The sequence below is a fragment of the Serratia sp. SSNIH1 genome, assembly GCF_002935055.1.
GTDB classification, from domain to species: Bacteria; Pseudomonadota; Gammaproteobacteria; order Enterobacterales; family Enterobacteriaceae; genus Serratia; species Serratia nevei.
Map to the genome: position 1 here is coordinate 2,040,964 of NZ_CP026383.1, position 56,420 is coordinate 2,097,383.

Genomic DNA, 56,420 nt, shown 5'->3' on the forward strand with positions numbered 1-56,420 from the left:
AGTACTACAAGTTTTTCTACCGCGGGCCGCAGGATAATCGCGAGCGTTATTACCGGGTGTCATTTCGCGAAGTGCCGACCCGATTGTTCGAGCCGGGGCCGCGTCGGGGCGCCGGCGTCAACCTGGAGCCGATCGTGGTGATGGACACCATTCTGGTGGTGCGCCCGCGTCAGGTAAACTTTGCCTATCGGCTCGATACCCAGCGCGGTACGCTCACCAACACCGGCAACACCTACTTCAAGTTCCTGCTCAAGCCGGGCTGTAACAGCACCGATGAAGAGGGCGTCACCGAATACCTGCGCCCCGGCGATACGCTGACCCATGCCGGTATTCGGCTGAAGGGGCAGAAATTCATTATCTATAACGACAAATTTATCAGCGTCGATCGCAGCTGCCTCGATTAACGCGGCGGAATGGCAAAGCGGAAGCAGGCGCCGCTTTGCGCTTGTTCGATCAGCTGAATATCGCTGTCGTGCAGCTGCAGAATGCGTCGCACGATCATCAGGCCCAGTCCGCCGGAAGGGCGCCGGGCGCCGCTCAGGACAGACGGGCGCACGAACAGATCGGCGCGCAGCGTCTGCGGAATGCCGGGGCCGCTGTCGCTGACCTGCACCATCACCCGATCGTCCTGCCGCCACAGCCGCACGCCGATGTCGCCGCCGGGCGGCGTATGGCGAATGGCGTTGTCCAACAGGTTGGTCAGCACCCGCTCAATCATGCTGAGATCGGCGAACACCGGCGGAATGCCGGGGGGAATGTCGGCATGCAGCCGCTGGTTGCGCGCCTCCGCCGCCAGCTCGAACTTTTGGAACACGTCCTGCAACAGCTCGCTGAGGGAAAAAGGCTCTTTCTGCGGTTTCACCACGCCGTACTCCAGCCGCGCCAGCTCGAACAGCTCCTGCGCCAGCTTGCCCACCTTGCGGCTCTGAGCCAGCGCGATCTCCAGATAGCGCCGCCGATCGGCTTCGCTCAGGGTGGCGGCCTTGACCGACAGCGTTTCCAGATAGCCGTGCAGCGAGGTGAGCGGGGTGCGCAGATCGTGCGAGACGTTGGCGATGAACTCACGCCGCAGCCGATCCTGCTGCGCCAGCGTTTGCCACTGTTCGGCAAGGCGCTGCGCCATGCGGTGGAAAGCCTGCTGCAGCTGGCTGACTTCGTCGCGCCCGGCCCGTACCGCCGGCAGCGCCGCGTAGGCCTGCACCGCCTCGATGCCGCCGCTGTCCAGTGCGCTGACCTGCCGGGTCAGGCGACGGATAGGGCGCGTCACCCAATAAAACGCGAAACCGCCGGCCAGCAGACTGAACAGCACCATCAGCCCGGAGGTCCACAGCGCCATCCTGACCGCCGAGTTGAACTGGGCGTTGCTGGCCAGCGCCGTGTACTCTTCGCCGAGCAGCACCACGTACAGATAGCCTTCGATCCGGCCATCGACCTTAAGCGGCGCGACGCTGAACACCTTGCGCTCGTCCGCGCTGCGCGGATCGTCGCCATACACTGGCATCGGCGCGCCACCGAGCAGCGCCTGCAGCGGCGGCAACGCGACCCGCTGCCGCTTCAGATGCCCGGCCGGCGCGGCGTTGCCGATAATCGCGCCCTGTTTGTCGAGCAGGTAAACCTCAACGCTGGGATTCACCGCCATCAGCTGATCGAACAGGGTATGCACCGCCTGCGGATCCGGCCCGTTCACCCCCAGCAGCGGGTTGCTGTCGGCAATATGCTGCGCCAGGTTGCCGGACAGGCGCTGGATCACCGCCTGGCTGTACTGGGTGCTGCTGCGCACCTGCATCCAGCCGGAAAAGGCGCAGCCGATGACGATCAGCAGCGCGAAGATCAGCGTGAGGCGTTGCGCTAACGTAAGGTTTTTCATGGCTCACTCTTGCGGCGCGGCCGCGAATTTATAGCCCATGCCCCACACCGTGAGGATGCGCTCGGGTTCCGCCGGGTTGCGCTCGATCTTGATGCGCAGCCGGTTGATATGGGTGTTGACGGTGTGCTCATACCCTTCGTGCTGATAGCCCCAGACCTGATTCAACAGGCTCAGGCGTGAGAACACCTGGCCCGGGTGGCGGGCGAAAAAGTACAGCAGGTCGAATTCGCGCGGCGTCAGCTCGACCGGCTGCTGATGCAGGTGCACTTCGCGGGCAATGGGGTCGATGGTCAGATCGTTGAAGCTGAGCACGCCGGCGTCCATGCGCAGGTTGCGGCTCATCGCTTCCTGGCGGCGAAACAGCGCTTTGACCCGCGCCACCAGCTCCAGCATGGAGAAGGGCTTGGCCAGATAGTCGTCGGCGCCCAGCTCCAGCCCCAGCACGCGGTGCACCTCGCTGGAGCGCGCGCTGGTGATGATGATCGGCGTGTAACGCGTCATGGTGCGCGCCCGGCGGCAAATCTCCAATCCGTCCACGCCCGGCAGCATCAGATCGAGGATGAGGGCGTCCCAGCCGCCCTGTTCCAGCATCGCCATGCCCCGGTTGCCGTCGGCGGCGTGGCTGATGGCGTAACCTTCGTCGCGCAGATGCAGCTGCAGCAGTTCGGCGATGTCGCCGTCGTCCTCGACGATCAAAATTCGTTTTGGCTTGTCCATTCTCATTACCGCTGATTGCCCGTTTCTCTCTGAAGTCTACACAACCCCCACCGGCGGAGTTATCACATTTTATTTAACTTTGCGTGAGGTCTTGGGGAACAAATCCGGGGAATACTCGGCTCATCGCCTCATTGGTCGCCAGGAGTTCGCATGAGCCTCACTCTCACCCCGGAACAACGACAGACGGTGCATCCGCTGTGGCTGCGGTTGACGCACTGGCTGAATGCGCTGGCGATGCTGATCATGGTGACCAGCGGCTGGCGCATCTACAACGCCTCGCCGCTGTTCAACTTCAGCTTTCTCAATGAGCTGACGCTCGGCGGCTGGCTGGGTGGCGCGCTGCAGTGGCACTTCGCCGGCATGTGGCTGTTCGGCGTCAACGGGCTGTGCTACCTGCTGATCAACCTGGCCAGCGGGCGTTTCAAACGCAAGTATTGGCCGCTCAGCCCACGGCAGTTTCTCGCCGATGCAGGCGCCGCGCTGCGCGGCAGGCTGCAACACGCCGACCTGCGCCACTACAACATGGTGCAACGCGTGGCCTATCTGTCGGTGATGATCCTCGGCGTGATGAGCGCGCTGTCCGGGCTGGTGCTGTGGAAATCGGTGCAGTTTCCGCTGCTGCGCACGCTGCTCGGCGGTTATGAGGCGGCGCGCTATATCCACTTTTTTGCCATGTCGGCGCTGGTGGCCTTCGTCGCGATTCACCTGGTGATGGTGGCGCTGGTGCCGCGGACGCTGCTGGCCATGCTGCGCGGACGCTAAGGAGTGAATGATGGAAAAGGATAAACAGATCATGACGATCATTGAAGGGCAGGCGATCGTCAAAGAAGCGCAGCGGCTGTTGAGTGCGCCTTCGCGCCGCCGCTTTTTGCGCAACGGCCTGACGCTGGGCGGCATCGCCATGCTCACCGGCTGCGATCTCAGCGATAACGCCAACGTCGAACAGGCGCTGAGCCGCATCTCGCGCTTCAACGATCGGGTACAGGGCTGGCTGTTCAATGGCGATCGCCTGGCGCCGGTCTACCCGGAATCGATGATCACCCGGCCGTTCCCGTTCAACGCTTTCTACGCCGAGGAGGACGCGCCGGACATCAACGGCGACGACTACCGGCTGGAGGTGGCCGGACGGGTGCAGGACAAACGCGCCTGGAGCCTGCCGCAGCTGCACCGGATGGCGCAGGTCAGCCAGGTGACGCGCCATATTTGCGTCGAGGGCTGGAGCGCCATCGGCAAGTGGGGCGGCGTGCCGTTCGCGACCTTTCTCAAGGCGATCGGCGCGGATCTGAGCGCCCGCTACGTCAGCTTCAAATGCGCCGACGATTACTACACCAGCATCGACATGGCCACCGCGCTGCACCCGCAGACGATTATTGCGCTGACCTATGACGGCCAGATCTTGCCGCGCAAGTACGGCTACCCGATGAAGCTGCGCATGCCGACCAAGCTGGGCTACAAGAACCCGAAACACATTCAGGTGATCGAGGTCACCAACCGCTTCCCGGGCGGTTACTGGGAAGACCAGGGTTACAACTGGTTTGGCGGCAGCTGAGGCGGCCGCCGGCCATTCTCCGGCACCCCGGTGCCTTTGACATGACGAAAGGAAATACCATGAAAAAGTTATTCGCAATGATGATGTGCAGCGCGCTGATGCTGGGCGTGGCCGGCGCCAACGCCGCCGATGGCATGAGTAAAGACGCGATGAAAAAGGACGGCATGAGCCAGATGTCGCACGACGGCATGGCCAAAGACGGCATGAAGAAAGAGTGCATGGGCAAGGACTGCATGAAGAAAGACAAGATGGGCAAAGACGCCATGAAAAAGGATGGCATGGCGAAAGACGGTATGGCCAAAGACGGCATGAAGAAAGACGAAATGAAGAAGGACGCGATGGGGCACTAAGCCGCCGCACCCCGCGGCCGCAAGCGGGCGATCCGCGGCGGCCGTGGGCAACATAAGGAGAGAGGATGATGCTGGCGACATGGCTGCGGCGCTTTCAGCGCTCGAACGGGGACGTTATCTTTATGCGCGCGGCGCTGGTGGTGATCTTCGCCGCCTTCGGTTACGCCAAGTGGTTTGATTACGAGGCGCAGGGGCTGGTACCGCTGATCGGCAACAGCCCGCTGCTGAGCTGGATGCATCAAGCGTTCGGCATCCGCGGCGCCAGTTATGCGCTGGGCGTCGCCGAGTGGAGCTTCGGCTTGCTGCTGCTGGCGGGATTCTGGTCGCGGCGGCTGGGGTTGCTGGGGGCGATCGGTTCGACGGTGACCTACCTGACTACGCTGACGCTGATCTTTTCCACGCCGGGGGCCTGGGAGCCTTCCGCCGGCGGTTTTCCGGCCATGGCCGGCGCCACCAGCTTTTTAATCAAGGATCTGGTGTTGCTGGCCGGTTCCCTGGTGCTGCTGAAAGCCGACTTGCCGGCCGAGCAGGCATAAAAAAGGGCGTAGCCTGGCTACGCCCTTTCGTTATTTATCGACCGTCACATATCCGGGAAGGTCAGGGTGCCCCCCGGCGCTTCGCGATGAATGTGCAGGAAGTTCAGGTGCTTCTCGTACTGGTCGAGGATATCGCCAATCACCTGTTCCTTGCTGTAGTCCATCAGGTCGTTGCCCTGGGTGCCTTCCATCAGGAAGGTTTCCAGCCGGTAGTAGTGCGACTTGCCGGAGCGGGCGCGGTAGGTGAAGCCCGGCACCGAGTAGCGCATCGGCCAGATCTGATAGATAAAGTTCTGTTCCTCGCCCAGGCGCACCAGCAGCTCCAGGTGGTTCAGACGCTCGTCTTCGGTCGGCGGCACTTCGCTGAACTCCACTTTCGCGCCGCGCAGCTCCAGCTCGCGCGCCACGTCCTGCATCGCCGGACGGCAAACCTTATCCAACATTTTCTGCGTGTACTGGGTGCCCGGGTAGTTCATCACCCGCGACAGACGCTGTTTCCAGTTGAGCACGTCGTGGCTGGAGACCGGCACCGGCGCCAGGGTGCTGAGCGCACTGGCCTTACGGTAGTCTTCCACCCGCAGCGATTTATACAGCCCGGCCATCACGAAGAAGATCACGAAGCTGAACGGCAGGCCCATGATCACCGTGGTTTTCTGCAACGCCGGCACGCCGTCGGTCATCAGCATGCCGATGGTCAGCAGGCCGATGGCCACCGACCAGAAAATCCGCAGCCAGTTCGGCGCATCATTATTGATGTCGGCCAGGCGCGAGGTGAAGTTGCCCAGCACCAGCGAGCCGGAGTCCGCCGAGGTGACGTAGAACAGCAGGCCGGTGATGGTGGCCACCGAGGCGCTGAAGGTGAAGCCGGGGTATTGCGCCAGCAGGCTGTAGAAGCCGCGCTCCGGGAACTGCATCACTTCCTGCGCAAACTCGGCGTTACCGTGAATGATCTGGTACAGCGCGCTGTTGCCGAAGATAGACAGCCACAGCAGGGTGAACACGAATGGTATGATCAGCGTGCCGACCACGAACTGGCGAATGGTGCGCCCGCGCGAGATGCGCGCCAGGAACAGGCCGACGAACGGCGACCACGCCACCCACCAGGCCCAGAAGAACAGCGTCCAGTTGTTCATCCACTCCACCGGCCGATCGAAGGCGAAGCTGTTGAGCGTCATGCCCATAAAGCGATTGACGTAATCGCCGACGTTGAGCACCAGCGCGTTGAGCAGGAACTCGGTGTCGCCGAAGAACAGCACAAACAGGATCAGGCCCAGCGCCAGCAGCACGTTCAGCTCGGACAGGATGCGGATGCCCTTGTTGACGCCCGAGGTGACCGAGATGGTGGCCATGATCACCGACAGCAGGATCAGCGAGCCCTGCACCGTCAGGTTTTCCGGGATCTCGAACAGCACCTTGAGGCCGTAGTTGAGCTGCACCACGCCGATGCCCAGCGTGGTGGCGATGCCGAAGATGGTGCCGAGCACCGCGGCGATGTCCACGCTGTGGCCGATCGGGCCGTTGATGCGCTTACCGAAGATCGGGTACAGCGCCGAGCGGATGGTCAACGGCAGATTGTAGCGATAGCTGAAGTAGCCGAGGGCGATGCCCATCAGCGCATACATCGACCAGCCGGTCAGGCCGTAGTGGAAGAGCGTCCAGACCATCGCCTGGCGCGCGGCTTCCAGCGTTTGCGCGTCACCTTCCGGCGGCATCATGTACTGGGTCACCGGCTCGGCGACCGAGAAGAACATCAGGTCGATGCCGATGCCGGCGGCGAACAGCATCGCCGCCCAGCTCATCAGGCTGAATTCCGGCTTGGACTGCTCCGGCCCGAGCTTGATCGAACCGAAGCGCGAAGCGGCGATAAACACCACGAACACGATGTACAGCGTCGCCGCCAGCAGGTAGTACCAACCGAAGGTGGCCGACACCCAATTCAGCGTGCGGGTGATCCACTGCCCGGAGAAGTCGGTGAAAAAGATGGTCATCAGCGAGAAGGCCAGGATCAGCCCCGCCGAGGTGAAGAAAACCACAGGGTTGAGGCGGTCCTGCTGCGATTTGGAGGAGGTTTCGTGGGTTGTCATCGTCATCCTCTGAACTGAGAAAATCGTGCCGCTCCGTATTCCGGGGCGCGTTGGCCTCTGAAAAACGGGCGAATGAAGGCGGCGGCCGTCTCCGTAGAGGAGGGCCTGAATGATGCCGCTTTCGCCTGTGAATGAAGCGCCGGCGCGCTTCGCGGCGGGAACCGCTTACAGCCACTGATTTTGGTCAGATTCGTTAATTACCTCACAAAAATCAGCCAGTTCCACAACCAGATAGTACAAATTTTTAACCAGGCGGCAATAAAATATATGCAATTTTTATTGAACGTTCAATCAAAAAAAAGTTTAATAGTCCTCATGATGACCTGAATCACGGGCGAAACGGCAGTGAAATTTGCCCGCTGAGATAAGGCCGAAGTCGGTTTTGTGAGAGTCGAAATATGCCAAAGGTAGGAATGCAGCCAATCAGAAGGCAGCAGTTGATTGATGCCACGCTCGCCGCGGTAAACGAAGTGGGAATGCATGACGCCACCATCGCGCAGATCGCGCGGCGGGCCGGCGTTTCCAACGGCATCATCAGCCATTATTTCAAGGACAAGAACGGCCTGCTGGAAGCCACGATGCGCTATCTGATCAGCCATCTGGGCGAGGCGGTGAAGCTGCGCTTGCAGGCGCTGACCGATAACAGCCCGGCGGCGCGGCTGCAGGCGATCGTCGCCGGCAACTTCGACGACAGCCAGATTAACAGCGCGGCGATGAAGACCTGGCTGGCCTTTTGGGCCAGCAGTCTGCACCAACCGCAGCTCAACCGGCTGCAGCAGGTGAACGGCCGCCGGCTCTATTCCAACCTGTGCGCCGAGTTTCGCCGCGTCATGCCGCAGCCGCAGGCGCGGTTGGCGGCCAAGGGGCTGGCGGCGCTGATCGACGGACTGTGGTTGCGCAGCGCGCTGCGCGGCTCGGCGTTCAATCAGTCGCAGGCGCTGGCGCTCACGACCGAATACATCACGTTCCAACTCCGGGGGCAGACGCCGCCCGGAGGATAACCCAAGGAGATCCTATGTCCCGTTTTGGCTTGCAGAAGCTCTATATTCATGGCGCCTATGTAGACAGCACCGCTGGAAAAACCTTCAACGCCATTAACCCGGCGAACGGCGAAGTTCTGGCTGAAGTCCAGTCCGCCGGCGCTGAAGACGTCGATCGTGCGGTGGCCAGCGCGGCCAGCGGGCAGAAGGTGTGGGCGGCGATGACGGCGATGGCGCGTTCACGCATCCTGCGTCGCGCGGTGGATATTCTGCGCGAGCGCAACGATGAGCTGGCGGCGCTGGAAACGCTGGATACCGGCAAAGCGATGTCGGAAACCACCGCGGTGGACATCGTCACCGGCGCCGACGTGCTGGAGTATTACGCCGGCCTGATCCCGGCCATTGAAGGCGAACAGATCCCGCTGCGCGAAACCTCCTTCGTCTACACCCGCCGCGAACCGCTGGGCGTGGTGGCCGGCATCGGCGCCTGGAACTACCCGATTCAAATCGCGCTGTGGAAGTCCGCGCCGGCGCTGGCGGCGGGTAACGCGATGATCTTCAAACCGAGCGAAGTCACGTCGCTGACGGCGCTGAAGCTGGCGGAAATTTACACCGAAGCCGGCCTGCCGGACGGCGTATTCAACGTGGTGACCGGCAGCGGCGCGGAAGTGGGGCAGTACCTGACCGACCATCCGGGCATCGCCAAAGTCTCTTTCACCGGCGGGGTGAAAACCGGCAAGAAGGTGATGGCCAACGCGTCGGGGTCGACGCTGAAGGACGTCACCATGGAACTGGGCGGCAAGTCTCCGCTGATTATTTTCGACGACGCCGATCTGGATCGCGCCGCCGATATCGCCATGATGGCCAACTTCTACAGCTCCGGCCAGGTATGCACCAACGGCACCCGCGTCTTCGTGCCGGCGGCGCTGCAGGCGCAGTTTGAGGCGAAAATCCTCGAGCGCGTGAAGCGCATTCGCCTCGGCGATCCGACCGATCCGCAGACCAACTTCGGGCCGCTGGTCAGCTTCGCGCACATGGAGTCGGTGCTGCGCTTTATCGAGAGCGGCAAGAACAGCGGCGCGCGCCTGCTGTGCGGCGGCGAACGCGTTACCCACGGCGAATTCGGCAAGGGCGCTTATGTGGCGCCGACGGTATTCAGCGACTGCCGCGACGACATGGAAATCGTGCGCGAGGAGATCTTCGGGCCGGTGATGAGCATTCTCAGCTATCAGAGCGAAGAGGAAGTGGTGCGCCGCGCCAATGACACCACCTTCGGTCTGGCTGCGGGCGTGGTGACCAACGATCTGGCTCGCGCGCACCGCGTGATCCACCAGCTGGAAGCCGGCATTTGCTGGATCAACACCTGGGGCGAGTCGGCGGCGGAAATGCCGGTCGGCGGCTACAAGCAGTCCGGCGTTGGCCGCGAGAACGGCCTGACGACGCTGGAACACTACACCCAGATCAAATCGGTGCAGGTTGAGCTGGGCGAATACGCCTCGGTATTCTGATCTTCCCGCCGTCTTTCGAGCCGCAGCCGCGTTGGCTGCGGCCGACAATCTCTAGAGAGCCAAAATACACAGCCTGTTGCCGAGCCGCGCTTCGCGTCTTTGCCTGACCAGGCCTCTATAAAGTAAGGAGATAATGAATGGAATTTGACTACATCATTATCGGTGCCGGTTCCGCCGGCAACGTGTTAGCCACCCGATTGACCGAGGACGCCGATGTCAGCGTCCTGCTGCTGGAAGCCGGCGGCCCGGATTACCGGATGGATTTCCGTACCCAGATGCCGGCCGCGCTGGCGTTTCCGCTGCAGGGCCGCCGCTATAACTGGGCGTATGAGACCGATCCTGAGCCGCACATGAACAATCGCCGGATGGAATGCGGCCGCGGCAAAGGGCTGGGCGGTTCGTCCCTGATCAACGGTATGTGTTACATTCGCGGCAACGCGATGGACTTCGATAACTGGGCCAAGGCGCCGGGTCTGGAAGACTGGACCTACCTGGACTGCCTGCCGTATTTCCGCAAGGCGGAAACGCGCGATATCGGCCCGAACGATTACCACGGCGGCGAGGGCCCGGTGAGCGTCACCACGCCGAAAGCCGGCAACAACGAACTGTTCCACGCCATGGTGGAAGCCGGCGTGCAGGCGGGTTACCCGCGCACCGACGATCTGAACGGCTACCAGCAAGAAGGCTTCGGCCCGATGGATCGCACCGTGACGCCGAAAGGGCGCCGCGCCAGCACCGCCCGCGGTTATCTGGATCAGGCACGTTCGCGGCCGAACCTGAAAATCGTCACCCATGCGCTGACCGACCATATCGTGTTCGACGGCAAGCGTGCGGTGGGCGTCAACTATTTGCAGGGCGACAGCAATCAGCTGACCCACGCCAAAGCGCGGCGCGAAGTGTTGCTGTGCGCCGGTGCCATCGCCTCGCCACAGATCCTGCAGCGTTCGGGCGTCGGCCCGGCGGCGCTGCTGAAAAGTCTGGATATCAACGTGGTGCACGATCTGCCGGGCGTCGGGGAAAACCTGCAGGATCACCTGGAGATGTACCTGCAGTATGCCTGTAAGAAACCGGTGTCGCTGTACCCGGCGCTGCAATGGTTCAACCAGCCGAAGATCGGCGCGGAATGGCTGTTCAACGGCACCGGCATCGGCGCCAGCAACCAGTTCGAGGCCGGCGGTTTCATCCGCAGCCGCGCAGAGTTCGCCTGGCCGAATATTCAGTATCACTTCCTGCCGGTGGCGATTAACTACAACGGCAGCAACGCGGTGAAGGAGCACGGCTTCCAGGCGCACGTCGGCTCGATGCGTTCGCCGAGCCGCGGCCGGGTACAGGTGAAATCGAAAGATCCGCGCCAGCACCCGAGCATTCTGTTCAACTACATGGCGACCGAGCAGGACTGGCAGGAATTCCGCGATGCTATTCGCATCACGCGCGAGATCATGGCGCAGCCGGCGCTGGACGAGTACCGCGGCCGCGAGATAAGCCCGGGGCCGGAGGTGCAGACGGACGAGCAGCTGGACGCTTTCGTGCGCGAGCACGCCGAAACCGCCTTCCACCCGTCCTGCTCGTGCAAGATGGGCGAGGATGAGATGGCGGTGGTCGATGGTCAGGGCCGGGTGCACGGCATGGAAGGATTGCGGGTGGTGGATGCGTCGATCATGCCGCTGATCATCACCGGCAACCTGAACGCCACGACCATCATGATCGCCGAGAAGTTAGCCGATCGCATTCGCCAGCGCGCGCCGCTGCCGCGCAGCACCGCCGACTATTACGTCGCCGGCGATGCGCCGGTGCGCAAGCTGTAACCGATACGCCCTCTCGCCGTTGAGGGGGAGGGCCGCCGTAGCAAGCAACCCCTCTCCATATGCTCTTCCCCAAGGCGAGGGGGCAACTCCCTTTTATTCCTTATCCCATCATGCCGCCGGCAGCGAGATCGCCTGATCGAAACTGGTGGGCGTCGCCATACGCCACATGCGGGCATAGAACTCGCTTTTGATCTCCGGCTGCAGCAGCGCGCCCGGCTCCAGGTAGTAATAGATATCGGCGTACACCTTGATCTCGGTCGGCGTGATGCGGCGCAGCATATGGTGCGAGGTCAGCTGCTCCGGGCGGCTGACGCCGGCCGCCGCCAGCATGTCCGCCAGCGCTTTCACCGTATTTTGGTGGAAGTGGTAGACGCGTTCCGCCTTGTTCGGCACCACCAGCGCCTTTTGCCGCAGCGGATCTTGCGTCGCCACGCCGGTCGGGCAGTGGTTGGTATGGCAGCTTTGCGACTGGATGCAGCCGACGGCGAACATAAAGCCGCGCGCCGAGTTCACCCAGTCGGCGCCGAGCACCAGCACGCTGGCGATGTCGAAGGCGCTGATGATCTTGCCGCTGGCGCCTATCTTGATCTGGTCGCGCAGGCCGCAGCCTACCAGCGTGTTATGCACGAACAGCAGCCCTTCGCGCAGCGGCATGCCCATGTAGTTGGAGAGTTCGAGCGGCGCGGCGCCGGTGCCGCCTTCCTTGCCGTCCACCACGATGAAATCCGGCAGGATGCGGGTGTGCAGCATCGCCTTGACGATGGCGACGAACTCCCACGGGTGGCCGATGCACAGCTTGAAACCGACCGGCTTGCCGCCTGACAGCTCGCGCAGCTGCTGGATGAAATGCATCATTTCCAGCGGAGTGGTGAAGGCGCTGTGCGAGGCCGGCGAGATGCAATCGACCCCTTCCGGCACGCCGCGGGTGGCGGCGATTTCCGCATCCACCTTCTTCGCCGGCAGAATGCCGCCGTGGCCGGGTTTGGCGCCCTGGCTGAGCTTGATTTCAATCATTTTCACCTGCGGGCTTTGCGCCTGTTCGGCAAAGCGCCGCGGGTCGAAATGGCCGTCGGCGGAGCGGCAGCCGAAATAGCCGCTGCCCAGCTCCCACACCAGATCGCCGTTGTTTTCCCGGTGATAGCGGCTGATGCTGCCCTCACCGGTGTCGTGGTAGAAATTGCCCTTGGCCGCACCGAGGTTGAGCGCGCGGATGGCATTGGCGGAGAGCGCGCCGAAGCTCATAGCCGAAATGTTAAAGATCGACGCGGAGTAGGGCTGGCGGCAGTCGGCGCCGCCGATGGTGATGCGGAAACTGGTCGGGTCGGCGGCTTCCACCGGCCGCATGGAGTGGCCGATGCACTCATAGCCGGTTTGGTAGACATCCAGCAGGGTGCCGAACGGCTTGTCGCCCATCTCGTTTTTCGCCCGGCGATACACCAGCGTGCGCTGGGTACGCGAAAACGGGATCTCTTCATTATCCTGCTCGAGGAAATACTGGCGCAGTTCCGGACGGATGAATTCGAAGAAGAAGCGCAGGCGGCCGATGATCGGGTAGTTGCGGCAGATGGCGTGGCGCTGTTGCGTGAGATCGTAGATACCCAGCACCATCAAGCCACCGCAGGCCAGGGCCGGCAGCCAGAACCACGGATGGTTGCGCATCATGATTAAGAAAACCAGGGTAAGCAAGATGCTCAGCACAAAGCAGGTGTAGCGGCTGAATAAGGACGACTTCATAACATCTCCTGATGTTTATTTTAATCTACACGACATGACTCACGGATAATCCGTGTGCAAATCGTAGCCAACAGGAGAGGATGTTGTGTGTCTGTTGCTGCTTTGTCGCCGGTTGTTACATTAATTTAACTGGGCGGGGGAGGGCCGGTTGCCGCGCGGCGTACCGCGCAACAAGCCAGGGCAGGTTATTTGCCGGCGACGAAGATGGTGCTCATGCTGCGCAGCCGCAGCTTTTTCATCGCGCTGTATTTCTGCGAGAAGATGGTTTTTGGGTGCGTACCGCGCTTTTCCGCAATGTGCAGCAGGCTGTCGCCGCGCAGCAGATTGAAGATCACGTCACTTTCCGCCGGGCTGAGCTCGCGGGTTTTCTGCACTCTGATGCCGCCCGGTTCTTTGCTTTCCAGCAGCCGCTGGATTTTTTCCTGCAGCGAATAAAGCGGAATACGGGTGGAGACCAACTCGACGGAAATCCCCAGGATCGACAGCAGTTTCACCACGCGCTCGTCGTCATAGAACACCAAAAGGCGCGTTTTGCTGTTGTACTGCTGGTGCAGGGACACCAGGCTTTCGATCACGTTGACGCTCTGTTCGAGGTTTTGCGAGGTGAAAATCAGCGCGATATCGTGCTTGGTGATCTTCTCTGCTTTGGCGCCGCCGTGCATGAAATCGGAAAACAGGCGGATATCGTACGCGCCGTAGTGTTTCTTCAGCAGCACCGACAGGCCAACATAGCTGTACTTACACTCACTAATCACAAGAACGTTGTTTTTAGACATAGGGCAAACACCAATACCGAGTTAAAAGTATTCAGCTGTAAGAAGCGAGTTCAAATCCTTGATGCTGGATTCCTTCCACAGCTTTCCCTGCAGTGCGTAATATGGCATTTCGTCCAGCCATTTCTTGTGTTCGGGAGTTTCAACTCCTTCGATAATTACCTTGTAATGATTAAGGTAAAAGAAGCGCAGTAACGCGCGCATCAAGCCCTCACCGCCGGACTTTTTCATGAAGTCCCAAAGCAGAAAACGGTCGAGCTTAACGAAGCGGAACTGGCTGTTGTACAACGCGGAAAAACCCGCATAGCCAGAACCAAAATCATCGAGCCAAAATGAATAACTATTCAATGACGGATCGCCGTGCACGCGATCTTTCACCAGCCGGGTTGAATTCTCGCTGATCTCGAAATGAATACAGCGCATAGCGTTAATTCTTTCGGCAAAGTGAGTATTCGCCAGCGATTGCAGGGAATAATCGTCAACATTCAAAGTGGCTATCACTTGGTTTTCATGAAACCAGTGTTTGTATTTATCGATCAGATTGATCTGATCCATCAAAATCTCAATCCGAGTGGCACTGTCGGCGTGGCGAAAGAACTGTTCAGGAGAAAAATGGGCATATTCGCTATTAAACGTAAAGCGAGACAGACATTCAACGGCCAGCAATTGTCCCGATTTCGCGAACATTGGCTGAAAAACATAATTAATGCCGTTATTTTTCTCTCTGAAAGAACCGCTCATTTCCCAATCCTTGGATTGATATTTAACTTGTTGATTTTAAATGATTAAAAAGAAAGTTACTCCGGGTTTATTGGTAAATTTCTTATTTAAAACGTCAGGATGGCCGAAGCGTATCGGCAGACCATTTAACGCGTAATTCGTGCCAAAGTCCAAACGTCGCAATCTGTTACTAAATGTAAATATTCGGGATAATATTCTGATTTTCAGGCCTTAATGCAAAATCTTGAACTCTGCAGCTTTCCCAAACACAGATTATTCCTATTCATATGAATCGTCAACATCGATCGATAGGTATCCGCCGATAGTTTATTCCTATCAAGAGGGGCCTTATGAATGTTTTAAACGATTTAACATTAAGAATATGCTTAGTCTATATTTCGTCCGGCAATGAGTTCATCGAGGCAACGCTCCTTTTCAGCAAGGGAGTGCTATCGCTGAGTGTATGCTCAGTGGCGGCAATATATATATAAGCCCGCCACTGAATCGATTATTTTATTGTTCTATGGAGCTGGAAATGAAAAAAGTATTATTGCCTTTGGCTGCCCTGGTATTGTCTGCAACTGCTTCCAACGCAATGGCAGCAAGCGGCACTGTTAAATTCACCGGTGAAATCAAACAGTCTACCTGCCAGGTAACTAGCGATACTCAGAATAAAGAAGTTTACCTGGGTACTTACCCAACTTCTGCTTTCCAAAACGTGGGTGACAAATCTGCATCTAAAGCTTTCCAGATCTCTCTGGAAAAATGTGATGCCGGCAATTACAGCCTGCGCTTCGACGGTAACACCGTTGCCGGCAACCCAGACCTGCTGTCCGTAAGCAACGTGGGTGGCACCGGCACTGCAGCTACCGGCGTGGGTATCGAAATCACTGACAACAACGGCAAGCCATTCGCTATCGGCGACGGTTCCAACATCAAAGACGACGTAGCGAAAGTCACCATCGCTGCTGACGGTAAAGCGACCTTCAACCTGCAGGCTCGTTACCGTTCATTCGCTGCAGTGACCGCGGGTCTGGCTAACGCCACCAGCCCGTTCACCATCGAATACAAATAATCGTCTTTCAGGACACACACGGCCAAGGATGGCCCGTAGAGGAAACCGATGAAAAAGTTCTTTGCTGCTCTGCTGATGCTGGGCGCCTTTAACAGCTACGCCGGTATCCAGGTAGATGCCACTCGCGTGATTTATAAAGGCGATGACAAATCCGCCTCGCTGCCAATCCATAACGATGCTTCAGAAGCTTATATGGTGCAGACCTGGCTGGACACCGGTGACAGAAATCAAGTGCCGAAAAATCTGCCTGTCGTTGTCGTTCCACCGATTCTGAAATTGGACGCCGCTAAAACTGCAGTTCTGCGCTTTATCTATTCCGGTACGGGTTTACCTCAGGATAAAGAAACTCTGCTGTGGATTAACGTGCAGGAAATTCCACCGGCACCGAAGCAGGAAAACGTGCTTCAGGTTGCGGTGCGTACCCGAATCAAACTTTTTTACCGGCCGGTGGCGTTGAAAACGACGCTGGACGAGCAAGTACAAAACTTGCGTTGGCAGCGTGAAGGTTCACGTCTGCAAGTGATTAACGATGGTCCGCTGCATATCACCTTTGGGGCGCTGCATTTGAAAAACAGCGCGGGTAAGACCGTGGATGTGGACGCCAATATGGTGAACCCGAAAGATCGCTTATCGATCAACATCCCGGCGGGCGTCAGCGTCGGCAACAAGATTGCTTTCAGTTATATCAACGATTTTGGCGGTAGAACGGAAGTCAAGGACGTTCCAGTACAATAAGAGAGACAGGGAATGGCAAATCAACGAAAAGTAGCAGGCGGAACGACGCGGCTGACACAGCTGATCCGAATTGCAATCATTGCCGCCAGTGCGCCGATGTTATGGAGTGAAGCGGCGCTGGCAGAGTTTAACATGTCGTTTATTCACGGCGATGAAAACCTGAGCAACGCGGAAGCGGTCGCCCAGGGCGATGCTTTGCAACCGGGCGTTTACCCATTCGACATCTACGTCAACCTGACTCAGGTCGATCATAAGGATGTTACTTTTCGTCAGGCTAAAGGCCAGGCCGCGTCTCAACCCTGCCTGAAAGTTGAAGACCTGCGCAACTACGGCATCAAACTGCCGGAAACGCTGCAGGCCGGCAGCTGCGTTGATCTGCCTGCGTTGATTAAAGACGCCACCGTCAGCTATGACGCGGCGGTGCAGCAGATCAACATTTCCGTGCCTCAGACCATGATGGATCTGAGCGCTATCGGCGCGATCCCGCCAAGCATGTACGATGAAGGCATCAACGCGCTGTTCGCCAACTATAACTTCAACTACAACAAGAACAGCTATCGCCGAGATGATGCCGACGACAGCGAGTACATGTTCCTCGCGTTGAACAGCGGCCTCAACCTGGGCAGATGGCGCCTGCGCAACAACTCCACCTGGGACAAACAGAGCGGCAGCAGCAGCAGCTGGACTAACGTCTCTTCCTGGGCCGAGACCGACATCGTGCCATGGCGCAGCCGTTTGGTGATGGGGCAGGCGAGCACCAACAACAGCGTGTTCAACAGCTTCCAGTTCCGCGGGGTGCAACTCTCCAGCGTTGACGACATGCTGCCGGACAGCCTGCGCGGTTATGCGCCGGTGGTGCGCGGCGTGGCGGCAACCAACGCCCGCGTCGAAATTCGCCAGAACGGTTACGTCATCTACAGCACCAACGTCGCGCCGGGTCCTTTCGAGATCCACGACGTCTATCCGCATACCAACAACGGTGACCTGCAGGTCACCGTGAACGAGGCCGACGGTTCGCATAAAACGTTCAGCGTCGCCTACTCTTCCGTGGCCAACATGCTGCGAGAAGGCATTTGGAACTTCCAGCTGACCGCCGGTAAATACCACACCGGCGGCGACGGCTATCAGCCGAAGCTGATCCAGGGCACCGCGGCATACGGCATGAACTATGGCCTGACGCCGTTCGGCGGTGCCATCATCGCCGAACACTACCGTTCCGCCGCCGTGGGTATCGGTAAGAGCCTGGGATCGTGGGGGGCCATCTCCGTGGACGGTTCGATCTCCGATACCGAGCTGGCGAACGGCGATCGCAAACAGGGGCAGAGCTTCCGTTTCCTGTACTCCAAGTCGCTCAACCAGATGGGCACCAACTTCCAGTTGGCGGGCTATCGCTATGCGACTTCCGGTTATTATGATCTCAGCGATGCGGTCCAGGAGCGCAACCGCTGGCGCAACGGCTTTTATGCCAACGATTACTGGGATCCGAACGATCTGCAGCCGGGCCAGCCTTCCTGGAGCAACAACCAGAAACGTACCCGATACACTGCGCGCTACGGCAACAAACGCGAACGCGTCGAGCTGTCGCTCAGCCAGCAGCTGTGGGCGGGCGCCAGCCTGTACGCCAACGTGAGCCACCAGAACTACTGGGGCGTGTCCGGCAACGATCGCACGATTCAGCTGGGCTACAACGATGGCTTCAAGCGCATTTCCTACGGCGTTTATCTGCAGGATACGCGCGGCCAGTACGGTTATTCCGATCGCAGCGTGAACTTCACGATGTCGATCCCGCTGGATTGGGGACAGAACAACAACTCGACCACAGCCAACTTCAGCGCGGCGCACAGCAAGCAGAGCGGCGACAGCTACTCGACCGGTATCAGCGGCACCATGCTGGACGACCGTCGCATGAACTACTCGGTCTCCACCGGGCATACGCAGTCCTCCGGTCAGAGCAGCAACCTGAACCTGGGCTACAGCAGCAGCATCGGTAACATCGACGGTAGTTATGCCTATAGCTCGAAATACCGACAGCAAGGGCTGGGCCTCTCCGGTGGCCTGCTGGTGCACTCCGGCGGCGCGACCCTGACGCAGCCGTTGCAGAACACCATCTTGCTGGTGGAAGCGAAAGATGCCAAAGGCGTGCGTCTGGAAAACCAGCCGGGCGTGACCATCGACCGCTTCGGTTATGCAGTGGTGCCGTCGGCTACCGCTTACCGCTACAACTATGTCGCGCTGCGTACCGAAGACTTCGGCCCGGGCCTGGATGTGCCGGTGGCCAGTAAACAAGTGGTACCGACCGAGAAATCGGTGGTGAAGGTGAGCTTCGATACCTTCAAGGGCGTCAGCCTGCTGATTCACGCTCGTCTGGGTGATAACGGTTATCCGGCCATCGGTGCCGGCGTGTTCAACGAGTCCGGCCGCAACAGCGGCACCGTGGGCCTGAACGGCGCGACCTATGTTTCCGGCGTGCAAGCGGGTGAGAAACTGACGATCAAATGGGGCCCGAAAGCCGATCAGCAATGTGTACTGCCGATCCCGGCGAACGTGGGCGACAAACAAGTGGCCATGGGATATCAGGAACTGACCCTGCAATGCCAAAAACTGTAAGGTATACCATGAACTTGAGCAAATTAGCACGTAACACACTTCTGTCGGTGGTGGGGCTGGCGGGGTTGGCGATGGCGCAACAGGCGTCGGCGATGCAGTGCCGCTTCGGCAACTCGACGGGTTCAAAAGAGCCGGTTGGCAGCGTGACGCAGGATATCGACGTCGGCCGCCCGATCGTGCTGGCCGTCAGCGACTTTGTGGCGGGCAACCTGATTTGGCGTTCGCAGAACTTTACCTCCACCTTTACCTGCTGGGATACCGATAAATACCCGCAGGGGGAAAACGCCTACATTTACTGGAACCCGCAAAACTCGTTCGGGGCGCTGGATAAGTCGTTGTCTATTGGGGTGTCTATTAATGGCATCGACTATGATTCGGTCAACCTGCTGCAAAGCGGCAAAACACCGACCGGTCCAAATTTGGGGCCGGGTACCAAACCGGGCCGTAACAGTAGGAAAGCCGATCCTCAGGCGGTGACCGCCACCTATTCTGTGTATATCAAGGCTACCGGGGTGAAGCCGCCGGCGGGTAATTTCCCGCCGCTGGCGCGCGCGTCGCTGTTCCAGATTGACGGCGTGGGTGGCCTGAACGCCACCAAAGACAGCAACTTTAACGCCTATATCAAGGGGCTGGACAAGATCCGCGTGATCCAGTGCAACCCGCAGATCACCGTGTTGGCCAACAACGGCGCCAGCGTTGATTTCGGCGTGCTGACGACTTCCAGCGCCAAAACCGGCACTATCGCCAAGCAGGTGCCGTTTGATATCAAGGCCAGCCTGAGCGGCGGCGAATGTGCCGGCCAGTCTTTGCAGGCCAGTTTCAGCAGCACCAACGCCGATCCGTCAGACAACACGCAGATCCTGCCGACCACCAAGCCGGGCGTAGCGATCTTCCTGACTCAGCAGCGTGATACCAATAAAAAACCGATCCCACTGCAAACCAACGTGGATTTCGGCGGCGTGCTGCAGGATAAGCAGAACGAGGTGAAAGAGACCTTTATCGCGAACCTGAAGTGGTTGACCAATACGCCGAAGACCGGGGTGTTCAACGCCACCGCCAACGTCGACGTCACCTTCAAATAATCCGGTGTCGCTTCAATAAAAAAAGGGTCAGTTCTCGCGAACTGACCCTTTTTTGTGCCTGATGCCGTGCTGATTAACGCAGCCCCATCCAGCTGGTGCAGACGCCTTCCGGCGGCTTGCCCGCATACCAACGAGGCAGCGTAGGGCCATCGTGGCGCGGTTCGGCCTCCGCCTTTACCGGCTGCGCCGGCCATTCCGAGACGTCCCAGCGGGTGGTGCGGCGATAGACCGCCGGGGTTTTGCCAAACTGTTTCTTGAAGGCGCGTGAGAACGAAGGCTGAGAGTCGAAATGGTATTGCAGGGCGATATCCAGGATCGGGCGTGGGCTGGAACGCAGCGCCTGCGCCGCCTGCGAAAGACGCCTCTCGCGGATATAGCTGCCGAGCGCGTGGCCGGTGGTGCTGCGGAACATGCGCTGCAGGTGCCATTTGGAGTAGCCCGACTTGGCGGCGACGTTATCCAGCAGCAGCGGCTGGTCCAGATGAGTTTCAATCCAGTCTAGTAAATCGTGAATGATATTGACGCGATCCATGGTTTTAGTTCTCCCGCAAAAACGACATTCAGGTCACAGTGACTTAGCTTAATTATCCAAGAATATGCTTTGATAATAGGCGTGAGTACGCCGTTACGCAAGGGTAAACCGGGGGTAAAAAGGTGGCCAAAAATGCTCTTTGAACGGCAGGGGGATAAAAGAAAGGCCGCATAAAGCGGCCTTTTCAGCAGGAAATGAGTGGAAAATCAGTTAGTTTCCGGCTTCACTTCAATGTAGTTCAGACCCAGTACGCTGCTGGTGTAGCTGCGGATCTTGTTGGTCATCTCGATATCGCCGTTCAGCTTGTGGCCGTAGGACGGGATGATCTCTTTCAGCTTGCTCTGCCATTCCGGCGTCGCCACTTTGTCTTTGAACACGGTTTCCATCAGGTGCAGCATGATTGGCGCAGCGGTGGAAGCGCCCGGTGAAGCGCCCAGCAGAGCGGCGATGCTGCCGTCTTCAGAGCTGACGACTTCGGTGCCGAACTGCAGCACGCCGCCTTTATCTGCGTCTTTCTTGATGATCTGTACGCGCTGGCCTGCGGTCCACAGTTTCCAGTCTTCCTGCTTGGCGTCCGGGAAGTACTCTTTCAGCGCGGCGAAGCGATCGTCGTCGTTCATCATCAGTTGGCCGACCAGGTATTTCACCAGATCGAAGTTATCCAGACCAACGTGAGTCATCGGCATCAGGTTCGAGGTGCTCAGCGAGTGCATCAGATCGAACAGCGAACCGTTCTTCAGGAACTTACTGGAGAAGGTGGCGAACGGCCCGAACAGCAGCACGCGCTTGCCGTCCAGCATGCGGGTATCCAGGTGCGGCACGGACATCGGCGGCGAACCTACGCTGGCCAGGCCATACACTTTGGCCAGGTGCTGGTTGGCGATCGCCGGGTTGGTGGTGACCAGGAACTGGCCGCCGACCGGGAAGCCGCCGTAGCCGTCGGCTTCTGGGATGCCGGATTTTTGCAGCAGGGTCAGGGACGCGCCGCCGGCGCCGATGAACACGAACTTGGCGTTAACGGTGGTTTCTTTACCGTCGCGGTTCAGATCGGCAACGGTCACGCTCCAGGTCTGGTCGGCGTTGCGCTTGATGTCGCGCACTTCGTGGCTCAGGTTCAGCTTGAACTTGTCGCTGGTGCTCAGTGCGTCAACCAGCTGGTGGGTGATCACGCCGAAGTTAACGTCGGTACCCAGCGGCATGCGGGTCGCGGCGATTTTCTGTGCCGGATCGCGGCCGTTCATCACCAGCGGCGCCCACTGTTTGATTTGCGCAGGATCTTCGGAGTATTCCATGCCGCGGAACAGGGTGCTGTGCTGCAGCGCCGCGTAGCGTTTACGCAGGAAGTTGACGTTGTCGTCACCCCACACGAAGCTCATGTGTGGCACGCTGTTAATGAAGGATTTCGGATCTTTCAGGACAGCGTTCTTCACCTGATAAGACCAGAACTGGCGGGAGATTTCGAAAGACTCGTTGACCTTCACCGCCTTGCTGATGTCGATGGTGCCATCGGCTTTTTCCGGCGTGTAGTTCATTTCGCTGAAGGCGGAGTGGCCGGTACCGGCGTTGTTCCAGCCGTTGGAGCTTTCTTCCGCCACGCCGTTCATGCGCTCGTACATGTCGATGGTCCAGGTCGGCTCCAGCTCATGCAGATAGGTACCCAAGGTCGCGCTCATGATGCCACCGCCGATCAACACCACGTCGACGGTTTTATTCTTCTCTTCAGCCGCTGCCTGCTGCGTAACGCTAAACAGGCTGAGACTGAAAATCAGGACGAGTAATTTTCTCATTGAATTAAATCTCTTGTGTGTAAATTCTACTCATTGCAGGTGAAAGAATTTAGCGGGAGTTACCCTGGAAAATAATGAAGCCGATCGCCCGGCGTGAGCCGATAGGCAGCGATAATGCCTTTTTGTTAATAGGGTTTTTAACGAAAAGTGAACTATTGCAGGCCGTCCGGATGCAAATTGATCGGTTCACGTTACTGGTGGGGTATTATTGTTTGCGAGAATGTTAAAAACTACTTTTGTAACTAAAAAAAATGAATATAAGCAAAAAACGGCCGGTTGCTGTCGCAGGAATAAACAGAGAGGGGAGAAAGGCCGTATAACCATGTTATTTACAGGGTTTAATTGTCGCGCAATTAAACGTTATTTCGTTATCACACAATAATTGCGGTTAAATTGCAAATACGCATCGGTAACCAATAATAAATGGCCGCCGTTGCGGGCGGCCAGGATTCACAAGGCGGTTACTTGATGCCCATCGCATCGCGCATGGTGAAGAACAGATCGGTCTGATCGGTCAACCCCACCACGTTGGCGGCGTGCGGGCCATAGGCCGCGACGCGCAGCTGGGTGCCGGTGTGCCCCTGCGATTCCTCTTCCGAGTTGCCGTAGCTGAGGGTCATCGGCGCGCCGTCTTTGGTGGTCAGTGTCTGGGTCAGGCCCGGCGCTTTGGCGTCGGCGGCGACGATCTGGCTGGAGTGCGCGTGGTCGGCGGTGACGATCACCAGCGTGTTGCCGTCGGCGCGGGCGAAGGCCAGCGCTTTTTGTACCGCTTCGTCCAGATCGACGGTTTCACCAATCTGCCCGCACGGGTTGGCGGCGTGATCCTGCTTATCGATCGACGCGCCCTCTACCTGCAGGAAGAAACCGTTCGGGTTGTCTTTCAGCAGCGAGATCGCTTTTTCGGTCATCGCCGCCAGCGTTGGCGTGGCCGCGGTGCGCGCCGGGTTGTTTTCGCAGGTTACCGCCGGCTTGTCGAGGTTGCCGTGATAGCTGGCTTTCGGCCCCAGCCAGCGCACCGGCATGTTACCGTCGGCGAACAGGCCCAGCAGCGGTTTTTGCTGATTGACCAAGGTAACGGCCTGCAGTTCATCCGCATTGCTCACCCACTGGTAACCCTGGGCTGCCGCCTGGTCCTTCAGCGATTTTCCTTGCCATTCGCCGCTTTTCGCCAGTTGGTTGAAGGACTTCGCGCCGCCGCCCAGCGTGACGTCGGCGCGGGTTTTCAGCAGCTGCTCGGTGATGGAGCCGCGGCCGCCGTTTTCCAGCGCGTTAGCAGCGCATTTCTCGCTGGTTTCCTCCGGGCCGTAGCATTTGCGCGAGGTGACGTGCGACACCAGCGCCGCCGGCGTGGCGTCTTGCAGTTCGGCGGTGGAGACGTTGCCGGTGGCCTTGCCGGCCGCTTTGGCGATCTCCAGCAGCGTTGGCTGGTCTTTGCCGTTCACGTCCACGCCGAGCGCGCCGTTATAGGTTTTCACCCCGGTGGCCCAGGCGGTGGCGGAGGCGGCGGAGTCGGTTACGTAATCCGGTTTGTGGGTTTTCTTATCCAGCGAGTAGTGGGTGTATTGCCCGGTCAGCGGCAGAGCGTCGATGCCCTTGAAGTAACCGCCTGCGCCTTCGGCGTAGTTACGCGCGGCGGTGATCTCGGAATCCCCCATGCCGTCGCCGATCAGCAGGATCACGTTTTTCACCGTTTTGTCCGACAGCGACGCCTTCAGCGCGGCGGTCTGATCGCCGGCCAGACGACGGGCGCCGCCCGGCTCGGTGAGGGTGCCGCGCGCGGCGCGCTCGGTCAGGCTATCGGCATTGGCCGAGGTTTCCGCCGCGATGGCGGAGGAGCAGAGCAGGGCGGACAGCACGGCGCCGGCGATCAGGGATACAGCAGGTTGCATGGGGTAAGCTCCTTGTCGTAATACAACAATGTAAATAACATCAAATTGTTACGTAAGGAGAGTAGAGCAGAGGGATGACAATTTTATGACAGAGAAAGACGGGATGGCCCGGCGGCCACCCCGTTTGGCGTCAGGCCGCGCGCGCCGGAATAGCCAGCCCACGCTGCACCGCCGGCCGCGCCAGACCGCGCTCCAGCCACTGCGCGACGCGCGGGAAACTGTCGAACGCCACCAGCTCGCGCGCCTCATAAAAGCCGATCAGGTTACGCACCCAGCCCAGCAGTGAGATATCGGCGATGGTGTAGTCCGCGCCCATGATCCAGTCGCGGCCTTCAAGGCGCGTTTCCAATACGCCGAGCAGGCGTTTCGATTCGTTCTTGTAGCGCTCCAGCGGCCGTTTGTCTTCATACTCGCGCCCGGCGAATTTGTGGAAGAAACCGAGCTGGCCGAACATCGGGCCGACGGCGGCCATCTGGAAGAACACCCACTGAATGGTTTCATAACGCTGCGCCGGATCTTGCGGCAGGAAACGGCCGCTCTTTTCCGCCAGGTAGAGCAGAATGGCGCCGGATTCGAACAGCGGCAGCGGTCGGCCGCCGGGGCCATCGGGATCGATGATCGCCGGGATCTTGCCGTTCGGGTTCAGCGCCAGAAATTCCGGCGTCCAGGTTTCGTTGTTGCCGATGTCGATCAGGTGCGCTTCATAAGGCAGGCCGATCTCTTCCAGCATGATGGACACTTTGACGCCGTTCGGCGTCGGCAGAGAATAGAGCTGCAACCGTTCCGGGTGCTGAGCCGGCCAGCGTTTGACGATCGGGAATTGGGTGGAATCGAGCATGGAAACTCCTCGGGTTGGCGGGGTCACTTAAGCGTACCCCTTGAGTATTGCAGTAAAACTACCCCGCCGCCGGGTTACACCGTGAGCTCAAAATGTGCGGCCAGCGCTTTTTTACCGGCGGGGGTCAGCTGCAGCTCGCGGCTGTCGAGCCGGCGGACGATCCAGCCGCGTTGAATAAAGGCGGCCAACAGCGCGGCGCCCAGTGCGCCACCGAGGTGAGAGCGGCGTTCGCTCCAGTCCAGGCAGCCGCAGGCGAAGCGGCGGCGGGTGGGGGCGGGGGAGCAATCGACGCCCAGCCGCGCCAGCGAGGCCTGACCGACGTCGCTTAACCGGTAGTCTTCCACACCGCTCAGCCAGTTCAGCGCATGCAGCCGATCGTGCAGCTTCACCGCCACCTCGCCCGCCATGTGGTCGTAGCAGGTGCGGGCATATTGCAGCGTGGTGGGCGTGCTGCTTTTCGCCGACGGGCGTGGTACGCCCGCCAGCGCCATCAGGCCTTCCAGCGCTTCGGCCACCGGCTGACCGGCCAGCCGAAAATAGCGGTAGCGCCCCTGTTTGACGCAGGCGATCAGCCGCTGCTCCAGCAGTTTCGCCAGATGTGCGCTGGCGGTGGACGGGGCGACCTCGACCGCCGCGCTGAGCTCGGTAGCGGTGTAGGCGCGCCCATCCATCAACAGGCACAGCATGCGTGCCCGGGTGCGGTCGGCGATGGCGGCGCTCAGCGCCGCTAAACGATCTTCTATGTCGATGTTATGCATACTTCGAGGTTAGGCGAAGTATGACTGCGCGTCCAGCGCTAGCCTGTGGTTATCGCCATCTGGTACCGAGGGAGAAAACCATGTCCGAATGTCCTTATGCCGCCGCGCTCGCCGCCGAGCCGCAGATGCACTATCGCACCTTGCCGCCCTTGAGCTGGGATAGCGCATGGCAATGTTGGGTGGCCGCTACGCCGCAGTGGGTGAGGGAAGCGCTGCTCAATGCCGATCTCGGCGTGCGGCCGGCCGATGAGCCGGTGCCGACGGCCTTGCTGGAGACGCCGATGGCGCCGCTGTTCGCCGGGCTGGCGCGGATGCGCGACGGCGAGGAGCATCGCACGCTTAAGGCGGCGCTGCAGCGGGCGTTAGCTTCCTGCGACGATACTCTGATTCAGCAAACCGCGGCGCAGTGCGCGGCGCGGTTAGCGCCAAAGGCCGCCGAGGCGGCGGCGATCACCCGCTTTAACTACGGGTTGCCGGTCTGCACCCTCGGCGCATTGTTGGGCGTACCCGAAGCGCAGTGGCAACATCTTATTGACGACAGCCTGGACTTTGTCCGCTGTATCGCCCCCGGCGGCACGCCGCAGCAGCTGGCACGCGGCATTGCGGCGGCACAGCGGCTCTGTGCCCGGCTGGCGACGGGGAATGGCGTGCTGCGCCAGGCCCTGGTGCGGGAGATCGGCGACGCCCGGCTTGTGTCGGCCAATGCGCTCGGCCTGCTGTTTCAGGCCTGTGAGGCGACGGCGGGCTGGATCGGACTGGCGTATTTGCTGGCACGGCAGAACGGTGAAGTGGACACCGCGCTGGATCGTGTGCGGGCGCTGACGCCACCTATCCAAAACACGCGCCGTTTCGTCTTACGCGAAACGCAGCTTGCCGGTTGTACGCTGCGCGTGGGGCAGACCGTCTTGCTGTTGCTCGGCGCCGACGGTGAACTGGCCTTCGGCGCAGGGGCACACCGCTGCCCGGGCGAACGCTGGGCGAGAATTATCGCGCGCTGCGGCGTGGCGCATCTGTGTTCGCTGGATATTGATGAGCGGGCGTTGGAATCGGTGCGGTGGCGCCATTCCTACAATGCGCGCGTACCTGAATTTTACCGTTGAGAGGAAACGATAATGATCGCCGTGATTTTTGAACTGCAGGCCGCTGACGGGCAGCGTGATACCTATCTGGCGCTGGCGGCTGAGCTGAAGCCGCTGCTGGCGCAGATCGACGGATTCATTTCCATCGAGCGCTTTCAAAGCCTGGCCGATCCTGCGCGCCTGCTGTCGCTCTCCTTCTGGCGCGACGAGGCGGCGGTGCAGCAGTGGCGCAATCTCGAGCAGCACCGGGCGGCGCAGGCGCGCGGCCGTGGCGAGGTGCTGGCGCAGTATCGGCTGCGGGTGGCGGAAGTGGTGCGGGACTACGGGCTGGAGAGACGCGAACAGGCGCCGCAGGATAGCCGTTGTTATCACCGCACTTGAAGAAAGCCCGCCGGCGGCGGGCTTTCTTCGCCCGTTATTTCGCTTCGCTGCCCACCTTCATCGCCCCGGCGTAGCTGGCGCCCATCCCCCAGGCGGCGCCGTGGTCGCGGGCGATCTGCAATACGCTTCCCGCCGTGGCTTTGCGGCTCCAGTCCTGCTGCCATTCCAGCATCAACGCCACCCAGTTGATGGGCGTGGCGCCCGCCTGTATCAGGCGCTGCATGGCGTTGTTTTGGCTGTCTGGCGTAATGTCGCCGGTGACGTCCGACAGAATATAAACCTCATATCCCTCGCCCAGGGCGGACAGCGCCGGCAGCATCACGCAGCTGGCGGTCCACAGCCCGCCGATGATGATTTTCTTGCGGCCGGATTGTTTGATCAGGTCCACCACGCGCCGATCCTGCCAGACGTTGATGGCGGTGCGATCGTACACCTGCAGGTCCGAGCGTGCCTGCGTCACCTGCTGGAATACCGGCCCGGCGAAGCTTTTGGCGTTGGCCGAGGCCAGAATGGTCGGCACGTTGAACACCTTGGCGGCCTTGGCGATGCCGGCGGCGTTATTCACCAGATTGGTTTGGTCGATAGAGGAAATGGTCATGCCGAACATGTCCTGCAGATCGACCAGCAGCAGCAGACTGTTCTCGGCGGTCAGCGGCTGCACATAACCCGTCTGGCGGCTGTCGGCGGCGGGGGATTGCGCCAGCGCGGCGACGGGGGCGGCGGCGGCGCTCAGGCCGAGCATCAGGGCAAACAGGGTCTTTTTCATTATTAACTCCATGATTATCAGTAGATTAAATTCACTTCCCATTCAGGGAAGCGGTTGAATAAAGTCTACTGAGGTTGTTGAGGTTAATAATCTGTGTTTTATTGAATTTATAATTAACCAATAGGACATAATGTGGACGTGCTACTGACGATGCGCGCCTTTCGCCGCGTGGTTGAGCGCAACAGTTTTTATAAGGCGGCGGAGGATCTGGCGATCACGCCGGCGGCGTTGAGCAAGCAGATTAAGCAGTTGGAGAACCGGTTGGGTACATTGTTGCTGGTGCGTACCACCCGCAGCATGAGCCTGACCGAAGCCGGGCTGCTCTATTACCAGGAAGCCTGTCGTCTGCTCGGCGAGTTCGACGCGCTGGAGCAGACGGTTGCCGCCAGCGCGCAGCAGGTCTCCGGCACGCTGCGGGTCAATGCGCCGCTCTCGTTCGGCCTCACGGTGCTGTCGCCGCTGCTGCCGCCGTTTATGCAACGCTACCCGCAGCTGCAGGTGGAACTGACGCTGGACGACAGGGTATTGGACGTGGTGGCGGCCGGTTTCGATATTTCCTTGCGCATTCGCCGACGGCTGCCGGATTCTTCCCTCAGCGCCCGGGCACTGGGTGAAGTGCACCAGCGAATTTGCGCCGCGCCCGACTATTTGGCACAGCACGGCGTGCCGCAAACGCCGAATGACTTGCCGCGGCACAGCTGTCTGGCCTATTCCCTGGCGGAAAGGCCGGGGCAGTGGCAGTTCACCGCCGGCGAGGAGAGCCTGAGCGTGACGTTCGCTCCCCGGTTGATCGCCAACAACAGCCTGATGCTGCGGGACATGCTGGTGGCGGGACTGGGCATCGGTTCGCTGCCGTCGTTCGTGGCGGATCCCGAAATCGCCGCCGGCAGACTGGTGCGGCTGTTCCCTGAACAGATTGCCGAAGCGCATCAGGTCTTCGCGGTTTACCCGACGCGCCGGCATGTGCAGCAGAAAGTGAGTTTATTCACCGAGTTTGTGCGAGAACAGGGATTGATGACGGCGAATTGACAACGGCGCACGGTTGTCATATTCCTTAGTTATGAAAAGATCCTATCGCCCATTCGCGCAAATTATTATCACCATGCTTCGTGTGGTGGGATAGCGCGTGTGTCGCCAATAAAAAACCCGCCGGCAAGGCGGGTTTTTTTATCCCCTTCCGGCAACGACCGGAGAACGGCATGAAAACCTACCCTGCAGTTTTACACCTGATGTGCGGCAAGGCCGGCGCAGGCAAATCGACGCTGGCGCAGCGTTTGGCGCAGCAACCGCAAACGCTGTTGCTGGTCGAAGATGCGTTGCTGGCGACGCTGTATGAACAGGAGATGGCCAGCCTGCAAGACTATGCGCGCTGTTCCGAACGGTTACGGCGGGCGCTGGGCGGGCACCTCGTTCAGCTGCTGCGCGGCGGCTGGTCCGTGGCGCTCGATTTCCCGATGAATACGCCGGACAGGCGGCGTTGGGCCAAAGCATTGGCGGAGGAGGCCGGCGTCGCGCACTGCCTGCATTTTCTCGACGTCAGCCATGCGCAGTGCCTGAGCCGGATAACGCTGAGAAACGCGCGCGGCGAGCACCCGTTTACACTGAGCGAAGCGGAGTTTGAGCACCTGGCGCAGTACTTTGTTCCCCCGGCGGAAGAGGAAGGGATGACCGTCTTGCATTATAGCGAACAGGACTGAAAACCGGCGCCATGACGGCGCCGGCAACAGGGTTAGGCTTCGGCGTTAAACGCGTTGTGGAAGGCGACTTCCGCACACGGCAGCGCGCCCTGGAAGGCGATGGCGCGGAAGTAGTCTTGCGGCACGCCCGGCAGGGTCAGCGCGGTCTGCGCCTGGAAGCCGAAACGGCCGTAATAGTTCGGATCGCCCAGCACCACGCAGCCTGCGGCGTGCCGTTCCTGCAGTTCGGCCAATAGCTGGCGGATCAGCCGGCTGCCGATCCCCCGGTTCTGACTGGCCGGCAGCACCGACACCGGTGCCAGCCCGTACCAACCGGCGGCGCCGTTGCTGAGTATGACCGGCGAGACGGACGCGTGCCCGATCGGTGTGCCATTGTGCTCCGCGACCAGCGACAGGGTGAGGGCGCCTGCCGCGCGCAGCGCGTTGACGATAAACTGCTCGGTGTGGCTGCTGTGTTCGGCATGCAGGAACGCGGCGGCGGTCAGGGTGGCGATGGCGCCGACGTCGGCCGGCGTTTCGTGGCGTAAAGTGATGTCCATGGTTGTATCCTGATTAAATAAGGCTGAGCCGACCGGGCTGCCTGCCCGGCCGATATCGATGATTAACGGTTATCCAGCTGCGCCCGCACGGCCTTGAGCCCGGCGAAGGTGACGCGATAAGGGCGCCCCTGGCGAGAGAGGATCAGGCGTTTGGTTTTGAGTTTGGTGAAGACGGCCAGCGAGCAGTCGGCCAGGCCGAGCCCTTCGCGGGTGTAGCATTCGACGTGGGTGACGCGACCGGCGTCGTTGCGGGTGAAGGCGATATAGCCGCCTTTGGCCAACACGTGCAGCACGCGTTGTTCCGCTTTGGAAATGTTCATGTTGGGAGATCCTGTAATAACCCCAGATACGCGCATCCCCGCGCAAACGCGCGTCGGATACGTCAGAGTCCCTCGCCATACGGCAAGGAAGCGACTATCGGGTGGTTACAATCTCCAACATACAGGCCTCGGGCAGTGAAAAACGCCAGGGCGGCGTTTCAGCGCAGTTAATGTAGCCAATGGCCGGTTGGCTGTCAATTTGCCGGCGGCGCGGGCCGCCGGCGCAAGGCCAATCAGAAAGGCTTGGTCGGCAGGTACTTGCCGTCCAGGGTGATCACTGCGCGTTCGCCGCCGTCCGGATCGGCGACCTTTTTGATATCCAGCTTGAAGTTGATGGCGCTGATGATGCCGTCGCCGAACTGCTCGTGCACCAGCGCTTTCAGCGTGGAGCCGTAAACCTGCAGCATTTCATAGAAGCGATAAATGGTCGGATCGGTCGGCACGCCGCCGGGAATGCTGCCGCGCAGCGGGATGGTTTGCAGCAGCAGCACCGCCTCTTCGTCCAGCCCCAGCTTGGCCGCTACCGTGCGCGCCGCCGGTTCCGGCAGCGCATGCTGCCCCAGCAGCGCGGCGGTGACGAACGCCAGGCTGAGACCGGTGCCCTCGGCCAGCGCGTCGAAAGTCAGGTTATGGCGGATCTTGGCGGCCATGATGGTGTCGGTGAGCGCTTCGCGCGGGGCGGCGTTGTGCAGAGAGTGTGTCATGTTAGCTCCTTTTGTTGGCTTAAAAACGGGCGATCGCCGGGGTGGCGGTCACCTCGGGATGGGTGGCGAGCGGCACGAAGCGGCGGGTTTCGCCGTCCAGCGCCTCGATAGCGCCGCTGGCGATGTCATAGACCCAGCCGTGCAGCGTCAGGCGGCCCTGATCCAGCGCCAGGGCGACGGAAGGGTGCGTTTTGATGTTGTTGAGCTGGGCGATGACGTTTTCGCGCACCATCGACGCGACCCGGGCCTCGTCGGAGGCGTGCGGATAAGCCTGATTGACCGCCTTGGCGGAATCGGCGTAACGCAGCCAGCCGGCGACCGTCGGCAGGTGTTCCAGACACTGGCAGGTGGCGATGGCGGTCATCGCGCCGCAGTCGGAATGGCCGCAGATCACGATATCCTCCACGCCCAGCACGGCGACGGCGTACTCGACCGAGGCGGTAACCCCGCCGGGTTCGGGGCCGAAAGAAGGCACGATGTTACCGGCGTTGCGGATCACGAACAGATCCCCCGGCTCGCGCTGGGTGACCAGCTCCGGCACCAGGCGGCTGTCGGAACATGAGATAAACAGGGTGCGCGGGTTTTGGCGGGTCGCCAACTGCTGAAACAGCGCCGTGCGTTCAACAAAGGCTTCGCGCTGGAACTTCAGGAAGCCTTCAATCACCTCTTTCATCCGTTTCTCCATTGGGTGTCGTTATGCGATGGCGGCATGATGAACGCTTCTGGCTATAGGGTCTAAGACCCATTTATAATGCTGGCTATAGGTTTTACTAATAGCTGGGGCGCTATGCTGCTGCGACACATCCGTTATTTTCTGGCCGTTGCCGAACAGGGTAACTTCACCCGCGCCGCCGAAGCGCTGCACGTCTCGCAACCGACGCTGTCTCAACAGATCAAGCAGTTGGAAGACACACTGGGGGCGCCGCTGTTCGATCGCAGCGGCAGAGCCGTGCGCCTGACCGACGCCGGTGAGGCATGGATGCGCTATGCGCGCTTGGCGCTGCAGGATCTGGACGCCGGCGCGCGGGCGATCCATGACGTGGCGACGCTCGAGCGCGGCCATTTGCGGCTGGCGATGACGCCGACCTTCACCGCCTATCTGGTGGGGCCGACGATCGATGCGTTCTACCGCCGCTACCCGGGGATTACCCTGAGTATTGAGGAGATGGCGCAAGAGCGAATTGAGACGCTGCTGGCGCAGGATCGGCTGGATCTGGGGATCGCCTTCGAGATGGCGCAGTCGGCGGAGGTGGAAGCGGCGGCGTTGTTCAGCGAGACGCTGGAGCTGATGGTCGGTGCCGGGCATCCCCTGGCGGCGCGGCATCGGCCGCTGACGCTGGCGGAGTGGCAACATCTGCCGCTGGCTTTGCTGAGCGGCGACTTCGCCACGCGCCAGTTTATCGATCGCTACTGCACGCAGCTGGGATTTCGGCCGCAGGTGGCGGTGGAGGCCAACGCGCTGGGCGCCATCGTCGAGATCGTGCGGCGCGGGCAGCTCGCCACGCTGCTGCCGGCCGCCATTGCGCGTGAGAATCGGCAGTTGAAAAAAGTGGCATTGGCCAACGCCATGCCGGTGCGGCAGGCGGTGTGGCTGCAGCGCAAAGGCGCTTACCGCAGCGCCGCCGCGCAGGCGTTTATTGCCGTCTTGCAGGAACAGGGCGTTACGCCAACGCCCCCCAGCGCTGCGTCATCCCCAGCAGATGCACCAGCCCGAAGCCGAGGCAAATCAGCGAGCTGACGACGATAAAGCGCTGGCTGCGGCCGGTATCGCGCAGGGCGAAGGGGCCGGCGACGCCGCGCAGCAGGTAGATGAAGGTAATGATAAACAGCGCGGGCCGCAGCAGCGGCAGCGGCGCGATCAGGCCCGCGCCGGAAAGCGCATACAGCGACCAAATAAACAGCACCAGCGCGATACCGGCGGTGACAACGGCCGGGAACTTTTTACCCGCTTCCGCCGCCTTAATGAAGCGATCGCCGGCGCCGCATAGCCGGTAGCCGCGCGGCCCGGCGGCGATCACCCAGATATGCAGCAGCGCGGCGATGGCGCTCAGCGCGGCACCGATCAGCAGCGCGGTGTTATAGAGGTGCGGCATGGTTCAGCATCCTTGTCCTAAATCAGTCTGGTATCAAGCGTAGACCAGAATGGGTAAGTCAGGCTGGGGGGAGCTCAACGGCCGACATTTGCAACGCGTCTTCAGGCACCACGCGGCCCTGCGCATCGAGCAATGCCAGCTCTACCGGCAGCCCGCTGCGTTTATCCACCAGTTGAACGTGGGGGTTGTCATGCAGAATATGCCGGTGACCCCACGCCATCAGAGCAACCAGAATGGGCCCCAGGCTGCGCCCCTTGTCCGTCAAGACATATTCATGTCGCTCGCGCTCGCCCGGTTCCCGGTAAGCGCGTTTGGCCAACAGCTCCTGTTCTACCATGGCGTTCAGACGGTTGCTCAACGCCTGACGCGACGCGCCGATATTTTCACGCAGTTCTTCAAAACGGCGGCCGCCGTAGAATGCCTCGCGCAGGATCAGCAACGTCCAACGATCGCCAAGCAGATCAGCCGCCTGCGCCAGCCCGCACAGGGCAAGTGAAACGGTGGGGAGATCGGGAGATTTTGACATGGGCATTTTCCTTCGCTAACCTAAGTCTTGTTTTTAGACTTATCTATGTTCAAGGAGATTATAATGCCATTTGTTAATGTGCAAACCGTAAAAGGCATGCTGGATGACGGACAAAAACGTGAATTGCTGGCGCGTATTACCGATTTGCTGGTGGAGATAGAAGGGCGCGGCGATCCGGCGTTCAGGCCGTCGGTTTGGGTCAGAATCGATGAACATGCGCCAGAACAATGGAGCCTCGGCGGTTTGCAGCCCACGGCGGCGATGATTGCCGCTAAATTTCCGCCGCGCGAGTGCGCGAAATGACGCCAGTCTGAGCGCGTGTCCGCAGGCGGGAATGTCTTCTCGCTCCAGAGGCGTTTACCGCCTGCGGCAGAATCGGTATTGACGGCACTTTATTCGGTGTGACGCTCCCGGAACAGCAAAGTGGCAATCAGACTGACGGTCAGCATGCCGGTCACGTACCACGCCGGCGCCAGCGGGTTGCCGCTGGTCTCCAGCAGCCAGGTGACGATCAGCTGCGCCGAGCCGCCAAACAGCGTCACGCCGAAGGCGTAAATCATCGAGGTGCCGGTGGCGCGCACGTGGCGCGGCAGTGCCGAGACGATCAGCATGGTGCTGGCCAGCATGTTGATGCCCAGCGCGCCGATCAGCAGGATGCGGAAAACGATCGCCAGCCACAGGGTTTGCGTGGCGCTGAGGAACCAGAAGGTTGGGTAAATCAGGATCAGCGCCGCAAAGATGGAGAACAGCAGCGGCCTTTTGTAATTCTGTATCCGATCGACATAGCGCCCGGCGTAATAGACCGCCACGATCTGCACCACGGAGGCGATACAGCTGAACAGGTAGGCGGTCGGACCGGCGATGCGGTAGGTCTGCATCATGTAGGTCGGCATGTACAGCAAGACTACGTAAACCATCACGGTGCCGGACATGATGACCAACACCCCCAGCAACAGATCCTTGGCGTGGTTGCTCACCAGATCCCATACCGGATTCAACGGTGCTCGCGCGCGATCCGGCTGTTCGCCGCTGTAGGTCTCTTCAAGGTGCTTACGGATATAGACGCCGACGGGAATGATCAGCAGGCCGATGATGAACGGCACGCGCCAGCCCCAGGCATACAGCGCCTCTTCCGGCAGAAAATAGGTGAGTGCCAACCCGCAAGAGGCGCCGAGCAGGGCGCTGACGCCCTGGCTGATGGCCTGCCAGCTGACGAAAAAGCCGCGCTGATTGGCCCCGGCGGACTCCAGCAGCAGCGTGGTGGCAGAGCCGACTTCACCGCCGGCGGCGAAGCCCTGAATCAAACGGCCGACCACGATCAGCACCGGCGCCAGAACGCCGATTTGCGCATAGGTCGGTGCGAAGGCGATCAGGGCGGTGCCGATGCCCATCAAGACGATAGTCATCAGCATGGCGGCCTTGCGGCCGACCCGGTCGGCATAGGCGCCCAGCACCATGCTGCCCAGCGGGCGCATGATAAAGCCGACGCCGAACACCGCCACCGACATCAACAAAGAGCCGTAGGCGCTGTCGCTGGGAAAATAGAGTTTGCCGATGATGGCGGCAAAGAAGCTGTATACGGTGAAGTCGAAAATCTCCAGGCCGTTGCCCAGGCTGGCGCCGACAATGACTTTGTAATTTACCGCGCCTTTCTCTGCCGTTTGGCTTTTGGGCAAGGTTTTTTCAGCAGTGTTCATCGTTATCTCTCGCGATAGGTGGACGGTGTGTTGTTATTATGTTCTGGCCGTGATGGCATTATCCGGGACGGCGATAACCGCCACACGAAGCGGCAACAGAATGGCAACGTCTCCTTTACATATACTTGTATGTACAATTCTATGCAACATGAGGGTGGTTAACGGGATAACGCTGGTTTGATTTTTCTTAAGATTTTGTATTTATATGTTTTTTTTGGATTTATGACGTGTAGCAGTGAGGTGGTTTAGTGCCGATTTAGTGAGCTGGAGCGCATTAATCATCGAAAAAATCCTGGCATTTAAGAGGAGGGTCACAAAATGTCGCGTATAGCAGAATATGCGGCGATAGTCGGCAAGAAATAGAATTAAATAGAGGCGTATTGACTGTATCAATGATTCCCAAGAGGTATTCAAGTGCGATTTATTCGTACCTGGTGCGGTATCTGGAGAGAATAAATGTAATTTTTTATTTTAATTAATGCCGCTAATTAATATGTTTGGTGAATTTGTTTCAGCTATTGTACAGCTTGCTGTGCGAAGCCTCCCCGTGATTTTCATCGGCATTATTAAATGCAGGTATGACTCATCCGTCGGTAACGCTCAAAATGTCACCAAAACTTCCCGCGATCTCTGAACCCCGTTGTGGCATAATGCGCGCCAAATCACATTCCCTATGTATAAAGAGCGAGCGCTGTGTTAAGCACCAACAACATCACAGTGTTGTTTCATATGTAAAATTTTTATATGTATAAAATATCTGCTAAGTATCAGTCTTAGAGAATTACCTTTATAAATTTCATATACGCGAGAATACGACATGAATTGGTAATATATACCCAAAATAATTCCAGTTGCTTGGAGGCTGCAACGCAGTGAGTCCCCGGGAGCTTACACCAGTAAGTGACTGGGGTGAACGAGGAGAGCCAACACTCAAGCAGCTTGAAGTATGACGGGTATATTAATCTTATTGTATGTTGGTGCATTAATATCAAGCCATAGATAAGCGAATGATGCTGTTAATACTGACGCCAGATATGGTTGTAGGTTAAGAATATAGTCGCAAGTGTACCTCTTAATTTTGTTTATCTTGCTTATGGACATATCCATACGGGAAAAGTATACAAAAAAACAGATACCATAAAATAGATAATTAGGCAACCAAGTGTAAATTAAAATTCACCGGATTGCCTGTTGTTTTACAAAAAACCAATTAAATTAAACAATCAACTCAATGTACTTGAGAGCTATTTAAATTAATTTCTCGCCGTTCTCTCTCCAGCGTTTTCTAACTATACTTTCGAAATCAATGTCTTTTAATTGCAGCTTGTCAGCATGCTCAAGAATTATAACTTGTGGCATGAAATTAGATTTGTTTTTTATGTGCTCTAAAACGGAGTTTATAGTATTGAATATATTTTCTACTTGTTTGATGTCCGAGTCTTTTGCTGATTTTCGATCCGCATCAGAAGGGAAATAAACTTGGCTTGGCTGATCTAAAAACAAAAAAGCAGGGATGCAAGATTTTTCCTCTATTGTTAGTAAGAATAATATCCCTAAGAATAGAGATAAATGGCAAGCCAACCAGTTAGCACCACTTCCCATTTCATGTAAACTTATTTTTTCTCCTGCATGAGCATGATAAAAATTAAAATCTCTCAACGAAAAATGTAACTCTGCTGGTTTTAATTCTTCTTCAAAATCTAATTCGTTACAAATTTGAGTCATTATTTTAGAAATACGAGCTTCACTAGATGAGTATTTTTTATCCAAATTATATTGTGATAACTCAAGTTCTATTTTTTTCAACTTATCTCTTAAGTCTTTTAAGCTGTCACTTGAATTAATAATATCATTGTTTTTGAAAAAAGAGGAGATCAGCGAGGACACCTTTCCTCTCATGAAACTAGCTTTTTCTCTAAAATTATTAAGCTTGCTTAGTTCGATCTTGTTTTTTTCATAATTTTTTATTTTTGCATTAGATACTCTGATGTCCTTTTTTATACTATCTTTTTGCTTGATTAATCTCTCCAGTTCCTGAGATGTATCCTCTTGGAAATATTGCAACTTATTCAAGTCGGTAATTAGCTGTTCCTGATGGGTCACTAATTCCTTTAATTCATGGGTGATCTGAGGTTGTTCACTAGCGCAAAGTGGGCAAGTAATTATTTCACCTGGTTCAAAAATATCGAATGTGCTCTTTATTTTTTTTAAATCGATTGCATGATGAATAGATATATCGGAGCAATTCTCTAGTATGGCAATTTTCCTATTTATTTCAATAAGTTTTGAACTTAACTCCGAAAGTAAATTATTCTCATATTGATAGTTTTTTTCCGTTTGAGGAGAGCCATGTGGAATGTCAGGTACTGGAGGAAGGTTTTTAGCCAATGTTAACAGTTTAGAGTAACTGATGTTATCATCTATTTTATAATCAATAGCAGAAAGATACTCCTCAACAAGATTTTTTATTATTTTGTTATTTTCTTCTTGAGAGTTTTTCGCGTGCATCTCAATTTTTTCTTGGGTGCGTACTTTTTTCAATATATCTTCGCGTTCTCTTATTAACCTATAGTAGTTCCCCTCCACCCAGCCTAGAAAAATAGGTAGTTCTTTTATTGTTCTATCTCTTTTTACAAAATCATGGAATCTATAGAATAATGCGTGCTTATTTGCTATTAGATTTTGGTGTTGAAATAACAGTGAAACGGCATTTCTAATTGAAGCCTTACCATGGTGAAAACTATTTACTTCATCTTTCATATCTAAAACTGAGAGGCCTAAATATGTCTCAAATTTAGATTGAGCTGCTTTTAGCGTGGTAGGAGATTGATCTTCGAAATAGCTAAGACTTAAAGGTGATATATTTTCTTTATTAGTTTCTAATTTAATGAATGCTTTTGATCCTAGATTAGTTTTAGGAGCATGCCTGCCAACTATTATATAACTATCTCTAAGCTTGAAAACGACAGCATAAAAATATGAGAATGTAGTAATAACACCTTTTGGAATACTTGATGTTTTTGAAAATAAACAATAGTCGACTATTTCTAATAGAGCGCTCTTTCCTGTTTTAGAGTCACCTGTAATAACATTAAGACCATTTGTTAACTCAATGAATCGATGCTCTCCTGCCTCATTAAAGATGTTTATTGACTCTATGATGGCTTTCATTATTTTGCTCCAAACCTAATAAGTAACTCCACAGATTCTTCTTTAGCTAAAATTGCACCTAAATTGTATGCCGCTTTACAGTGCTTTTTTACATGTGAATCTGTTAGTGAATTAAAGTTTATAGTCACTGACCTGCTCCCCGTTGATTAGTACACCCCGATGTTAGTAATGTCTTCATAAGCCACATGAGGACATCCCCATGAAGAAGCGTTTTTCCGACGAACAGATCATCAGTATTCTCCGCGAAGCCGAAGCTGGGGTACCCGCCCGTGAACTCTGCCGCAAGCATGCCATTTCCGATGCCACGTTTTACACCTGGCGTAAGAAGTATGGCGGTATGGAGGTGCCTGAAGTTAAGCGCCTGAAGTCGCTTGAGGAAGAGAACACCAGACTCAAGAAGCTGCTTGCCGAAGCCATGCTGGATAAAGAGGCGCTTCAGGTGGCTCTTGGGCGAAAGTACTGACGACAGACCAGAAGCGGGAAGCCGTGATGTTGATGTGTGATGCGACCGGTCTGTCGCAACGTCGTGCCTGCAGGCTTACAGGTTTATCCCTGTCGACCTGCCGCTATGAGGCTCACCGTCCGGCTGCTGATGCGCATTTATCAGGGCGCATCACTGAGCTGGCACTGGAGCGCAGGCGTTTTGGCTACCGTCGTATTTGGCAGTTGCTGCGCCGTGAAGGGCTTCATGTTAATCATAAGCGCGTGTACCGGCTTTATCACCTCAGTGGCCTGGGCGTAAAACGCAGAAGACGTCGTAAAGGGCTGGCAACAGAACGTCTGCCGCTGCTCCGTCCGGCGGCGCCCAATCTGACCTGGTCGATGGATTTCGTCATGGACGCACTTTCCACCGGTCGCAGGATCAAGTGTCTTACCTGCGTCGATGATTTCACAAAGGAATGCCTGACGGTCACTGTTGCCTTTGGGATTTCAGGCGTTCAGGTCACGCGTATTCTGGACAGCATTGCACTGTTTCGAGGCTATCCGGCGACGATAAGAACTGACCAGGGGCCGGAGTTCACTTGCCGTGCACTGGATCAATGGGCCTTTGAGCATGGTGTTGAGTTGCGCTTAATCCAGCCGGGCAAGCCAACGCAGAACGGATTTATTGAGAGCTTTAACGGACGATTTCGCGATGAATGTTTGAATGAGCACTGGTTCAGCGATATCGTTCATGCCAGGAAAATTATTAATGACTGGCGGCAGGATTATAACGAATGCCGCCCGCACTCCACGCTGAATTATCAGACACCGTCTGAATTTGCAGCGGGCTGGAGAAAGGGTCATTCTGAGAATGAAGATTCCGACGTTACTAACTGAGTGTTGTATCTAATCGTGGGGGCAGGTCATCACATTTTCTAAATATATTTTATTGCCTATTTTCAAATTGCAAGATGAGGCTAGTGTTATCAATCCGGTTTTTACTATAGATTTATAAAATGTTATTAAATCACGTGATGCAATAAATTCTCCCCGCAGCATAGGATTTGTAGTTATTTTGCTCAGGTTAGAACTTTTATTGCCATGTGATAGCTCATCTACAACTGACTCATTTAATATAAATGGAATGGAAAGATATATTACCTCCAAGTCTATTCCATTCTTTTTTATCTTTTGTGCTCCTGATAAAAAGTATTTTAATAATAAAGCAATCCATAACGGAGAGTTTAATAATGAAGAAATTTCTTTTGGTCTCATTTTTTATTCTCCGAAAATAACCAAGAAAACTCCTTTCTATCGACAATTGAGTGTATCCTACCTTTTTGGTAATACCCTGCTATTTCCTGTATTCCTAGGATTTTTTTATTATTTAACAGCAAGCATTCCGAGTATAGTTTCTTTGATGTCGATATTATCTCTAATTCTTTCTGTTTTTCGCGAGAGATTATTGTGGAGTGCTTCAGTTTGACTAAAGAAAGATCTTCACTAAGAGTATCATCAAAGTCTTCAAGATTGTCAGCCATAGACGTATGAAGTTTTAATATTTTTAGCGTGCTCCTTTCTGCACGAAGAAAGTCTACTATGGCATTGTTTACTATAGTGTCATCAAGATCAATTTTTTTTAGTTCATCAATAAAATGAAAGCTAGATACATTGCTTCTATTTACATCCCTTTTAGCGACTAACGGAAATGGATAATCTTTATCTATGAAAACCTTTGCAAAGCCTTCCATCTCTCTTTTAAAATCATTTCTTTCTATGTGCCATCGGTCCATATTATCAATAGCCTTCATTGAAATATAACCTAGCATTTTATGCATAAAGCTATCTACATGCAGGTCTGGTATTGTAAGAAAAGACGCATGTGATTTTAACTCTTCATATTTCTCATCTATCGATGGCTGAGAACCGGTGATAGTAAATTTCTCTAATATACTGAGTAATTCTGAATGATCATAATTTAAAACGAAATCATAATATTTTGATATGGTTTTATTGGATTTAACTGCTATTATTTTTTCGAGTTTGCTTTCTTTTGAAATGTTATTCCAATTGAAAAATATAGAAGATGAGTCTATTTCCGACGTGGTTAATAACTCAAATCTATTAAAGTTGTATAGTATTTTACATTCACTTACTAAATTATATAATGTTTTCCAAAAGTCAATGTGAGCATCATTTAAATAACCACGAGTTAAATGATGTTTCACCTCTGTACTTTTATCTGCATGAGCGATATCCCCATAGCATTCAATCCAGATTGTTTCATTTTCTTTAGCATTTAAACAGGACTCTAATGCTAGAAGCTTCTGATAATCAAAGCCAAGTAGCTTCTTCGTTGCATTATTGGATACTCCATCCATACATTGAGTCCTTGTTTTGGTTGATTTTAAAGGCTTACAACATAAGTACAACGTAATAGATGATAACTAAATGTAAGCACTTTTTGTACTGTGTTTATATCCATGAGTTAATTGGCAACTAGTCGTTATTATTGTAAGTGGAAAATAAATTAAAAATTTACACTTGTAAACCTAAAGCTAGCATGCTAATCACTTCTAATGTAGGATTCCTCACCCCACGTTCAATCCCTCTCACATAGTTACGGTATAACCCGCATCTATCAGCGAACTCTTCCTGTGACCAGCCACGCTCTTTACGTAACTCTCGAGCACGTTGGTCAAATTTGATCTGAAGTTCATTTTTCATCTAACAAGCATCATGTTTTGTTGCTTATCAGACCGTGGATTATGCTATTAGTCACAAGTATTTATTATTGACAGTTTTATTAATTTGTTTGGTTAGTTTTTTCGGGATGGACTTTGCCATTTAACTGGTATTCCCTGCATAAGTTTTGGCATGCTCTTCACAAGTCCCCTGGCGAGTATTACAACCAAAGTGAGTGGGGCCAGAAGCAACCCATTCGAACTATCTTCTTTCTATAACAATGGGATAGATAGATTTTAATGGATTTCCGCCACTTTCGTAGCTTTGGCTCATCTAATTATCTGGGGTAGATACGTCGCAAAGATAGTAGTCTGCGTGCAGAATGTAGCTGAGTTAATTACAGCTCATCGGCTAGAGAGTCAGTAATTAGCATTGAAAGCAATATGATAACTGTCTTTATTTAATTTAAATTACACCGTTCACTCAGGACTTTCATCGTACACTTTTTTAACCGCAAACCTGAAAATGACATATCCTAAGAAAACTCCCGCTATTGATATCGCAACCCACAGATACTTCAAATGGTCGTCGGAGTAAAATACGAACCAGGCAATGGCCAATAGCGAGAGGGCTATCACTCCACACCCTATGCCCTGAATAATTCTGGATAAAGCCACCAGCATAAAGTTCTTCATACGTTAACCTTTGCAAAAAAGTACTGACAAATTTGGTTGAATTTCTTTCGATCTCTTTCCCAAACCGAGACGGCATCCTCGAATGGTCGGACTTTGTTTTCTAACAGAAAGTACAGCAGATCGAGGTTTCCCAGGCGTCTGAGTTGATCATACATCCGCGAGTTTCTTGCCCTCAAGTCGCGTGATGTATAGACAGAGCGCGATATGCTTGCCCCAGCGGTGAGAATTGAGCCAACGGCAACACCCGAGACAAGTCGTGGAATGATTTGTTTAGAGAATATATATCCCATGTTTGCGGTGGCTAACTGATTAAATGCGAATTTGCCGATGAGTTTGCCTGATGTTCTTATGGTCATGTCCTTAACATCTTCAAATTTGACTTTGCTGGCGAAGTTTTCGATGAAGATATGAGCCACTTTCTCGATGCTCGCTTTATTGGCCAGGCCTGACTTGATGAGTCTGATAAATCGCTCTTTATCTTGCGAGTTTAACCATCTGTTTTCAGTATCAATATAGTCGTAGCCCAGGTAGTAGAAATCGACCGGTACACTGATAAAACCTTGTGCAAACCCGCGTACTAAATTGCTGTCAATGTTTACGGCATCCGCCATGTCGTTGGCTATCTGCTTTGCGCTTTTCATAGAAATCCTTTTCAATATGAATCGCCGAATCTAGCAGACTTTTTGTACGCAAGCCAATGCCCACCGGCAAACGGTGTGAACCCACCGCTCAAAATGTCACCAAAACTTCCCGCGATCTCTGAACCCCGTTGTGGCATAATGCGCGCCAAATCACATTCCCTATGTATAAAGAGCGAGCGCTGTGTTAAGCACCAACAACATCACCATGCAGTTCGGCAGCAAGCCGTTGTTTGAAAACATCTCTGTCAAATTCGGCGGCGGCAACCGTTACGGCCTGATCGGCGCCAACGGCTGCGGCAAGTCCACCTTTATGAAAATCCTCGGCGGCGATTTGGCGCCGACCGGCGGCAACGTGTTCCTCGATCCGAATGAGCGCCTGGGTAAACTGCGCCAGGATCAGTTCGCCTTCGAACAATACAGCGTGCTGGACACCGTGATCATGGGCCACACCGAGCTGTGGGCGGTGAAGGAAGAGCGCGACCGCATCTACGCCATGGCGGAGATGAGCGAAGAAGACGGCTATAAAGTGGCCGATCTGGAAGTCGCCTACGGCGAGATGGACGGTTACACCGCCGAAGCGCGCGCCGGCGAACTGCTGCTTGGCGTCGGCATTCCGGTGGAACAGCACTACGGCCCGATGAGCGAAATCGCGCCGGGCTGGAAGCTGCGCGTATTGCTGGCGCAGGCGCTGTTCTCCGATCCGGAAATTCTGCTGCTCGACGAACCGACGAACAACCTGGACATCGATACCATTCGCTGGCTGGAGCAGGTGCTGAACGAACGCAACAGCACCATGATCATCATCTCGCACGACCGTCACTTCCTGAACATGGTCTGCACCCACATGGCGGATCTGGACTACGGCGAACTGCGCGTTTATCCGGGCAACTACGACGAATACATGACCGCCGCCACCCAGGCGCGTGAACGTCTGCTGGCCGACAACGCCAAGAAGAAGGCGCAGATCAACGAGCTGCAATCGTTCGTCAGCCGCTTCAGCGCCAACGCCTCCAAATCCAAGCAGGCCACCTCGCGCGCCCGCCAGATCGACAAGATCCAGCTGGAAGAAGTGAAGGCCTCCAGCCGCCAGAACCCGTTCATCCGTTTCGATCAGGACAAGAAGCTGTTCCGTAACGCGCTGGAAGTGGAAGCGCTTACCAAGGGCTTCGACAATGGCCCGCTGTTCAGCAAGCTGAACCTGATGGTGGAAGTGGGTGAGAAGGTTGCGGTACTGGGCGCCAACGGCATCGGTAAAACCACCCTGCTGAAAACGCTGGTGGGCGACGCACAGCCGGACAGCGGCACCGTGAAGTGGTCGGAAAACGCCCGCATCGGTTACTACGCGCAGGATCACGAATACGAGTTCGACGATACCCTGACCGTGTTCGACTGGATGAGCCAGTGGAAGCAGGAAAAAGACGACGAGCAGGCGGTGCGCAGCGTGCTGGGCCGTTTGCTGTTCAGCCAGGACGACATCAAGAAGAAAGTGAAGGTGCTGTCCGGTGGTGAGAAGGGCCGCATGCTGTTCGGCAAGCTGATGATGCAGCGCCCGAATATTCTGGTGATGGACGAACCGACCAACCACCTGGATATGGAATCCATCGAATCGCTGAACATGGCGCTGGAGATGTACGAAGGCACGCTGATCTTCGTCTCCCACGACCGTGAGTTCGTCAGCTCGCTGGCGACGCGCATTCTGGAAATCACCCCGAACAAGGTGATCGACTTTACCGGCAACTACGAAGACTATCTGCGCAGCCAGGGCATCGTGTAACCCTCGCGGCAACGCATCAGGGCGGGAATTATCCCGCCCTTTTTTTATCCGTCACTCCCCGCCGCACACTTCGCAGTGCGGATCCTTCGGCAGTTTCATCTCGCGGAACTGCATGCTCATCGCATCGAACATCAACAGCTTACCGCGCAGCGGCTGACCATAGTCGGCCAGCAGCTTAATGGCTTCCATCGCCTGCAGGGTACCGATAGTGCCGACCAGCGGGGCCATCACGCCCGCTTCGACGCAGGTGAGAGCGCTGTCGCCGAACAGCCGGCTCAGGCAGCGGTAGCAGGGCTCGCCCGGTTGATAGGTGAACACGCTGAGCTGGCCTTCCATGCGGATCGCCGCGCCGGAAACCAGCGGCCTTTGCTGCGCGTGGCACAGGCGGTTCAGGGCGTCGCGCGCCGCCACGTTGTCGGTGCAGTCCAGCACCAGATCGCAGGCGGCGATCTCTGCCGCAACCGCCTCATCTTCCAAACGGCCGTCGATCGCGTCGATGCGGATATGCGGGTTGATGGCGCTCAGTTCCTGCCTGGCGGAGGCGACTTTGCTCTGGCCGATGCGATCGTCGCGGTGCAGGATCTGGCGCTGCAGATTGGAGAGCGAGACGGTGTCGAAATCCACCAGTACCAGATGGCCGACGCCGGCCGCCGCCAGGTAAGGCGCGGCGGCGCAGCCCAGCCCGCCCAGCCCGGCGATCAGCACGCGGGCGGCCTTCAGCTTCTCCTGGCCGTCGAAGTCAAAGCCGCGCAGCACGATCTGGCGGTTGTAGCGCAGCGCTTCGGCGTCGGTCAATTCCGGCAGCATGCTCAGCTCCTCAGCAGGGCGTTGAACGGCTCGATCTCCACCGTTTCGCCTACCGCCACCGAACCGCGTTCGCGCTCCAGCACGATGAAACAGTTGCCTTGGCTGTAGGAGCTGAAAACGTGCGAGCCCTGGTGGCCGGTGGTGCTGACCTCCAGTTCGCCCGCGGCGTTGCTGCTGAACACGCCGCGCTGGAAATCGAGGCGGCCCGGCGATTTCTTCAGCGGCGTCAATGCGCGCGCCCGCAGGCGCGGCGGCAGGCGCCAGTCGCTGTGGCCGGCCAGCTTCGCCAGCAGCGGCTGCACCAGCTGGTAGAAGGTCAGGGCGGCGGAAACCGGGTTGCCCGGCAGGCCGCAGAACCAGGCGTGGCCCAGTTTGCCGAAGGCGAAGGGTTTGCCGGGTTTGATCGCCAGCTTCCAGAAGCTGACCTGGCCCAGTTCGTCGAGCATCTGTTTGGTGTAGTCGGCCTCGCCGACCGAGACGCCGCCGCTGCTGATGACCACGTCGGCCTGACTGTCCGCCCGTTCGAAAGCGGCGCGCAGCGCATCGCGAGCGTCGCGGATAATGCCGAGATCGAGCACCTCGCAGCCCAGCTGTTCCAGCATCAGGCGCACCGCGAAACGGTTGGTGTCGTAGATCTGGCCCGCCTGCAGCGGCTGGCCGACCGGCTGCAGTTCGTCGCCGGTGGAGAACACCGCCACCTTCAGCTTACGCATTACCTGCACTTCGGCGACGCCAAGCGAAGCCAGCAGCGGCAGCTGCGCGGCGCCCAGCTTCACGCCGGCCGGCAACACGCTCGCGCCCCGGCGAATGTCTTCACCCGCCAGACGGATATTCTGGCCGGCTTCAACCGGCGCGGTAAAACGCACGCCCTGGTCGCTCACCTCGGCCTGCTCCTGCATGACCACCGCGTCCGCCCCGGCCGGGATCGGGGCGCCGGTCATGATGCGCACGCAGCTGTTGGCCGGCCATTGGCCGTCGAACGGCGCACCGGCGAAGGCCTTACCGGCGACCGGCAGCGGCGCATTGGCCGCCAGATCGGCGAGGCGCAGCGCATAGCCGTCCATCGCCGAGTTGGCGAACGGCGGCACGTCGAGCGGCGAGACCACCGGCGCGGCGGTGATGCGGCCGGCGGCGGCGGTCAGGGCAACGGATTCGGTCTGCTGCAGCGGGGCGATCTGCCCGAGCATTTTTTCCAGCGCTTGCTCCAGGGAAATGAGATCGGAAGTATGGCAATGATCCATAAAGGGAACTCCGTAATCAGGGTGCGCTAAATTAGCGACAAAGTGCGGGTATTATGGCAGAGAACGCCGGGGGGGAGAACGGGTTATGCTTGCCATCTTTCGTACTGCGGCGCCGGGGCGAACGGGTATAAACTGCGCAAAACAGAGGAGAATCATGATGCATAAACAGGTTATCGAGTTCTGGTTCGACGAGATCGAACCGATCATGTGGTTTAAAAAGGACGACGATTTCGATCGTCTGCTGCACAGCCGTTTCGGCGAAATTTGGCGGGCAGCGGCGGCGGGGGAGCTGGCGCACTGGCGCGATACCATCGAAGGACGCCTGGCGGAGGTAATCGTGCTCGATCAGTTCAGCCGCAACCTGTTCCGCAGCACGCCGCAGTCGTTCGCCTGCGACGGCATGGCGCTGATCCTGGCGCAGGAGGCGATCCGCAGCGGCGAGTGCGAACGGCTGAGCCGTGAGCAGCGCGGCTTCCTCTATCTGCCGTTCATGCATTCGGAATCGCCGCTGATCCATCAGCAGGCGCTGGCGTTGTACACCGAGCTCAACAACGGCGACCAGCTGGAGTTCGAGCTGCGGCATAAGGCGATCATCGATCGTTTCGGCCGCTACCCGCATCGCAATGCGATATTGGGGCGCACCAGCACGCCGGAAGAAGAGGCCTTTTTACAACAGCCTGGATCGGGTTTTTAATCGTTGGATCATCTGCGCCCGGCCGGAAAAAAACAGCAGGCCGGGCGCCGCAATAAGCGTTATTCAGCGCGAACGTTTATTTCCTTATGCCATGCCGCTATTTCCGCACGCGAAATTACCAATAATCTCAGCCGCAGGATCGGCGGTTTGCCGTTTTTTATAACCTGCTGTTTTTATTCCAATAAGCTATTTCAAGGTGCGAAACGGTCTAAGCGGACTACGCTAAAAGCGGGACGTGGACGTTATGCTGTACTTCCACTGTAGGACTAAATAGAGTCGAAAAAGACTGAATAATAATGATACCGCGCTCAGCTTATTCGCTGTGCAACGGCGGGATTAACACAGGGTGTCAGGCAAATGAGCAAACCAGTGATTGCCATTCATGGCGGCGCGGGCGCAATTACCCGGGCGGCGCTGAGTGCGGAAAAAGAACGGCTGTATATCCAGGCACTGTCCGAGATCGTGGCCGCCGGGCAGGCGATACTGGCGCAGGGCGGCAGCGCGCTGGACGCGGTGACCGAAGCGGTGCGGCTGCTCGAAGAGTGCCCGCTGTTCAACGCCGGTAAAGGATCGGTGTTCACTCATCGGGGCACCCACGAGCTTGATGCCTGCGTGATGGACGGCCGCACCTGCGATGCCGGCGCCGTCGCCGGCGTCAGCCGCATCCGCAACCCGGTGCTGGCGGCGCGCGCGGTGCTGGAAAACAGCGAACACGTGCTGTTTGCCACCGAAGGCGCCGAGCAGTTTGCCGCGGCCCACGGCCTGGAAATGGTCGCCCCCGATTTCTTCTTTACCCAGGAACGTTTCGATCAGCTGCACCGGGCCCAGGCGGAGCAGGGCCGGGTATTGCTCGATCACGACGGTGCGGCGCAGGCCGGCGAGCCGCTCGACCCCGATCGTAAATTCGGCACCGTCGGCGCGGTGGCGCTGGATGCGCTGGGCAACCTTGCCGCCGCGACTTCGACCGGCGGCATGACCAACAAGCAGGCCGGGCGGGTAGGCGACACGCCGATCATCGGCGCCGGCTGCTATGCCAACAACGCCACGGTGGCGGTCTCCAGCACCGGCACCGGCGAAATCTTCATGCGCGGCGTGGCGGCCTATGACGTCTCCGCCCTGATCGAATACGGTGGCCTCAGCCTGCAGGCCGCCAGCGATCGGGTGGTGATGGAGAAGCTGCCGGCGCTCGGTGGCAGCGGCGGCATGATCGCCGTCGATCGCCACGGCAATATCGCGCTGCCGTTCAACTGCGAGGGGATGTATCGCGGTTTTGGCTATGTCGGCGATGCGCCGTCCGTCGGGATTTACCGCTAAGCGTTCACCGGGAGGGTGCATGACCGACGTTTCACTTCGACCCGCCGGCAGCGGGTTGTCATTGCCGCCGCAGCGGGTGCTGACGGTGCGCGATCTGAGCATCAGCTTTCCTCAACCGGACGGCGCCGTGGCAGCGGTGCGTAACCTGTCGTTCGATCTCGAGCGCGGCGAGACGCTGGCGATCGTCGGTGAGTCCGGCTCCGGTAAATCGGTGACTTCGCTGGGGCTGATGCGGTTGGTGGAGCAGGGCGGCGGGCGCATCGTCAGCGGTGCCATGACGCTGCGCCGACGTGACGGCGCGTTGCTCGATCTCGCTCAGGCCTCACAGAGTACGCTGCGTACGGTGCGTGGTGCCGACATGGCGATGATCTTCCAGGAGCCGATGACCTCGCTCAACCCGGTGTTTCCGGTCGGCGAGCAGATCGCCGAATCGCTGCGCCTGCATCAGGGCATGGATCGCCGCAGCGCGCGCCAGGAGGCGCTGCGCATGCTCGACCTGGTGCGCATTCCGGAGGCCAAAGAGGTGCTGGGGCGCTACCCGCACCAGCTTTCCGGCGGCATGCGCCAGCGCGTGATGATCGCCATGGCGCTCTCCTGCAGGCCGGCGTTGCTGATCGCCGATGAGCCCACCACCGCCCTCGACGTCACCATCCAGGCGCAGATCCTGCAGCTGATCCGCGTGCTGCAACGGGAGATGCAGATGGGGGTGATCTTCATCACTCACGACATGGGCGTGGTGGCGGAGATCGCCGACCGGGTGCTGGTGATGCGCCGCGGTGAGCAGGTGGAGCAAAATCGGGTGCGCGAGCTGTTCGCCGCGCCGCAACAGGCCTATACCCGGGCGCTGCTGGCGGCGGTGCCGAAGCTGGGGGCGATGGCCGATCGGCCGCTGCCGGCGAAGTTTCCGCTGCCGGGCGGCGAGGGGGATACGGCGCCGCAGGATACCGTGCCGCCAGGCGCCGCGCCGATCCTGCGGGTGGAGCATCTGGTTACGCGCTTTGATCTGCGCGGCGGATTGTTCAATCGGGTCACTCGCCGGGTGCACGCGGTGGAAAACGTCAGTTTCGATCTTTACCCCGGCGAGACGCTGGGGCTGGTGGGCGAGTCCGGCTGCGGCAAGTCCACCACCGGGCGCTCTCTGCTGAAGCTGGTGGACAGCCAAAGCGGCACCATCACCTTCGCCGGGCGGCGAATCGATCAGTTGAAGGGGCCGGCGCTGCAGCATCTGCGGCGCGATATTCAGTTCATCTTTCAAGATCCTTACGCCTCGCTCGATCCGCGCCTGACGGTCGGTTTTTCCATCATGGAGCCGCTGCTGGTGCACAACGTGATGCGCGGCCGGGAGGCGGAGCAACGGGTGGCCTGGCTGCTGGAGCGCGTCGGCCTGCTGCCGGAGCATGCGCGCCGCTACCCGCACGAATTCTCCGGCGGCCAGCGCCAGCGCATCTGCATCGCGCGCGCGCTGGCGCTGAACCCGAAAGTGGTGATCGCCGACGAGGCGGTCTCGGCGCTGGACGTGTCGATTCAGGCGCAGATCGTCAATCTGTTGCTCGATCTGCAGCGCGAGTTCGGCATCGCTTTTCTGTTTATTTCACACGACATGGCGGTGGTGGAGCGCATCAGTCACCGGGTGGCGGTGATGTACCTCGGGCAGATCGTCGAGATCGGCCCACGGCAGGCGGTGTTCGACAATCCGCAGCACCCCTATACTCGCAAGCTGATGGCGGCGGTGCCGGTGGCCGATCCCGCTCATGCCCACAAACGGCAGCCGCTGCCGGCCGATGAGATCCCGAGCCCAGTGCGCGCGCTGGGCGATGAACCCGTTACCGCACCGCTGGTGCAGGTTGGCGCCGGGCACTTTGTCGCCCGCCACCCGATCGCCGGTGCTTTTTAAAGACCTCAGGAGAGACAAGCGACATGAAGCACACATTCAAACGCAATGCGCTGTTGGCCGCCGTACTGCTGGCGGCGGGAACCGGCCCGGTCTGGGCGGCGAAGGACGCGGTGATCGCCGTGGCCTCCAACTTCACCACCCTCGATCCTTACGACGCCAACGACACGCTGTCGCAGGCGGTGGCCAAGTCTTTCTATCAGGGGCTGTTCGGCTTCGATAAGGACATGAAGCTGGTGAACGTGCTGGCGGACAGCTATGAGGTCAGCAAAGACGGCCTGACCTACACGGTCAAACTGCGCCAGGGGATTAAATTCCACGACGGCACCGCGCTCAACGCCGAGGCGGTGAAGATCAACCTCGATCGCGCCAGCAACCCGGACAGCCACCTCAAGCGCTACAACCTGTTCAAGATGATCGACAAAACCGAAGCGGTGGACGCCAATACGGTGAAGATCGTGCTGAAGGCGCCGTTCTCGGCGTTCGTCAACAACCTGGCGCACCCGGCGGCGGCGATCATCTCGCCGGCGGCGCTGAAGCAATACGGCAAGGAGATCGGTTTCCACCCGGTCGGTACCGGGCCGTATCAGTTCGTGACCTGGAACCAGACCGATTTCGTCAAGGTGAAGAAGTTCGACGGCTACTGGCAGCCGGGGCTGCCGAAGCTCGACAGCATCACCTGGCGCCCGGTGGTGGATAACAACACCCGCGCGGCGATGCTGCAGACCGGCGAGGCGACCTTCGCCTTCCCCATCCCTTACGAGCAGGCCAAGGTGCTGGAGGGCAACGCCAAGCTGGACGTGGTGGCCGCGCCGTCGATCCTGCAGCGTTACATCAGCATGAACGTCACCCAAAAGCCGTTCGACAACCCGAAGGTGCGCCAGGCGCTGAACTACGCCATCAATAAGGACGCGCTGATCAAGGTGGCGTTCGCCGGTTACGCGGTGCCGGCGGAGGGCCCGGTGCCGCCGGCCATCGACTTCGCCGCCCGCTATAAGCCTTGGCCGTACGATCCGGCCAAGGCACGCGAGCTGCTGAAAGAGGCCGGCTACCCGAACGGTTTCACCACTACGCTGTGGTCGTCTCACAACCACAGCACCGCGCAGAAGGTGCTGCAGTTCACCCAGCAGCAGCTGGCGCAGGTGGGGGTGAAAGTGACGGTGACGGCGATGGATGCCGGGCAGCGTGCGGCGCAGGTGGAGAGCGTCGGGGTGAAGGACACCGGGGTGCGGCTGTTCTACACCGGCTGGTCGGCCTCGACCGGGGAAGCGGACTGGGCGCTGTCGCCGCTGTTCTCTACCCAGGCGGCGCCGCCGAAGCAGTTCAACACCGCGTTCTACAGCAACCCGCAGGTGGACAAGGATCTGACCGACGCGCTGGCGACCACCGATCGCGCCGAGAAGCAGAAACTGTATCAGGACGCGCAGGATCGCATCTGGGCCGACGCGCCCTGGATCTTCCTGGCGACCGAACGTCTGTTGTCGGCCAACAGCAAACAGCTGAGCGGCTTCTACGTGATGCCGGATACCTCGTTCAACTTTGATAACGCCGATCTGAAATAAGGCGCCCATCCCCGCCTGCGGCCAGACGGCGGCGGGCGGGGGAAGGAATGAGATGCTCAATTATTTTCTGAAACGACTGCTGGGCCTGATCCCGACGCTGCTGATCGTGGCGGTGCTGGTGTTCCTGTTCGTCCACCTGCTGCCGGGCGATCCGGCGCGGCTGGCGGCGGGGCCGGAGGCCGACGAGGCGGTGGTGCAGCTGGTGCGCAAGGATTTGGGGCTGGATAAGCCGCTGCCGCAGCAGTTCGCGCACTTCTTCGTCAACGCGCTGCGGGGCGACTTCGGCATCTCGATGGTGTCCAAACGCCCGGTGAGCGAAGAGATCGCCTCGCGCTTTATGCCGACCTTCTGGCTGACCGTCACCAGCATGCTGTGGGCGGTGGCGTTCGGCCTGGCGATCGGCGTGGTGTCGGCGGTGTGGCGCAACCGCTGGCCGGATCGCCTCGGCATGACGCTGGCGGTGTCGGGGATCTCGTTCCCGGCCTTTGCGCTCGGCATGCTGCTGATGCAGGTGTTCTCGGTCGAACTGGGGTGGCTGCCGACGGTGGGCGCCGACAGCTGGCGTCACTACATTCTGCCTTCTATCACCCTGGGGGCGGCGGTGGCGGCGGTGATGGCGCGCTTCACCCGCGCTTCGTTCGTCGAGGTGCTGCAGGAGGACTACATGCGCACCGCGCGCGCCAAGGGCGTGCGGGAAAGCGTGGTGGTGATGAAACACGGCCTGCGCAACGCGATGATCCCGGTGGTGACCATGATGGGGCTGCAGTTCGGCTTCCTGCTCGGCGGTTCGATCGTGGTGGAGAAGGTGTTCAACTGGCCGGGGCTGGGGCGGTTGCTGGTGGACTCGGTGGAGATGCGCGATTACCCGGTGATCCAGGCCGAGGTGCTGCTGTTCTCGCTGGAGTTCATTCTGATCAACCTGCTGGTGGATATGCTGTACGCGGCGATCAACCCGGCGATTCGTTATCAATGAGGGCGCGGCATGATTAAGCATTGGCGGCGCAACGCCGCACTGAAGGCGATGCCGCTTATCGACTCCAACGCGGTACGCACGCCGTGGAGCGAGTTTTGGCGGCGCTTTCGTCGCCAGCGGGCGGCGCTGGTCGCCGGCCTGTTGGTGCTGCTGCTGATTGCGGCGGCGCTGCTGGCGCCTTATCTGGCACCGTTCGATGCGGAAAACTATTTCGATTACGACCGGCTGAACGAAGGGCCTTCGCTGATGCACTGGCTGGGCGTCGATTCCCTCGGGCGCGATATCTTCAGCCGCATCCTGATGGGCACGCGCATTTCGCTGGCGGCCGGGGTGTTCTCGGTGCTGGCGGGCGGGGCGATCGGCACCCTGCTGGGGCTGCTGGCCGGCTACTATGAGGGCTGGTGGGATCGTCTCACCATGCGCGTCTGCGATGTGCTGTTCGCGTTTCCCGGCATTCTGCTGGCGATCGGCGTGGTGGCGATCATGGGCAGCGGCATGGTCAACGTGATCGTCGCGGTGGCGATCTTCAGCATTCCGGCCTTCGCCCGCCTGGTGCGCGGCAATACGCTGGTGCTGAAGCACCTGACCTATATCGAATCGGCGCGCAGCATCGGCGCCTCGGACTGGACCATCATCCTGCGGCACATTCTGCCGGGCACCCTGTCTTCGATCGTGGTCTATTTCACCCTGCGTATCGGCACCTCGATCATCACCGCCGCCAGCCTGTCGTTTCTGGGCCTGGGCGCCCAGCCGCCGATGCCGGAGTGGGGGGCGATGCTCAACGAGGCGCGCGCCGATATGGTGATCGCGCCGCACGTGGCGATCTTCCCCAGCCTGGCGATATTCATCACCGTGCTGGCCTTCAACCTGTTGGGCGACGGATTGCGCGACGCGCTCGATCCGAAACTGAAGGGGTGAGGGTATCGCTGAATTGGCATACCCCTGTTTTAGAGTTTTTTGATGAAAATTTGACGCATGTATATTACAGGGATGAGGAAGGGATATGGCAATGATGGTTTTTGAAGAAATCCGGGCGGTTAACCGCCCGGATTTTTTTATCAGCGGAACAGGTGCTCGGCGTGGAAGCGCAGGTGATCTTCCACGAAGGTGGCGATGGTGAAGTAGCTGTGATCGTACCCCGGCTGAATGCGCAGCGTCAGCGGCCAGTCGTGCTGGCGCGCCAGCTCCGCCAACCGCGCCGGTTGCAGCTGGTCGGCCAGGAACTGGTCGTCGTCGCCCTGGTCGATAAGGACCGGCATTTTTTCCGCGCCGCTGGCCAGCAGATGGCAGCTGTCGTACTGCAGCCACTGGCTTTCGTCGCTGCCCAGATAGGCGGTGAACGCCTTGCGGCCCCACGGCACCTGGCACGGGTTAACGATCGGCGCGAAGGCCGATACCGAGCGGAAGCGCTGCGGATTGCGAAACGCCATGATCAGCGCGCCGTGGCCGCCCATCGAGTGGCCGAAGATCGACTGACGATCGCTGACGCTGAAGTGCTGTTCGATCAGCGCCGGCAGTTCGGCGCTGATGTAGTCGTACATGCGGAAATGGCGATCCCACGGCGCCTGGGTGGCGTTCAGGTAGAACCCGGCGCCCTGGCCCAGATCGTAGCCTTCGTCGTTCGGCACTTCGTCGCCACGCGGGCTGGTGTCCGGCATCACCAGCACCAGACCCAGCTCGGCGGCGATGCGCTGCGCGCCGGCTTTCAACGTGAAGTTCTCGTCGTTGCAGGTCAGCCCCGACAGCCAGTACAGCACCGGCGGCGGGTTGTCATCGCGCGGCGGCGGCAGGTAGATGCTGAATGTCATGTTGCAATTCAGGCTCTGCGCCGCGTGGCGATAGCGCTGCTGCCAGCCGCCGAACATGCGGTGCTCTTCGAGAAGTTCCAATGACAACGTCATCTCTGCCTCCTGGCTTATTGGTCGAAGTGGATGACGGAACGGATCGATTTGCCTTCGTGCATCAAATCGAACGCTTCGTTGATCTGCTCCAGCCCCATGGTGTGGGTGATAAAGTCGTTCAGTGCGAATTCGCCGTCCAGATAGCGCTCGACGATGCCCGGCAGCTGCGAACGGCCCTTGACGCCGCCGAACGCCGAACCACGCCAGACGCGGCCGGTGACCAGTTGGAACGGACGGGTCGAGATCTCTTCGCCCGCGCCTGCGACGCCGATGATCACCGATTCGCCCCAGCCCTTGTGGCAGCACTCCAGCGCGGAACGCATCACGTTGACGTTGCCGATGCACTCGAAGGAGAAATCGACGCCGCCGTCGGTCAGCTCGACGATCACTTCCTGAATCGGCTTGTCATAGTCTTTCGGGTTGATCAGATCGGTGGCGCCCAGCTTGCGGGCCAGATCGAACTTGCTGGTGTTGATGTCGATGCCGATGATGCGGCCCGCGCCGGCCATCTGCGCGCCGATGATCGCCGACAGGCCGATGCCGCCCAGGCCGAAGATCGCCACGGTGTCGCCCGGTTGCACTTTGGCGGTGTTCATCACCGCGCCCATGCCGGTGGTCACGCCGCAGCCCAGCAGGCACACTTCTTCCAGCGGCGCTTCCTTGTTGATTTTCGCCAGTGAGATTTCCGGCACCACGGTGTACTCGGAGAAGGTGGACGTGCCCATGTAGTGGAAGATCGGCTTGCCGTCCTTGAAGAAGCGGGTGGTGCCGTCCGGCATCAGCCCTTTACCCTGGGTGGCGCGGATCGCCTGGCACAGGTTGGTCTTGCCGGATTTACAGAATTTGCACTCGCCGCACTCCGGGGTGTAGAGCGGGATCACGTGATCGCCGACCGCCACGCTGGTGACGCCTTCACCGAC

54 protein-coding genes (2 of these 54 only partly in view) are annotated in these 56,420 nt (G+C 58.0%); 26 read left to right on the plus strand and 28 right to left on the minus strand.

Going from position 1 to position 56,420, the window contains the following annotated elements; all coding sequences use genetic code 11:
• Positions 1–404, plus strand: the 3' portion of a protein-coding gene (locus C3F38_RS09890; protein WP_094300710.1) for a fimbria/pilus periplasmic chaperone. It extends 256 nt beyond the left edge of the window; the window shows 404 of its 660 coding nt (coding positions 257–660); its start codon lies off the left edge, out of view; its stop codon occupies positions 402–404.
• Here C3F38_RS09890 and C3F38_RS09895 read toward each other — a convergent pair.
• Positions 401–1,867 carry a HAMP domain-containing sensor histidine kinase gene (locus tag C3F38_RS09895; RefSeq protein WP_038880885.1) on the minus strand — a complete coding sequence of 489 codons (1,467 nt, stop codon included), beginning with the start codon at positions 1,865–1,867 and terminating at the stop codon, positions 401–403. The genes C3F38_RS09890 and C3F38_RS09895 overlap by 4 nt on opposite strands.
• A 3-nt stretch (positions 1,868–1,870) precedes the next feature.
• On the minus strand, positions 1,871–2,584 hold the full coding sequence (locus tag C3F38_RS09900) for a response regulator transcription factor (protein WP_047728196.1): 714 nt from the start codon (positions 2,582–2,584) through the stop codon (positions 1,871–1,873).
• Positions 2,585–2,734: 150 nt separating this feature from the next.
• Between C3F38_RS09900 and C3F38_RS09905 the strand changes: the two genes are divergently transcribed.
• From C3F38_RS09905 to C3F38_RS09920, 4 genes are all read left to right on the plus strand, one after another.
• Positions 2,735–3,346 (plus strand): cytochrome b/b6 domain-containing protein, encoded by a 612-nt coding sequence (locus C3F38_RS09905; protein WP_038880891.1) that lies wholly within the window; start codon positions 2,735–2,737, stop codon positions 3,344–3,346.
• A gap of 10 nt (positions 3,347–3,356) precedes the next feature.
• Positions 3,357–4,133, plus strand: a complete 777-nt coding sequence (locus tag C3F38_RS09910) for a molybdopterin-dependent oxidoreductase (protein ID WP_038880894.1) — start codon at positions 3,357–3,359, stop codon at positions 4,131–4,133.
• A gap of 59 nt (positions 4,134–4,192) precedes the next feature.
• On the plus strand, positions 4,193–4,483 hold the full coding sequence (locus C3F38_RS09915) for a pentapeptide MXKDX repeat protein (RefSeq protein ID WP_033637682.1): 291 nt from the start codon (positions 4,193–4,195) through the stop codon (positions 4,481–4,483).
• A 65-nt stretch (positions 4,484–4,548) separates the two neighbouring features.
• Positions 4,549–5,019: a YkgB family protein gene (locus C3F38_RS09920; RefSeq protein ID WP_033637683.1), complete on the plus strand. Its 471-nt coding sequence runs from the start codon at positions 4,549–4,551 to the stop codon at positions 5,017–5,019.
• 44 nt (positions 5,020–5,063) lie between these two features.
• Here C3F38_RS09920 and C3F38_RS09925 read toward each other — a convergent pair whose 3' ends face one another.
• Positions 5,064–7,103 carry a choline transporter gene (locus C3F38_RS09925; RefSeq protein WP_038881184.1) on the minus strand — a complete coding sequence of 680 codons (2,040 nt, stop codon included), beginning with the start codon at positions 7,101–7,103 and terminating at the stop codon, positions 5,064–5,066.
• A 398-nt stretch (positions 7,104–7,501) separates the two neighbouring features.
• On the opposite strand from C3F38_RS09925, the gene betI reads away from it, so the two are divergent.
• From betI to betA, 3 genes are all read left to right on the plus strand, one after another.
• Positions 7,502–8,104, plus strand: coding sequence for a transcriptional regulator BetI (gene betI, locus C3F38_RS09930; protein ID WP_038880897.1), 603 nt, complete (start codon positions 7,502–7,504; stop codon positions 8,102–8,104).
• A 14-nt stretch (positions 8,105–8,118) separates the two neighbouring features.
• The gene (gene betB, locus C3F38_RS09935; RefSeq protein WP_038880899.1) at positions 8,119–9,591 is read left to right on the plus strand and encodes a betaine-aldehyde dehydrogenase; all 1,473 of its coding nucleotides are present in this window, start codon (positions 8,119–8,121) and stop codon (positions 9,589–9,591) included.
• Positions 9,592–9,728: 137 nt separating this feature from the next.
• Complete coding sequence (gene betA, locus C3F38_RS09940) at positions 9,729–11,396, plus strand: choline dehydrogenase (RefSeq protein ID WP_038880900.1); 1,668 nt, start codon at positions 9,729–9,731, stop codon at positions 11,394–11,396.
• 108 nt (positions 11,397–11,504) lie between these two features.
• Here the strand turns inward: betA and C3F38_RS09945 are convergent, their stop codons facing one another.
• From C3F38_RS09945 to C3F38_RS09955, 3 genes are all read right to left on the minus strand, one after another.
• Positions 11,505–13,130 carry an FMN-binding glutamate synthase family protein gene (locus C3F38_RS09945; protein ID WP_038880901.1) on the minus strand — a complete coding sequence of 542 codons (1,626 nt, stop codon included), beginning with the start codon at positions 13,128–13,130 and terminating at the stop codon, positions 11,505–11,507.
• A gap of 185 nt (positions 13,131–13,315) precedes the next feature.
• The gene (locus C3F38_RS09950; protein ID WP_004939094.1) at positions 13,316–13,906 is read right to left on the minus strand and encodes a LuxR family transcriptional regulator; all 591 of its coding nucleotides are present in this window, start codon (positions 13,904–13,906) and stop codon (positions 13,316–13,318) included.
• Positions 13,907–13,927: 21 nt separating this feature from the next.
• Complete coding sequence (locus C3F38_RS09955) at positions 13,928–14,644, minus strand: EAL domain-containing protein (RefSeq protein ID WP_033637688.1); 717 nt, start codon at positions 14,642–14,644, stop codon at positions 13,928–13,930.
• Between the two features lie 514 nt (positions 14,645–15,158).
• Between C3F38_RS09955 and C3F38_RS09960 the strand changes: the two genes are divergently transcribed.
• Genes C3F38_RS09960 through C3F38_RS09975 form a run of 4 tightly spaced genes read left to right on the plus strand, consistent with a single transcriptional unit; the run spans position 15,159 to position 20,122 of the window.
• Positions 15,159–15,698, plus strand: a complete 540-nt coding sequence (locus tag C3F38_RS09960) for a fimbrial protein (RefSeq protein ID WP_038880902.1) — start codon at positions 15,159–15,161, stop codon at positions 15,696–15,698.
• 48 nt (positions 15,699–15,746) lie between these two features.
• Positions 15,747–16,433, plus strand: a complete 687-nt coding sequence (locus C3F38_RS09965) for a molecular chaperone (protein WP_038880905.1) — start codon at positions 15,747–15,749, stop codon at positions 16,431–16,433.
• Between the two features lie 12 nt (positions 16,434–16,445).
• Positions 16,446–19,040 carry a fimbria/pilus outer membrane usher protein gene (locus C3F38_RS09970; RefSeq protein WP_055316058.1) on the plus strand — a complete coding sequence of 865 codons (2,595 nt, stop codon included), beginning with the start codon at positions 16,446–16,448 and terminating at the stop codon, positions 19,038–19,040.
• Positions 19,041–19,054: 14 nt separating this feature from the next.
• Positions 19,055–20,122 carry a fimbrial protein gene (locus tag C3F38_RS09975; protein WP_369916651.1) on the plus strand — a complete coding sequence of 356 codons (1,068 nt, stop codon included), beginning with the start codon at positions 19,055–19,057 and terminating at the stop codon, positions 20,120–20,122.
• A 73-nt stretch (positions 20,123–20,195) separates the two neighbouring features.
• Here C3F38_RS09975 and C3F38_RS09980 read toward each other — a convergent pair whose 3' ends face one another.
• From C3F38_RS09980 to C3F38_RS10000, 5 genes are all read right to left on the minus strand, one after another.
• Positions 20,196–20,654 carry a helix-turn-helix domain-containing protein gene (locus C3F38_RS09980; protein WP_055316060.1) on the minus strand — a complete coding sequence of 153 codons (459 nt, stop codon included), beginning with the start codon at positions 20,652–20,654 and terminating at the stop codon, positions 20,196–20,198.
• A gap of 206 nt (positions 20,655–20,860) precedes the next feature.
• Positions 20,861–22,441 carry a malate:quinone oxidoreductase gene (locus C3F38_RS09985; protein WP_038880911.1) on the minus strand — a complete coding sequence of 527 codons (1,581 nt, stop codon included), beginning with the start codon at positions 22,439–22,441 and terminating at the stop codon, positions 20,861–20,863.
• A gap of 461 nt (positions 22,442–22,902) precedes the next feature.
• Positions 22,903–24,330, minus strand: coding sequence for an alkaline phosphatase (gene phoA, locus C3F38_RS09990; protein ID WP_055316061.1), 1,428 nt, complete (start codon positions 24,328–24,330; stop codon positions 22,903–22,905).
• Positions 24,331–24,460: 130 nt separating this feature from the next.
• Complete coding sequence (locus tag C3F38_RS09995; RefSeq protein ID WP_004939065.1) at positions 24,461–25,168, minus strand: glutathione S-transferase N-terminal domain-containing protein; 708 nt, start codon at positions 25,166–25,168, stop codon at positions 24,461–24,463.
• 74 nt (positions 25,169–25,242) lie between these two features.
• A complete protein-coding gene (locus C3F38_RS10000; protein ID WP_038880916.1) occupies positions 25,243–25,926 on the minus strand; it encodes a helix-turn-helix transcriptional regulator in 684 nt (227 codons plus the stop codon).
• 80 nt (positions 25,927–26,006) lie between these two features.
• Between C3F38_RS10000 and C3F38_RS10005 the strand changes: the two genes are divergently transcribed.
• Both C3F38_RS10005 and C3F38_RS10010 read left to right on the plus strand, forming a co-directional pair.
• A complete protein-coding gene (locus C3F38_RS10005) occupies positions 26,007–27,026 on the plus strand; it encodes a cytochrome P450 (protein ID WP_055317659.1) in 1,020 nt (339 codons plus the stop codon).
• A gap of 12 nt (positions 27,027–27,038) precedes the next feature.
• Positions 27,039–27,386, plus strand: a complete 348-nt coding sequence (locus tag C3F38_RS10010; protein WP_033646818.1) for an antibiotic biosynthesis monooxygenase — start codon at positions 27,039–27,041, stop codon at positions 27,384–27,386.
• A 34-nt stretch (positions 27,387–27,420) separates the two neighbouring features.
• Here the strand turns inward: C3F38_RS10010 and C3F38_RS10015 are convergent, their stop codons facing one another.
• A complete protein-coding gene (locus C3F38_RS10015; RefSeq protein ID WP_038880922.1) occupies positions 27,421–28,152 on the minus strand; it encodes an isochorismatase family protein in 732 nt (243 codons plus the stop codon).
• Between the two features lie 132 nt (positions 28,153–28,284).
• Between C3F38_RS10015 and C3F38_RS10020 the strand changes: the two genes are divergently transcribed.
• Together C3F38_RS10020 and C3F38_RS10025 are read left to right on the plus strand one after the other, a co-directional pair.
• Positions 28,285–29,181, plus strand: coding sequence for a LysR family transcriptional regulator (locus C3F38_RS10020; protein WP_038880925.1), 897 nt, complete (start codon positions 28,285–28,287; stop codon positions 29,179–29,181).
• Positions 29,182–29,351: 170 nt separating this feature from the next.
• On the plus strand, positions 29,352–29,849 hold the full coding sequence (locus tag C3F38_RS10025) for an ATP-binding protein (protein ID WP_055313034.1): 498 nt from the start codon (positions 29,352–29,354) through the stop codon (positions 29,847–29,849).
• 32 nt (positions 29,850–29,881) lie between these two features.
• On the opposite strand, the gene C3F38_RS10030 is transcribed toward C3F38_RS10025, so the two are convergent.
• The 4 genes from C3F38_RS10030 to C3F38_RS10045 form a co-directional block, all read right to left on the minus strand.
• Positions 29,882–30,388, minus strand: coding sequence for a GNAT family N-acetyltransferase (locus C3F38_RS10030; RefSeq protein ID WP_047728174.1), 507 nt, complete (start codon positions 30,386–30,388; stop codon positions 29,882–29,884).
• 62 nt (positions 30,389–30,450) lie between these two features.
• Positions 30,451–30,708, minus strand: a complete 258-nt coding sequence (locus tag C3F38_RS10035) for a YjhX family toxin (RefSeq protein WP_004939031.1) — start codon at positions 30,706–30,708, stop codon at positions 30,451–30,453.
• 233 nt (positions 30,709–30,941) lie between these two features.
• Positions 30,942–31,412 carry a cyanase gene (gene cynS / locus C3F38_RS10040; protein ID WP_038880935.1) on the minus strand — a complete coding sequence of 157 codons (471 nt, stop codon included), beginning with the start codon at positions 31,410–31,412 and terminating at the stop codon, positions 30,942–30,944.
• Positions 31,413–31,431: 19 nt separating this feature from the next.
• A complete protein-coding gene (locus tag C3F38_RS10045; RefSeq protein WP_055317658.1) occupies positions 31,432–32,085 on the minus strand; it encodes a carbonic anhydrase in 654 nt (217 codons plus the stop codon).
• Positions 32,086–32,199: 114 nt separating this feature from the next.
• On the opposite strand from C3F38_RS10045, the gene cynR reads away from it, so the two are divergent.
• Positions 32,200–33,150: a transcriptional regulator CynR gene (cynR, locus tag C3F38_RS10050; protein WP_055317657.1), complete on the plus strand. Its 951-nt coding sequence runs from the start codon at positions 32,200–32,202 to the stop codon at positions 33,148–33,150.
• Here the strand turns inward: cynR and C3F38_RS10055 are convergent.
• Together C3F38_RS10055 and C3F38_RS10060 are read right to left on the minus strand one after the other, a co-directional pair.
• A complete protein-coding gene (locus tag C3F38_RS10055) occupies positions 33,074–33,505 on the minus strand; it encodes a hypothetical protein (RefSeq protein WP_033637706.1) in 432 nt (143 codons plus the stop codon). The two genes, cynR and C3F38_RS10055, sit on opposite strands and share 77 nt — an antisense overlap.
• 58 nt (positions 33,506–33,563) lie before the next feature.
• Positions 33,564–34,031 (minus strand): helix-turn-helix domain-containing protein, encoded by a 468-nt coding sequence (locus tag C3F38_RS10060; protein ID WP_047728169.1) that lies wholly within the window; start codon positions 34,029–34,031, stop codon positions 33,564–33,566.
• Positions 34,032–34,094: 63 nt separating this feature from the next.
• Here C3F38_RS10060 and C3F38_RS10065 point away from each other — a divergent pair, with 63 nt between their 5' ends.
• Positions 34,095–34,334, plus strand: a complete 240-nt coding sequence (locus C3F38_RS10065) for a 4-oxalocrotonate tautomerase family protein (protein WP_038880946.1) — start codon at positions 34,095–34,097, stop codon at positions 34,332–34,334.
• 89 nt (positions 34,335–34,423) lie between these two features.
• On the opposite strand, the gene C3F38_RS10070 is transcribed toward C3F38_RS10065, so the two are convergent.
• Positions 34,424–35,728, minus strand: a complete 1,305-nt coding sequence (locus C3F38_RS10070) for an MFS transporter (RefSeq protein WP_055317656.1) — start codon at positions 35,726–35,728, stop codon at positions 34,424–34,426.
• 1,248 nt (positions 35,729–36,976) lie between these two features.
• Positions 36,977–38,899, minus strand: coding sequence for a DUF3732 domain-containing protein (locus C3F38_RS10080; protein WP_071934045.1), 1,923 nt, complete (start codon positions 38,897–38,899; stop codon positions 36,977–36,979).
• Positions 38,900–39,098: 199 nt separating this feature from the next.
• Here C3F38_RS10080 and C3F38_RS10085 point away from each other — a divergent pair.
• Positions 39,099–40,219, plus strand: a protein-coding gene (locus C3F38_RS10085) for an IS3-like element ISSen4 family transposase (protein ID WP_085950818.1) whose coding sequence is annotated in 2 segments (ribosomal slippage) — positions 39,099–39,357 and positions 39,357–40,219 — 1,122 coding nt in all. Because the reading frame shifts where the segments join, the coding sequence is not laid out codon by codon here.
• A 9-nt stretch (positions 40,220–40,228) separates the two neighbouring features.
• On the opposite strand, the gene C3F38_RS26150 is transcribed toward C3F38_RS10085, so the two are convergent.
• From C3F38_RS26150 to C3F38_RS10105, 4 genes are all read right to left on the minus strand, one after another.
• A complete protein-coding gene (locus C3F38_RS26150; protein WP_139108016.1) occupies positions 40,229–40,597 on the minus strand; it encodes a three component ABC system middle component in 369 nt (122 codons plus the stop codon).
• Positions 40,594–41,703: an ABC-three component system protein gene (locus tag C3F38_RS26155; protein ID WP_146052609.1), complete on the minus strand. Its 1,110-nt coding sequence runs from the start codon at positions 41,701–41,703 to the stop codon at positions 40,594–40,596. Before C3F38_RS26155 ends, C3F38_RS26150 begins: the two co-directional genes overlap by 4 nt.
• Positions 41,704–41,860: 157 nt before the next feature.
• Positions 41,861–42,049, minus strand: a complete 189-nt coding sequence (locus C3F38_RS10095; RefSeq protein ID WP_071934081.1) for a helix-turn-helix domain-containing protein — start codon at positions 42,047–42,049, stop codon at positions 41,861–41,863.
• Positions 42,050–42,698: 649 nt separating this feature from the next.
• On the minus strand, positions 42,699–43,343 hold the full coding sequence (locus tag C3F38_RS10105) for a hypothetical protein (protein WP_065424615.1): 645 nt from the start codon (positions 43,341–43,343) through the stop codon (positions 42,699–42,701).
• A 181-nt stretch (positions 43,344–43,524) separates the two neighbouring features.
• On the opposite strand from C3F38_RS10105, the gene C3F38_RS10110 reads away from it, so the two are divergent.
• A complete protein-coding gene (locus C3F38_RS10110; RefSeq protein ID WP_033637709.1) occupies positions 43,525–45,117 on the plus strand; it encodes an ABC-F family ATPase in 1,593 nt (530 codons plus the stop codon).
• Positions 45,118–45,168: 51 nt separating this feature from the next.
• Here the strand turns inward: C3F38_RS10110 and moeB are convergent, their stop codons facing one another.
• Both moeB and moeA read right to left on the minus strand, forming a co-directional pair.
• Positions 45,169–45,924, minus strand: a complete 756-nt coding sequence (gene moeB, locus C3F38_RS10115) for a molybdopterin-synthase adenylyltransferase MoeB (RefSeq protein ID WP_047728158.1) — start codon at positions 45,922–45,924, stop codon at positions 45,169–45,171.
• Between the two features lie 2 nt (positions 45,925–45,926).
• Positions 45,927–47,165: a molybdopterin molybdotransferase MoeA gene (gene moeA, locus C3F38_RS10120; RefSeq protein WP_055317579.1), complete on the minus strand. Its 1,239-nt coding sequence runs from the start codon at positions 47,163–47,165 to the stop codon at positions 45,927–45,929.
• A 157-nt stretch (positions 47,166–47,322) separates the two neighbouring features.
• Here moeA and C3F38_RS10125 point away from each other — a divergent pair, with 157 nt between their 5' ends.
• The 6 genes from C3F38_RS10125 (at position 47,323) to gsiD (ending at position 54,517) form a co-directional block, all read left to right on the plus strand.
• On the plus strand, positions 47,323–47,859 hold the full coding sequence (locus C3F38_RS10125) for a DUF924 family protein (RefSeq protein ID WP_055312409.1): 537 nt from the start codon (positions 47,323–47,325) through the stop codon (positions 47,857–47,859).
• 357 nt (positions 47,860–48,216) lie between these two features.
• Positions 48,217–49,173 (plus strand): isoaspartyl peptidase/L-asparaginase family protein, encoded by a 957-nt coding sequence (locus C3F38_RS10130; protein ID WP_055317578.1) that lies wholly within the window; start codon positions 48,217–48,219, stop codon positions 49,171–49,173.
• 19 nt (positions 49,174–49,192) lie between these two features.
• Positions 49,193–51,067: a dipeptide ABC transporter ATP-binding protein gene (locus C3F38_RS10135; protein WP_055317577.1), complete on the plus strand. Its 1,875-nt coding sequence runs from the start codon at positions 49,193–49,195 to the stop codon at positions 51,065–51,067.
• Between the two features lie 23 nt (positions 51,068–51,090).
• Positions 51,091–52,626 (plus strand): glutathione ABC transporter substrate-binding protein GsiB, encoded by a 1,536-nt coding sequence (gsiB, locus tag C3F38_RS10140; RefSeq protein WP_055312408.1) that lies wholly within the window; start codon positions 51,091–51,093, stop codon positions 52,624–52,626.
• Between the two features lie 52 nt (positions 52,627–52,678).
• The gene (gene gsiC, locus C3F38_RS10145; protein WP_038880960.1) at positions 52,679–53,599 is read left to right on the plus strand and encodes a glutathione ABC transporter permease GsiC; all 921 of its coding nucleotides are present in this window, start codon (positions 52,679–52,681) and stop codon (positions 53,597–53,599) included.
• 9 nt (positions 53,600–53,608) lie between these two features.
• The gene (gene gsiD / locus C3F38_RS10150) at positions 53,609–54,517 is read left to right on the plus strand and encodes a glutathione ABC transporter permease GsiD (protein ID WP_170310542.1); all 909 of its coding nucleotides are present in this window, start codon (positions 53,609–53,611) and stop codon (positions 54,515–54,517) included.
• A gap of 140 nt (positions 54,518–54,657) precedes the next feature.
• On the opposite strand, the gene fghA is transcribed toward gsiD, so the two are convergent.
• Positions 54,658–55,500: an S-formylglutathione hydrolase gene (fghA, locus tag C3F38_RS10155; protein ID WP_047728144.1), complete on the minus strand. Its 843-nt coding sequence runs from the start codon at positions 55,498–55,500 to the stop codon at positions 54,658–54,660.
• Between the two features lie 14 nt (positions 55,501–55,514).
• Positions 55,515–56,420, minus strand: partial view of an S-(hydroxymethyl)glutathione dehydrogenase/class III alcohol dehydrogenase gene (locus tag C3F38_RS10160; protein ID WP_038880962.1) — the 3' portion only. It continues 219 nt past the right edge of the window; only the last 906 of its 1,125 coding nucleotides appear in the window; its start codon lies beyond the right edge, outside the window; the stop codon is at positions 55,515–55,517.

Excerpts from the sequence above, each read along its gene's own strand:
- C3F38_RS09915 (WP_033637682.1), top strand. The coding sequence starts at position 4,193 with ATGAAAAAGTTATTCGCAATGATGATGTGCAGCGCGCTGATGCTGGGC.
- C3F38_RS09895 (WP_038880885.1), bottom strand. The coding sequence starts at position 1,867 with ATGAAAAACCTTACGTTAGCGCAACGCCTCACGCTGATCTTCGCGCTG.
- betB (WP_038880899.1), top strand. The coding sequence starts at position 8,119 with ATGTCCCGTTTTGGCTTGCAGAAGCTCTATATTCATGGCGCCTATGTA.
- C3F38_RS09905 (WP_038880891.1), top strand. The coding sequence starts at position 2,735 with ATGAGCCTCACTCTCACCCCGGAACAACGACAGACGGTGCATCCGCTG.
- gsiC (WP_038880960.1), top strand. The coding sequence starts at position 52,679 with ATGCTCAATTATTTTCTGAAACGACTGCTGGGCCTGATCCCGACGCTG.
- C3F38_RS09950 (WP_004939094.1), bottom strand. The coding sequence starts at position 13,906 with ATGTCTAAAAACAACGTTCTTGTGATTAGTGAGTGTAAGTACAGCTAT.
- C3F38_RS10095 (WP_071934081.1), bottom strand. The coding sequence starts at position 42,049 with ATGAAAAATGAACTTCAGATCAAATTTGACCAACGTGCTCGAGAGTTA.
- C3F38_RS10130 (WP_055317578.1), top strand. The coding sequence starts at position 48,217 with ATGAGCAAACCAGTGATTGCCATTCATGGCGGCGCGGGCGCAATTACC.
- C3F38_RS10135 (WP_055317577.1), top strand. The coding sequence starts at position 49,193 with ATGACCGACGTTTCACTTCGACCCGCCGGCAGCGGGTTGTCATTGCCG.
- C3F38_RS09995 (WP_004939065.1), bottom strand. The coding sequence starts at position 25,168 with ATGCTCGATTCCACCCAATTCCCGATCGTCAAACGCTGGCCGGCTCAG.
- cynS (WP_038880935.1), bottom strand. The coding sequence starts at position 31,412 with ATGACACACTCTCTGCACAACGCCGCCCCGCGCGAAGCGCTCACCGAC.
- cynR (WP_055317657.1), top strand. The coding sequence starts at position 32,200 with ATGCTGCTGCGACACATCCGTTATTTTCTGGCCGTTGCCGAACAGGGT.
- gsiB (WP_055312408.1), top strand. The coding sequence starts at position 51,091 with ATGAAGCACACATTCAAACGCAATGCGCTGTTGGCCGCCGTACTGCTG.
- C3F38_RS09910 (WP_038880894.1), top strand. The coding sequence starts at position 3,357 with ATGGAAAAGGATAAACAGATCATGACGATCATTGAAGGGCAGGCGATC.
- moeB (WP_047728158.1), bottom strand. The coding sequence starts at position 45,924 with ATGCTGCCGGAATTGACCGACGCCGAAGCGCTGCGCTACAACCGCCAG.
- C3F38_RS10025 (WP_055313034.1), top strand. The coding sequence starts at position 29,352 with ATGAAAACCTACCCTGCAGTTTTACACCTGATGTGCGGCAAGGCCGGC.
- C3F38_RS09955 (WP_033637688.1), bottom strand. The coding sequence starts at position 14,644 with ATGAGCGGTTCTTTCAGAGAGAAAAATAACGGCATTAATTATGTTTTT.
- C3F38_RS10055 (WP_033637706.1), bottom strand. The coding sequence starts at position 33,505 with ATGCCGCACCTCTATAACACCGCGCTGCTGATCGGTGCCGCGCTGAGC.
- C3F38_RS10045 (WP_055317658.1), bottom strand. The coding sequence starts at position 32,085 with ATGAAAGAGGTGATTGAAGGCTTCCTGAAGTTCCAGCGCGAAGCCTTT.
- fghA (WP_047728144.1), bottom strand. The coding sequence starts at position 55,500 with ATGACGTTGTCATTGGAACTTCTCGAAGAGCACCGCATGTTCGGCGGC.
- C3F38_RS10030 (WP_047728174.1), bottom strand. The coding sequence starts at position 30,388 with ATGGACATCACTTTACGCCACGAAACGCCGGCCGACGTCGGCGCCATC.
- C3F38_RS10080 (WP_071934045.1), bottom strand. The coding sequence starts at position 38,899 with ATGAAAGCCATCATAGAGTCAATAAACATCTTTAATGAGGCAGGAGAG.
- C3F38_RS09925 (WP_038881184.1), bottom strand. The coding sequence starts at position 7,103 with ATGACAACCCACGAAACCTCCTCCAAATCGCAGCAGGACCGCCTCAAC.
- moeA (WP_055317579.1), bottom strand. The coding sequence starts at position 47,165 with ATGGATCATTGCCATACTTCCGATCTCATTTCCCTGGAGCAAGCGCTG.
- C3F38_RS10010 (WP_033646818.1), top strand. The coding sequence starts at position 27,039 with ATGATCGCCGTGATTTTTGAACTGCAGGCCGCTGACGGGCAGCGTGAT.
- C3F38_RS10000 (WP_038880916.1), bottom strand. The coding sequence starts at position 25,926 with ATGCATAACATCGACATAGAAGATCGTTTAGCGGCGCTGAGCGCCGCC.
- C3F38_RS09965 (WP_038880905.1), top strand. The coding sequence starts at position 15,747 with ATGAAAAAGTTCTTTGCTGCTCTGCTGATGCTGGGCGCCTTTAACAGC.
- C3F38_RS09970 (WP_055316058.1), top strand. The coding sequence starts at position 16,446 with ATGGCAAATCAACGAAAAGTAGCAGGCGGAACGACGCGGCTGACACAG.
- C3F38_RS26150 (WP_139108016.1), bottom strand. The coding sequence starts at position 40,597 with ATGAGACCAAAAGAAATTTCTTCATTATTAAACTCTCCGTTATGGATT.
- C3F38_RS09900 (WP_047728196.1), bottom strand. The coding sequence starts at position 2,584 with ATGGACAAGCCAAAACGAATTTTGATCGTCGAGGACGACGGCGACATC.
- C3F38_RS09980 (WP_055316060.1), bottom strand. The coding sequence starts at position 20,654 with ATGGATCGCGTCAATATCATTCACGATTTACTAGACTGGATTGAAACT.
- C3F38_RS10065 (WP_038880946.1), top strand. The coding sequence starts at position 34,095 with ATGCCATTTGTTAATGTGCAAACCGTAAAAGGCATGCTGGATGACGGA.
- C3F38_RS10015 (WP_038880922.1), bottom strand. The coding sequence starts at position 28,152 with ATGAAAAAGACCCTGTTTGCCCTGATGCTCGGCCTGAGCGCCGCCGCC.
- C3F38_RS10060 (WP_047728169.1), bottom strand. The coding sequence starts at position 34,031 with ATGTCAAAATCTCCCGATCTCCCCACCGTTTCACTTGCCCTGTGCGGG.
- betA (WP_038880900.1), top strand. The coding sequence starts at position 9,729 with ATGGAATTTGACTACATCATTATCGGTGCCGGTTCCGCCGGCAACGTG.
- C3F38_RS09945 (WP_038880901.1), bottom strand. The coding sequence starts at position 13,130 with ATGAAGTCGTCCTTATTCAGCCGCTACACCTGCTTTGTGCTGAGCATC.
- C3F38_RS09985 (WP_038880911.1), bottom strand. The coding sequence starts at position 22,441 with ATGAGAAAATTACTCGTCCTGATTTTCAGTCTCAGCCTGTTTAGCGTT.
- C3F38_RS10070 (WP_055317656.1), bottom strand. The coding sequence starts at position 35,728 with ATGAACACTGCTGAAAAAACCTTGCCCAAAAGCCAAACGGCAGAGAAA.
- gsiD (WP_170310542.1), top strand. The coding sequence starts at position 53,609 with ATGATTAAGCATTGGCGGCGCAACGCCGCACTGAAGGCGATGCCGCTT.
- C3F38_RS10005 (WP_055317659.1), top strand. The coding sequence starts at position 26,007 with ATGTCCGAATGTCCTTATGCCGCCGCGCTCGCCGCCGAGCCGCAGATG.
- C3F38_RS09920 (WP_033637683.1), top strand. The coding sequence starts at position 4,549 with ATGATGCTGGCGACATGGCTGCGGCGCTTTCAGCGCTCGAACGGGGAC.
- C3F38_RS09960 (WP_038880902.1), top strand. The coding sequence starts at position 15,159 with ATGAAAAAAGTATTATTGCCTTTGGCTGCCCTGGTATTGTCTGCAACT.
- C3F38_RS10035 (WP_004939031.1), bottom strand. The coding sequence starts at position 30,708 with ATGAACATTTCCAAAGCGGAACAACGCGTGCTGCACGTGTTGGCCAAA.
- phoA (WP_055316061.1), bottom strand. The coding sequence starts at position 24,330 with ATGCAACCTGCTGTATCCCTGATCGCCGGCGCCGTGCTGTCCGCCCTG.
- C3F38_RS10125 (WP_055312409.1), top strand. The coding sequence starts at position 47,323 with ATGCATAAACAGGTTATCGAGTTCTGGTTCGACGAGATCGAACCGATC.
- C3F38_RS26155 (WP_146052609.1), bottom strand. The coding sequence starts at position 41,703 with ATGGATGGAGTATCCAATAATGCAACGAAGAAGCTACTTGGCTTTGAT.
- betI (WP_038880897.1), top strand. The coding sequence starts at position 7,502 with ATGCCAAAGGTAGGAATGCAGCCAATCAGAAGGCAGCAGTTGATTGAT.
- C3F38_RS10105 (WP_065424615.1), bottom strand. The coding sequence starts at position 43,343 with ATGAAAAGCGCAAAGCAGATAGCCAACGACATGGCGGATGCCGTAAAC.